Annotated in this window: 64 protein-coding genes, 1 tRNA gene and 1 rRNA gene; 38 read left to right on the top strand and 28 right to left on the bottom strand. The window is 46.3% G+C overall.

What is annotated here, in order from left to right:
• Positions 1 to 254: 254 nt before the first annotated feature.
• On the top strand, positions 255 to 494 hold the full coding sequence (locus LCM00_RS18125; RefSeq protein WP_009791437.1) for a YuzB family protein: 240 nt from the start codon (positions 255 to 257) through the stop codon (positions 492 to 494).
• A gap of 55 nt (positions 495 to 549) precedes the next feature.
• Here the strand turns inward: LCM00_RS18125 and LCM00_RS18120 are convergent, their stop codons facing one another.
• On the bottom strand, positions 550 to 1,251 hold the full coding sequence (locus LCM00_RS18120) for a DUF2225 domain-containing protein (protein ID WP_318247625.1): 702 nt from the start codon (positions 1,249 to 1,251) through the stop codon (positions 550 to 552).
• A 185-nt stretch (positions 1,252 to 1,436) separates the two neighbouring features.
• On the opposite strand from LCM00_RS18120, the gene LCM00_RS18115 reads away from it, so the two are divergent.
• From LCM00_RS18115 to LCM00_RS18105, 3 genes are all read left to right on the top strand, one after another.
• Entirely contained in the window at positions 1,437 to 1,802 is a 366-nt protein-coding gene (locus tag LCM00_RS18115; RefSeq protein ID WP_224904699.1) for a HesB/IscA family protein, read from the top strand.
• 104 nt (positions 1,803 to 1,906) lie between these two features.
• A complete protein-coding gene (locus tag LCM00_RS18110) occupies positions 1,907 to 2,593 on the top strand; it encodes a hypothetical protein (protein WP_224904697.1) in 687 nt (228 codons plus the stop codon).
• A gap of 132 nt (positions 2,594 to 2,725) precedes the next feature.
• Positions 2,726 to 3,022, top strand: coding sequence for a hypothetical protein (locus LCM00_RS18105; protein WP_224904695.1), 297 nt, complete (start codon positions 2,726 to 2,728; stop codon positions 3,020 to 3,022).
• A gap of 59 nt (positions 3,023 to 3,081) precedes the next feature.
• Here the strand turns inward: LCM00_RS18105 and LCM00_RS18100 are convergent, their stop codons facing one another.
• Positions 3,082 to 4,080, bottom strand: coding sequence for an NAD(P)/FAD-dependent oxidoreductase (locus tag LCM00_RS18100; protein ID WP_224904804.1), 999 nt, complete (start codon positions 4,078 to 4,080; stop codon positions 3,082 to 3,084).
• Between the two features lie 357 nt (positions 4,081 to 4,437).
• On the opposite strand from LCM00_RS18100, the gene LCM00_RS18095 reads away from it, so the two are divergent.
• The 5 genes from LCM00_RS18095 (at position 4,438) to LCM00_RS18075 (ending at position 8,005) form a co-directional block, all read left to right on the top strand.
• Complete coding sequence (locus LCM00_RS18095) at positions 4,438 to 5,655, top strand: NAD(P)/FAD-dependent oxidoreductase (RefSeq protein ID WP_224904693.1); 1,218 nt, start codon at positions 4,438 to 4,440, stop codon at positions 5,653 to 5,655.
• A 90-nt stretch (positions 5,656 to 5,745) separates the two neighbouring features.
• Positions 5,746 to 6,249, top strand: a complete 504-nt coding sequence (locus LCM00_RS18090; protein ID WP_404802177.1) for an NUDIX domain-containing protein — start codon at positions 5,746 to 5,748, stop codon at positions 6,247 to 6,249.
• Between the two features lie 153 nt (positions 6,250 to 6,402).
• Positions 6,403 to 6,528, top strand: a complete 126-nt coding sequence (locus LCM00_RS18085) for a YuiA family protein (protein ID WP_224904691.1) — start codon at positions 6,403 to 6,405, stop codon at positions 6,526 to 6,528.
• Positions 6,529 to 6,707: 179 nt separating this feature from the next.
• Positions 6,708 to 7,025, top strand: coding sequence for a YuiB family protein (locus tag LCM00_RS18080; protein WP_263623417.1), 318 nt, complete (start codon positions 6,708 to 6,710; stop codon positions 7,023 to 7,025).
• 269 nt (positions 7,026 to 7,294) lie between these two features.
• On the top strand, positions 7,295 to 8,005 hold the full coding sequence (locus tag LCM00_RS18075) for a 3D domain-containing protein (protein WP_224904687.1): 711 nt from the start codon (positions 7,295 to 7,297) through the stop codon (positions 8,003 to 8,005).
• Positions 8,006 to 8,113: 108 nt separating this feature from the next.
• On the opposite strand, the gene LCM00_RS18070 is transcribed toward LCM00_RS18075, so the two are convergent.
• Both LCM00_RS18070 and LCM00_RS18065 read right to left on the bottom strand, forming a co-directional pair.
• Complete coding sequence (locus LCM00_RS18070) at positions 8,114 to 8,890, bottom strand: cobalamin-binding protein (RefSeq protein WP_224904684.1); 777 nt, start codon at positions 8,888 to 8,890, stop codon at positions 8,114 to 8,116.
• A gap of 10 nt (positions 8,891 to 8,900) precedes the next feature.
• On the bottom strand, positions 8,901 to 9,380 hold the full coding sequence (locus LCM00_RS18065) for a divergent PAP2 family protein (protein WP_224904682.1): 480 nt from the start codon (positions 9,378 to 9,380) through the stop codon (positions 8,901 to 8,903).
• A gap of 215 nt (positions 9,381 to 9,595) precedes the next feature.
• On the opposite strand from LCM00_RS18065, the gene LCM00_RS18060 reads away from it, so the two are divergent.
• From LCM00_RS18060 to LCM00_RS18045, 4 genes are all read left to right on the top strand, one after another.
• Positions 9,596 to 9,973 carry a DUF309 domain-containing protein gene (locus tag LCM00_RS18060; protein WP_224904680.1) on the top strand — a complete coding sequence of 126 codons (378 nt, stop codon included), beginning with the start codon at positions 9,596 to 9,598 and terminating at the stop codon, positions 9,971 to 9,973.
• 61 nt (positions 9,974 to 10,034) lie between these two features.
• Positions 10,035 to 11,537 (top strand): leucyl aminopeptidase, encoded by a 1,503-nt coding sequence (locus LCM00_RS18055; protein WP_224904678.1) that lies wholly within the window; start codon positions 10,035 to 10,037, stop codon positions 11,535 to 11,537.
• A gap of 296 nt (positions 11,538 to 11,833) precedes the next feature.
• On the top strand, positions 11,834 to 13,147 hold the full coding sequence (locus tag LCM00_RS18050; protein WP_224904677.1) for a Na+/H+ antiporter family protein: 1,314 nt from the start codon (positions 11,834 to 11,836) through the stop codon (positions 13,145 to 13,147).
• 112 nt (positions 13,148 to 13,259) lie between these two features.
• Positions 13,260 to 13,853, top strand: a complete 594-nt coding sequence (locus LCM00_RS18045) for a sulfite oxidase-like oxidoreductase (protein ID WP_224904676.1) — start codon at positions 13,260 to 13,262, stop codon at positions 13,851 to 13,853.
• Positions 13,854 to 14,055: 202 nt separating this feature from the next.
• On the opposite strand, the gene LCM00_RS18040 is transcribed toward LCM00_RS18045, so the two are convergent.
• Genes LCM00_RS18040 through LCM00_RS18030 form a run of 3 tightly spaced genes read right to left on the bottom strand, consistent with a single transcriptional unit; the run spans position 14,056 to position 16,511 of the window.
• The gene (locus tag LCM00_RS18040) at positions 14,056 to 15,120 is read right to left on the bottom strand and encodes an alpha/beta fold hydrolase (RefSeq protein ID WP_224904675.1); all 1,065 of its coding nucleotides are present in this window, start codon (positions 15,118 to 15,120) and stop codon (positions 14,056 to 14,058) included.
• Positions 15,110 to 15,712 carry a hypothetical protein gene (locus tag LCM00_RS18035; RefSeq protein WP_224904674.1) on the bottom strand — a complete coding sequence of 201 codons (603 nt, stop codon included), beginning with the start codon at positions 15,710 to 15,712 and terminating at the stop codon, positions 15,110 to 15,112. Before LCM00_RS18035 ends, LCM00_RS18040 begins: the two co-directional genes overlap by 11 nt.
• A gap of 25 nt (positions 15,713 to 15,737) precedes the next feature.
• Positions 15,738 to 16,511, bottom strand: a complete 774-nt coding sequence (locus LCM00_RS18030) for an SDR family oxidoreductase (protein WP_224904673.1) — start codon at positions 16,509 to 16,511, stop codon at positions 15,738 to 15,740.
• 226 nt (positions 16,512 to 16,737) lie between these two features.
• Here LCM00_RS18030 and LCM00_RS18025 point away from each other — a divergent pair, with 226 nt between their 5' ends.
• From LCM00_RS18025 to LCM00_RS18015, 3 genes are all read left to right on the top strand, one after another.
• Complete coding sequence (locus LCM00_RS18025; RefSeq protein WP_224904672.1) at positions 16,738 to 16,992, top strand: hypothetical protein; 255 nt, start codon at positions 16,738 to 16,740, stop codon at positions 16,990 to 16,992.
• Positions 16,993 to 17,017: 25 nt separating this feature from the next.
• Positions 17,018 to 17,209, top strand: a complete 192-nt coding sequence (locus LCM00_RS18020) for a hypothetical protein (RefSeq protein ID WP_224904671.1) — start codon at positions 17,018 to 17,020, stop codon at positions 17,207 to 17,209.
• A 154-nt stretch (positions 17,210 to 17,363) separates the two neighbouring features.
• Positions 17,364 to 17,549 carry a hypothetical protein gene (locus LCM00_RS18015; RefSeq protein WP_224904670.1) on the top strand — a complete coding sequence of 62 codons (186 nt, stop codon included), beginning with the start codon at positions 17,364 to 17,366 and terminating at the stop codon, positions 17,547 to 17,549.
• A gap of 124 nt (positions 17,550 to 17,673) precedes the next feature.
• Here LCM00_RS18015 and LCM00_RS18010 read toward each other — a convergent pair whose 3' ends face one another.
• Positions 17,674 to 18,081 (bottom strand): hypothetical protein, encoded by a 408-nt coding sequence (locus tag LCM00_RS18010; protein WP_224904668.1) that lies wholly within the window; start codon positions 18,079 to 18,081, stop codon positions 17,674 to 17,676.
• 251 nt (positions 18,082 to 18,332) lie between these two features.
• On the opposite strand from LCM00_RS18010, the gene LCM00_RS18005 reads away from it, so the two are divergent.
• Positions 18,333 to 18,938, top strand: a complete 606-nt coding sequence (locus tag LCM00_RS18005) for a DedA family protein (RefSeq protein WP_224904666.1) — start codon at positions 18,333 to 18,335, stop codon at positions 18,936 to 18,938.
• A gap of 46 nt (positions 18,939 to 18,984) precedes the next feature.
• Here LCM00_RS18005 and LCM00_RS18000 read toward each other — a convergent pair whose 3' ends face one another.
• Positions 18,985 to 19,167, bottom strand: a complete 183-nt coding sequence (locus tag LCM00_RS18000) for a hypothetical protein (RefSeq protein WP_009795431.1) — start codon at positions 19,165 to 19,167, stop codon at positions 18,985 to 18,987.
• Between the two features lie 349 nt (positions 19,168 to 19,516).
• On the opposite strand from LCM00_RS18000, the gene LCM00_RS17995 reads away from it, so the two are divergent.
• Complete coding sequence (locus tag LCM00_RS17995; protein ID WP_224904663.1) at positions 19,517 to 19,900, top strand: PaaI family thioesterase; 384 nt, start codon at positions 19,517 to 19,519, stop codon at positions 19,898 to 19,900.
• A gap of 43 nt (positions 19,901 to 19,943) precedes the next feature.
• Here LCM00_RS17995 and mnhG read toward each other — a convergent pair whose 3' ends face one another.
• From mnhG to LCM00_RS17960, 7 genes are read right to left on the bottom strand one after another with little or no spacing between them, the layout of a single operon-like run.
• On the bottom strand, positions 19,944 to 20,315 hold the full coding sequence (gene mnhG / locus LCM00_RS17990) for a monovalent cation/H(+) antiporter subunit G (RefSeq protein WP_224904661.1): 372 nt from the start codon (positions 20,313 to 20,315) through the stop codon (positions 19,944 to 19,946).
• Positions 20,299 to 20,583: a Na(+)/H(+) antiporter subunit F1 gene (locus LCM00_RS17985; RefSeq protein ID WP_224904800.1), complete on the bottom strand. Its 285-nt coding sequence runs from the start codon at positions 20,581 to 20,583 to the stop codon at positions 20,299 to 20,301. Before LCM00_RS17985 ends, mnhG begins: the two co-directional genes overlap by 17 nt.
• Positions 20,583 to 21,059 (bottom strand): Na+/H+ antiporter subunit E, encoded by a 477-nt coding sequence (locus tag LCM00_RS17980; protein WP_224904659.1) that lies wholly within the window; start codon positions 21,057 to 21,059, stop codon positions 20,583 to 20,585. The genes LCM00_RS17985 and LCM00_RS17980 overlap by 1 nt, the downstream gene beginning before the upstream one ends.
• A gap of 4 nt (positions 21,060 to 21,063) precedes the next feature.
• The gene (locus LCM00_RS17975; protein WP_224904658.1) at positions 21,064 to 22,545 is read right to left on the bottom strand and encodes a Na+/H+ antiporter subunit D; all 1,482 of its coding nucleotides are present in this window, start codon (positions 22,543 to 22,545) and stop codon (positions 21,064 to 21,066) included.
• Positions 22,538 to 22,879, bottom strand: coding sequence for a Na(+)/H(+) antiporter subunit C (locus tag LCM00_RS17970; protein ID WP_224904655.1), 342 nt, complete (start codon positions 22,877 to 22,879; stop codon positions 22,538 to 22,540). Before LCM00_RS17970 ends, LCM00_RS17975 begins: the two co-directional genes overlap by 8 nt.
• Positions 22,879 to 23,301 carry a Na(+)/H(+) antiporter subunit B gene (locus LCM00_RS17965; RefSeq protein ID WP_224904654.1) on the bottom strand — a complete coding sequence of 141 codons (423 nt, stop codon included), beginning with the start codon at positions 23,299 to 23,301 and terminating at the stop codon, positions 22,879 to 22,881. Before LCM00_RS17965 ends, LCM00_RS17970 begins: the two co-directional genes overlap by 1 nt.
• Positions 23,298 to 25,688, bottom strand: a complete 2,391-nt coding sequence (locus LCM00_RS17960) for a Na+/H+ antiporter subunit A (RefSeq protein ID WP_224904652.1) — start codon at positions 25,686 to 25,688, stop codon at positions 23,298 to 23,300. The genes LCM00_RS17965 and LCM00_RS17960 overlap by 4 nt, the downstream gene beginning before the upstream one ends.
• Positions 25,689 to 26,111: 423 nt before the next feature.
• Between LCM00_RS17960 and LCM00_RS17955 the strand changes: the two genes are divergently transcribed.
• Positions 26,112 to 26,336 (top strand): hypothetical protein, encoded by a 225-nt coding sequence (locus tag LCM00_RS17955; RefSeq protein WP_224904650.1) that lies wholly within the window; start codon positions 26,112 to 26,114, stop codon positions 26,334 to 26,336.
• A gap of 26 nt (positions 26,337 to 26,362) precedes the next feature.
• Here LCM00_RS17955 and LCM00_RS17950 read toward each other — a convergent pair whose 3' ends face one another.
• On the bottom strand, positions 26,363 to 26,935 hold the full coding sequence (locus LCM00_RS17950) for a hypothetical protein (RefSeq protein ID WP_224904648.1): 573 nt from the start codon (positions 26,933 to 26,935) through the stop codon (positions 26,363 to 26,365).
• 159 nt (positions 26,936 to 27,094) lie between these two features.
• Here LCM00_RS17950 and LCM00_RS17945 point away from each other — a divergent pair, with 159 nt between their 5' ends.
• Positions 27,095 to 27,652, top strand: a complete 558-nt coding sequence (locus LCM00_RS17945; protein WP_224904646.1) for a YufK family protein — start codon at positions 27,095 to 27,097, stop codon at positions 27,650 to 27,652.
• A gap of 48 nt (positions 27,653 to 27,700) precedes the next feature.
• Here LCM00_RS17945 and LCM00_RS17940 read toward each other — a convergent pair whose 3' ends face one another.
• Positions 27,701 to 29,524 (bottom strand): transglycosylase domain-containing protein, encoded by a 1,824-nt coding sequence (locus tag LCM00_RS17940; RefSeq protein ID WP_224904645.1) that lies wholly within the window; start codon positions 29,522 to 29,524, stop codon positions 27,701 to 27,703.
• 202 nt (positions 29,525 to 29,726) lie between these two features.
• Between LCM00_RS17940 and kapD the strand changes: the two genes are divergently transcribed.
• Positions 29,727 to 30,347, top strand: a complete 621-nt coding sequence (kapD, locus tag LCM00_RS17935; RefSeq protein ID WP_224904643.1) for a 3'-5' exonuclease KapD — start codon at positions 29,727 to 29,729, stop codon at positions 30,345 to 30,347.
• Positions 30,348 to 30,384: 37 nt separating this feature from the next.
• Here kapD and LCM00_RS17930 read toward each other — a convergent pair whose 3' ends face one another.
• On the bottom strand, positions 30,385 to 30,765 hold the full coding sequence (locus tag LCM00_RS17930; protein ID WP_224904640.1) for a kinase-associated lipoprotein B: 381 nt from the start codon (positions 30,763 to 30,765) through the stop codon (positions 30,385 to 30,387).
• 143 nt (positions 30,766 to 30,908) lie between these two features.
• Here LCM00_RS17930 and LCM00_RS17925 point away from each other — a divergent pair, with 143 nt between their 5' ends.
• The gene (locus tag LCM00_RS17925) at positions 30,909 to 31,655 is read left to right on the top strand and encodes a peptidylprolyl isomerase (protein ID WP_224904639.1); all 747 of its coding nucleotides are present in this window, start codon (positions 30,909 to 30,911) and stop codon (positions 31,653 to 31,655) included.
• A gap of 72 nt (positions 31,656 to 31,727) precedes the next feature.
• Positions 31,728 to 31,940, top strand: coding sequence for a hypothetical protein (locus tag LCM00_RS17920; protein WP_009795413.1), 213 nt, complete (start codon positions 31,728 to 31,730; stop codon positions 31,938 to 31,940).
• 36 nt (positions 31,941 to 31,976) lie between these two features.
• Here LCM00_RS17920 and LCM00_RS17915 read toward each other — a convergent pair whose 3' ends face one another.
• The gene (locus LCM00_RS17915; protein ID WP_224904636.1) at positions 31,977 to 33,146 is read right to left on the bottom strand and encodes a MalY/PatB family protein; all 1,170 of its coding nucleotides are present in this window, start codon (positions 33,144 to 33,146) and stop codon (positions 31,977 to 31,979) included.
• Between the two features lie 87 nt (positions 33,147 to 33,233).
• Between LCM00_RS17915 and LCM00_RS17910 the strand changes: the two genes are divergently transcribed.
• Positions 33,234 to 33,494, top strand: a complete 261-nt coding sequence (locus tag LCM00_RS17910) for a YugE family protein (RefSeq protein ID WP_224904634.1) — start codon at positions 33,234 to 33,236, stop codon at positions 33,492 to 33,494.
• A 54-nt stretch (positions 33,495 to 33,548) separates the two neighbouring features.
• Here LCM00_RS17910 and LCM00_RS17905 read toward each other — a convergent pair whose 3' ends face one another.
• Positions 33,549 to 34,379, bottom strand: a complete 831-nt coding sequence (locus LCM00_RS17905) for an alpha/beta fold hydrolase (RefSeq protein WP_404802176.1) — start codon at positions 34,377 to 34,379, stop codon at positions 33,549 to 33,551.
• Positions 34,380 to 34,562: 183 nt separating this feature from the next.
• Here LCM00_RS17905 and LCM00_RS17900 point away from each other — a divergent pair, with 183 nt between their 5' ends.
• Together LCM00_RS17900 and LCM00_RS17895 are read left to right on the top strand one after the other, a co-directional pair.
• Entirely contained in the window at positions 34,563 to 35,063 is a 501-nt protein-coding gene (locus LCM00_RS17900; RefSeq protein WP_224904632.1) for an Lrp/AsnC family transcriptional regulator, read from the top strand.
• Positions 35,060 to 36,229 carry an aminotransferase gene (locus LCM00_RS17895; protein ID WP_224904630.1) on the top strand — a complete coding sequence of 390 codons (1,170 nt, stop codon included), beginning with the start codon at positions 35,060 to 35,062 and terminating at the stop codon, positions 36,227 to 36,229. Before LCM00_RS17900 ends, LCM00_RS17895 begins: the two co-directional genes overlap by 4 nt.
• 300 nt (positions 36,230 to 36,529) lie before the next feature.
• Here the strand turns inward: LCM00_RS17895 and LCM00_RS17890 are convergent, their stop codons facing one another.
• Positions 36,530 to 36,880 carry a helix-turn-helix domain-containing protein gene (locus LCM00_RS17890; protein WP_224904628.1) on the bottom strand — a complete coding sequence of 117 codons (351 nt, stop codon included), beginning with the start codon at positions 36,878 to 36,880 and terminating at the stop codon, positions 36,530 to 36,532.
• A gap of 343 nt (positions 36,881 to 37,223) precedes the next feature.
• Here LCM00_RS17890 and yugI point away from each other — a divergent pair, with 343 nt between their 5' ends.
• Positions 37,224 to 37,616: a S1 domain-containing post-transcriptional regulator GSP13 gene (gene yugI, locus LCM00_RS17885; protein WP_224904626.1), complete on the top strand. Its 393-nt coding sequence runs from the start codon at positions 37,224 to 37,226 to the stop codon at positions 37,614 to 37,616.
• Between the two features lie 52 nt (positions 37,617 to 37,668).
• On the opposite strand, the gene LCM00_RS17880 is transcribed toward yugI, so the two are convergent.
• Positions 37,669 to 39,072 (bottom strand): sigma-54 interaction domain-containing protein, encoded by a 1,404-nt coding sequence (locus LCM00_RS17880; RefSeq protein ID WP_224904624.1) that lies wholly within the window; start codon positions 39,070 to 39,072, stop codon positions 37,669 to 37,671.
• Between the two features lie 299 nt (positions 39,073 to 39,371).
• On the opposite strand from LCM00_RS17880, the gene LCM00_RS17875 reads away from it, so the two are divergent.
• Complete coding sequence (locus tag LCM00_RS17875) at positions 39,372 to 40,562, top strand: ornithine--oxo-acid transaminase (protein ID WP_224904622.1); 1,191 nt, start codon at positions 39,372 to 39,374, stop codon at positions 40,560 to 40,562.
• A 70-nt stretch (positions 40,563 to 40,632) separates the two neighbouring features.
• On the opposite strand, the gene LCM00_RS17870 is transcribed toward LCM00_RS17875, so the two are convergent.
• Positions 40,633 to 40,863, bottom strand: coding sequence for a DUF378 domain-containing protein (locus LCM00_RS17870; RefSeq protein WP_009795402.1), 231 nt, complete (start codon positions 40,861 to 40,863; stop codon positions 40,633 to 40,635).
• A gap of 178 nt (positions 40,864 to 41,041) precedes the next feature.
• Between LCM00_RS17870 and LCM00_RS17865 the strand changes: the two genes are divergently transcribed.
• From LCM00_RS17865 to LCM00_RS17855, 3 genes are all read left to right on the top strand, one after another.
• Positions 41,042 to 42,205, top strand: coding sequence for an iron-containing alcohol dehydrogenase (locus LCM00_RS17865; protein ID WP_224904620.1), 1,164 nt, complete (start codon positions 41,042 to 41,044; stop codon positions 42,203 to 42,205).
• A 191-nt stretch (positions 42,206 to 42,396) separates the two neighbouring features.
• On the top strand, positions 42,397 to 43,746 hold the full coding sequence (locus LCM00_RS17860; protein ID WP_224904618.1) for a glucose-6-phosphate isomerase: 1,350 nt from the start codon (positions 42,397 to 42,399) through the stop codon (positions 43,744 to 43,746).
• A 212-nt stretch (positions 43,747 to 43,958) separates the two neighbouring features.
• The gene (locus LCM00_RS17855; RefSeq protein ID WP_224904615.1) at positions 43,959 to 44,366 is read left to right on the top strand and encodes a YugN-like family protein; all 408 of its coding nucleotides are present in this window, start codon (positions 43,959 to 43,961) and stop codon (positions 44,364 to 44,366) included.
• A 7-nt stretch (positions 44,367 to 44,373) separates the two neighbouring features.
• On the opposite strand, the gene LCM00_RS17850 is transcribed toward LCM00_RS17855, so the two are convergent.
• Together LCM00_RS17850 and LCM00_RS17845 are read right to left on the bottom strand one after the other, a co-directional pair.
• Positions 44,374 to 45,360, bottom strand: a complete 987-nt coding sequence (locus LCM00_RS17850; RefSeq protein ID WP_224904613.1) for a potassium channel family protein — start codon at positions 45,358 to 45,360, stop codon at positions 44,374 to 44,376.
• 418 nt (positions 45,361 to 45,778) lie between these two features.
• Positions 45,779 to 46,567 carry an SDR family oxidoreductase gene (locus tag LCM00_RS17845; protein ID WP_224904611.1) on the bottom strand — a complete coding sequence of 263 codons (789 nt, stop codon included), beginning with the start codon at positions 46,565 to 46,567 and terminating at the stop codon, positions 45,779 to 45,781.
• Between the two features lie 138 nt (positions 46,568 to 46,705).
• Here LCM00_RS17845 and LCM00_RS17840 point away from each other — a divergent pair, with 138 nt between their 5' ends.
• From LCM00_RS17840 to LCM00_RS17830, 3 genes are all read left to right on the top strand, one after another.
• The gene (locus tag LCM00_RS17840) at positions 46,706 to 47,695 is read left to right on the top strand and encodes a Gfo/Idh/MocA family protein (RefSeq protein ID WP_224904609.1); all 990 of its coding nucleotides are present in this window, start codon (positions 46,706 to 46,708) and stop codon (positions 47,693 to 47,695) included.
• A 13-nt stretch (positions 47,696 to 47,708) separates the two neighbouring features.
• Positions 47,709 to 48,833, top strand: coding sequence for a nitric oxide synthase oxygenase (locus LCM00_RS17835; protein WP_224904607.1), 1,125 nt, complete (start codon positions 47,709 to 47,711; stop codon positions 48,831 to 48,833).
• A gap of 97 nt (positions 48,834 to 48,930) precedes the next feature.
• Positions 48,931 to 49,740, top strand: coding sequence for a YitT family protein (locus tag LCM00_RS17830; protein ID WP_224904605.1), 810 nt, complete (start codon positions 48,931 to 48,933; stop codon positions 49,738 to 49,740).
• Positions 49,741 to 49,830: 90 nt separating this feature from the next.
• Here LCM00_RS17830 and LCM00_RS17825 read toward each other — a convergent pair whose 3' ends face one another.
• Positions 49,831 to 50,010, bottom strand: coding sequence for a hypothetical protein (locus LCM00_RS17825; RefSeq protein ID WP_224904603.1), 180 nt, complete (start codon positions 50,008 to 50,010; stop codon positions 49,831 to 49,833).
• Positions 50,011 to 50,138: 128 nt separating this feature from the next.
• A tRNA-Ala gene (locus LCM00_RS17820) sits at positions 50,139 to 50,211 on the bottom strand.
• A 254-nt stretch (positions 50,212 to 50,465) separates the two neighbouring features.
• Here LCM00_RS17820 and LCM00_RS17815 point away from each other — a divergent pair.
• From LCM00_RS17815 to LCM00_RS17800, 4 genes are all read left to right on the top strand, one after another.
• Positions 50,466 to 51,167 (top strand): MgtC/SapB family protein, encoded by a 702-nt coding sequence (locus LCM00_RS17815; protein WP_224904601.1) that lies wholly within the window; start codon positions 50,466 to 50,468, stop codon positions 51,165 to 51,167.
• Between the two features lie 169 nt (positions 51,168 to 51,336).
• Positions 51,337 to 52,245, top strand: coding sequence for a DMT family transporter (locus LCM00_RS17810; protein ID WP_224904796.1), 909 nt, complete (start codon positions 51,337 to 51,339; stop codon positions 52,243 to 52,245).
• A 53-nt stretch (positions 52,246 to 52,298) separates the two neighbouring features.
• On the top strand, positions 52,299 to 52,883 hold the full coding sequence (locus LCM00_RS17805; RefSeq protein ID WP_224904599.1) for a GNAT family N-acetyltransferase: 585 nt from the start codon (positions 52,299 to 52,301) through the stop codon (positions 52,881 to 52,883).
• Between the two features lie 718 nt (positions 52,884 to 53,601).
• A 16S ribosomal RNA gene (locus LCM00_RS17800) occupies positions 53,602 to 53,694 on the top strand; the annotation flags it as partial.

The following is a 53,694-nucleotide window of genomic DNA, read 5'->3' as shown; positions in this document are numbered from 1 at the left end:
TACATTATTATATTAGCAAAATAATTAGAATATTAATTCACAAGAAAATTCATGAAACAACATAAAAAGTATAACGAAATTATGGCTAAATCACAACACATATCTGAATAATCAAAGCAAAAGTCGACATTATACGCCCTTTAATCATCCATTAATGATAAGTCAGCGCTTAATGTGTGCAGGACTGTATGCCTTTGCTTGCGTTTTAGCCTGAAACCAAGTACGATTAACAATTAGTAGAGAGGTGAATAGATATGATTCAGCCAATCATAGAATTTTGCATCAGCAACCTGGCAAGCGGTGCACAAAAGGCTCTGGAAATCCTTGAAAAGGATCCGGACCTGGATGTGATTGAGTATGGCTGCCTTGGGTACTGCGGAAAATGTGCAAGCTCTTTATATGCCCTGGTGAACGGCGAGGTTGTGACAGGAGAGACGCCGGAAGAACTGGTGGAAAACATATATCAATTCCTGGATGAAAATCCAATGTTCTAATATAAAAGGCCGCATATCAATGCGGCCTTTTCGCTTTTGTTGCAAGCAAACATCATCAGCAGGTCTGCCTTCTGGTTTCCCTCATTTCATGCCAGCGCTCTCTTGCCATATCAATGATCCCCGGCTCAAGCGAACGGCTCTGCTGTTCTATCACCTTGGAGAAAAACTTGACCGCCTGCTCATCGCTGCCTGTTTTCCTTGAAAGCTCGGCAATGAGGTAAAGAAGCCTGGTTTCAGAGATCTGTGTTCCCTGGTAATCACCGCTTGAATAGGATTCCACATATTCATGGGCAGCCAGTTTCATAAAGCGCTGTTCCTGTGTCTTCTCCCCGGCATTTCTGTACAGCCAGGCAATCCGCATATACAATCCGGCGATTGACACATGCTTTTCCTTTTTCAAAAGTGCTGAGTAGACAGCCAGCTTGTATGTCTGGATTGCTTCGTTCCGGCTCCTTTTCCTGCCGAAGTCCCTGGGCTTCCATTGGCTGGTGATTTTTTCATCAATCTGTTCCTTTGAACCTGGTGGGAAATAAGGGCTGAATTCCTCGGAAAACGAAAAGCCGCATTGAGGACATACTTGTATGTAATAGAATATTGGATTGCTTTCATCTGAGTCATAAAAAGGAAGAAAATCAGTGTCATAGCCTTTGATTTTTACAAAGCGGGAACGGACCTTCTGGCTTGTAAAGTTGTTCCTGCATACAGGGCAGCTGCAGCTTTTTCCATACAATGGCTCTAGTACGGCCAATTTTCTCACCTTCCCTTTTAAAATAGTAGGTTTATTATACCATAAACAACAGGGGATTTTAGGTAAAAAGTTCTACTAATGCAGCGGATTTGATAAAAGGGCTTTAAAAATGGAGCCTGCTCAGTTGAGTCCCGCTTAAAGTCTGTATATACTATATATAAGAGTAAAAACCTCAAGATTAAGGAGGATTTAAAATGGAAAACCAAATTGTTGAAATTACTGAAGCTGCGGCTTTTCAAATTAAAGATATGATGAAGCAAAATGAAGAGGAAAATGCATACTTGCGCGTTGCTGTAAAAGGCGGGGGCTGCAGCGGATTGTCATACGGCATGGGATTCGCACATGAAGTTGAAGAAAATGATGCCCAGTTCGAGCTTCATGGCCTGCAAATTCTTGTAAGCAAGGAAGATGCAGCGATCCTTAATGGCACAAAAATTGACTATAAGCAATCCATGATGGGCGGGGGCTTCACGATCGACAATCCCAATGCCATCGCTTCCTGCGGCTGCGGTTCTTCGTTCAGGACCGCTAAGAATGCAGGTACACCCGAAAATTGCTGATTATTTAATTGTCAGCCCATACACTCTACAGAACGCTTCCTGATCTCAATCGAGCCTATCGGGAAGCGTTTTTTACATGAAAATAGAGAAGCGGGGGAAGGGGAATGGAGCTTTTTCAATACACGAAGGAGTATGAGTGCGAGTTTGGGTGCAGTCCAATCATTCTGACACCGGCAGGGAAGATTTCATTTGACCTCCGAATCAATGGGCATAACTCATTAAGCTGCCAGAGCAAACCTTCCTGCTTTCAGCTGGAGCATGGAGAACTCTTACTGAGATATTCACATAAGGATTACATAGCCGAGCTTCTAATATGCGAGCCTGCCGTCAAGATTCCATCTCATATGAAAATAGAAAAAGCAGCTGCTGCCGTTTGGCGGCTGAGAGCCCTCAATGATTTAAAGGACTGTGTATTTCAAGCTGAGATGGAACCAAAAGGGAGCGACGGGTGGCCAAACAGCGGGGAAAGGCTCGAGGCGATGACTTGGGAGTATGGGAAATGGATTATCACTATGGGCACAGAGGATGGAACCGTCTTAGTCCACAGGGCAAGAATACAGGATATGATGCCGGATCACTTCAATGCTGAGGATGAAATATCACAGCACCAAATAGTACAGTACCTGCCGAATGGAATTGCGGTCCCCATCCCCGAAATAAGAAAGGGTGAACTATGCCAGGTTCATTTTATGGCAGCATGGAACCGCCGGGGGAAAAAAGAGGATGCAGCAGCCTGGTTTGCAGCGGGGACAGATAGCCGGTCAATTCTTTCTTCCTGCGGAATTTATTAAAACAGCATTATTCGCTGCACTGCCCATCATATGGTTAAAAGAACATTTTTTAGCGGGAGGGTATTCGTACCTTACAGCTTGTCTCCCCTTTGCATAAGATGCATTATATCCCACAGCAAAGGGGGTGAAACAATGGGTTATTATGGTGATGATAATGTAGCAGGAGCCAATCGCCGCCGCAGATATGATGATGTAGCAGGAGCAGAAGACCGCCGCAGGAAATATGATGATGATGTAGCAGGAGCCAATCGCCGCCGCAGAAAACGTGATGATGTAGCAGGGGCTTTTGACGAAAACTTTAAAGTAAACGTTAAAGCATTCATTGAAGGTGAAGAATTCTGCCGTGCTGTACGACGCTGCCTGATCAATGATCTTCTCAATGCAGCTGAAGATGATGATAATGGCAAAAAATGCTGCAGACGCCGCTAATCATGAATTTAACAAAGCCCACAGAAGTATACCTTCTGCGGGCTTTGCCATATAAAATTTTATTTGTCGAACATAGATGTACTGTGCAGAGGCTGTACACGTGCCTTAGGATCAATAAGGGCCTTTGCATTGTTTACTGCAGTCGGCGCTTCTCCGAAACCGGAAGCGATCAGCTTCACTTTGCCGTCATATGTGCAGATATCGCCTGCAGCGTAGATGCCCGGGATATTTGTCTCCATTTTGCTGTTGACGACAATATTATTTTTTTCAATTTCAAGGCCCCACTCTTTAATCGGGCCCAGCGATGAGACAAAACCATAGTTGACGATGACGGCATCAACATCAATGGCTTCTTTTTCTTCCCCTTTGGCATCCTGGATGATCACCTGGGAAATGCCCTCCTCATTGCCGATCAGTTCAGCAGGAACAAACGGTGTCTTGATTTCAACCTTTGAATTTTGAAGATTTTCTACACTGTGCTCGTGGGCGCGGAACTTGTCCCGCCGGTGGATAATCTTCACGTTCTCTGCGATAGGCTCAAGCATCAGGGCCCAGTCCACCGCTGAATCGCCTCCTCCGAATACAACCACTTTCTTGCCGGAGAAATGGTTCAGGTCATCAATGAAGTAATGAAGATTCTTGCCTTCGTATTGAGGAGCCGAGTCAAGCTCAAGGCGGCGCGGCTGGAATGCACCATTACCGGCCGTGATGATGACCGTCTTTGTATAGTGGATTTCTTTGTTGGTGGTTAGCTTGAAAATGCCGTCCGGCTGTTTTTCGAGCTTTTCAACCGACTGTTCAAGCGAAACCGTCGGTTCAAATTTCTTCATCTGCTCTTTCAAATTATCCACGAGCTCTTGTGCCCGCACCTTCGGAAAACCGGCTACATCGTATATGTATTTCTCCGGATAAAGAGCTGACAGCTGCCCGCCAAGCTGGGGAAGGCTTTCAATTATTTTAACAGAAGCCTGCCTCATGCCGCCGTAAAAAGCGGTGAACAGCCCGACAGGCCCTCCGCCGATAATCGTTATATCGTAGATTGTCTGATCTTCCTTCACACTAATCACCTCAACATATGTAGTAACATTTCTAGCCTTCATCATACCATAAATAATGAAAAACCTCACATAGCAGAACTGAAAGTTGTTGGAATAATGAGAAAAATTGCGTAAAAATCTTAATTTTCTCAATAGGATATATTCGTACTTTTTACCTTGAAAAACAGTTGGAAAAAGAATATTATGTATTATAGACATATACTTTGTGACAAATTTCGGACATTTTTTTGCTCTGCTTCGTGAAGAACATCACAAACTTTTTCTTGAACTTATAAAATAAAAACTCATAAAGCAGTGGAAGATAAGAAAAAGCAGAAGAGTTTTCGAAAATACTAATAAAGGTGGAAGTGATACGCTTTGAAAAAGCCAAAAATAGTAATTCTAGGTGCCGGATACGGCGGATTGATGGTGGCAACCCGTTTGCAAAAGCAGGTTGGAGTGAATGAAGCAGAAATTGTACTAGTGAATAAGAATGACTATCACTATGAAACGACTTGGCTGCATGAAGCTTCTGCAGGTACCCTTCATCACGATCGTGTTCGCTATGATGTTAAAAATGTCATTGACCGTAACAAAATTGAATTTGTCCAAGGTACTGCTGTTGAAATCAAAACTGAAGAAAAGAAGGTCATCCTGGAGGAAGGCGAAGTAACATATGACTACTTGGTCGTTTCCCTTGGTGCAGAGCCGGAAACATTCGGCATCAAAGGCCTGGATGTACATGCTTTCTCTATTATAAATGTTAATGCGGCAAGACAAATCCGCGAGCATATTGAATATCAATTTGCCACTTATAATACTGAGGTGGAGAAAAAGGATGAAAGGCTGACAATTGTAGTCGGCGGCGCCGGCTTCACAGGCATTGAATTCCTTGGCGAGCTGGCAAACAGAGTGCCTGAGCTGTGCAAGGAATATGATGTGGACTACAGCAAGGTTAAGATCATCTGTGTCGAAGCTGCCCCTACAGTCCTGCCTGGCTTTGACCCTGAGCTTGTTAACTATGCAGTTTCCCATCTGGAGAAAAAGGGTGTTCAATTCCTTATTGGCACTGCCATCAAAGAATGCAATGAAGATGGAATTACGGTCGGAAAAGGTGACGAAGAAGTTGAGCACATCAAAGCAGGCACTGTTGTATGGGCTGCAGGTGTACGCGGCAACTCCATCATCGAAAACTCCGGCATTGAAGCGATGCGCGGACGTGTAAAGGTTCAGCCTGACTTAAGGGTCCCTGGCCATGAAGATCTTTTCATCATCGGCGACTGCTCATTGATCATCAATGAAGAAATCAACCGTCCTTATCCTCCTACTGCTCAAATCGCCATGCAGCAGGGAGAGGTATGCGCGCGCAATATTGTTGCTCTGATCCGCAACAAGGGCGAGCTTGAGACTTTCACTCCTGATATCAAAGGTACAGTATGCTCACTGGGCGAAGACGACGCCATCGGTGTTGCTTTCGGCAAGAAATTGGTAGGATCAAAGGCTTCCTTCATGAAGAAGATGATCGATAACCGTGCCCTCTTCATGATTGGCGGACCTGGGCTTGTCCTGAAAAAAGGCAAATTCAATATCTTTTAATAAAAACAGCCGGGGATGATTCCCCGGTATTTTTGTGCCCGGAAACCAAAGAGAGCAGAGAGCTCTGCTACAATAGAAAGAAAAGTATGCATGGGGGTCATGAAAGTAATGGAGAGTAAACGAGGCAAGGTGTGGCTTGCTGTTTCAGGCCTGGTTGTTTCACCGGAGGGAAAGTGGCTTTTAGTTAAAAAAAAGTACGGCGGACTGAAGGGCAAATGGTCGCTGCCTGCAGGGTTTGTCAACCCCGGGGAGACTGCGGATGAAGCAGCTGTAAGGGAAGTAAAAGAAGAAACGGGCATTGCAAGCAGGCCGGTCGGCATGATAGGGCTGAGGACTGGTGTGATCCGCGGTGAGGTCAGCGATAATATGATACTTTTTCTTATGGAGCCTGAAAAAGGCCAGAGCATCACCGTCCAGGAAAGCGAGCTGATGGATGTGCAGTTTATGGACCCGGGAGAAGCAGCGGTCCATGAAGATGCCTCTGTTCTGCTCAAGTATTTGACAGAAATTAAAGAAGGGATGGCCAAACAGCTGATAGATGGTGTAAATCCTGGTGACCACTTCGGATACTCCGCTTATAAACTATTTTTATAATTTTCAGAAATTATTAGAAATCCTTAGATATTGTAAGATAATCTGACATGTATGCGTTTACAGCAGGGCTTTTCCGGCTAATATGAACCTTTCCATTTTCCTCTATCCTTGATATATTATCAGAAAATTCAGTGTGAAAAGGGGATGAGCAGGATGGCACCAACGACATATGAAACCAAAGAATGCGACTATTGTTCAGGGAAAGGCTATTTCCAGCTTTTATTAGGCGGCTCTGAAACATGCACCTGCTGCAACGGTTCCGGCAAAAAGAAAGGATAACAGAAAACCCTGCTGGCGGCAGGGTTTTTCCATGGTTTGATTAGCCTTCAGCAAGATGAAGGAATATAGGACATGTGCAGTTATAGTTGTTAAAAAGTGTTCACAAAATTAAAATTGACTACCCTTCGGCCATTCAGTACACTTAAAAGTGATGTTTTAAGGGGGTACTGCCTGTGCAGATGACGATTTTTGTGTTGCCAATTTCAATGCTGCTATTCTTTGTTTTATTTTTTGGAATCGGTTTTATATTGAATATGCTGCTTAGAATGTCCTGGATCATGGCCATTATTTATCCAATCATCGCAATCCTGATTGTTGACCAGGTTCGTTTTATAGAATATTTCACCAACAGCAGTGAAGCATTTCCTGAGCTGGGAAGGCTTTTGTCGGGGCTTGCCATGGCTGATGTGCTGATCTTAAGCAGCGGGATGGCCGGTGCGGTCGCAGCCGGCATTACGATTAAAATGCTGAGAAGCAAAGGCTACAGAATGTTTTAATGTAAAAGCATTCCCATATCGGGAGTGTTTTTATTTTGGCTTCTTCATGAATAAAAAGCTGGGAATAGTGCTTAAACCACATCTGAAAAATAAATTTTTATAATTTTTTTTGGGGAAATAGACTTTCTATACTTAAACCTTGATACAGCAGGCTTCCAGAGGATTTTGCATCTTGACAGAAAGCCCCCGCATGACCTTAATTCAATTCCTCCCAGGAATACTTTTTCTAAAGTTGGGAAATGATTAACTTGGGAGGAGTGATTTATTATATGAATAGACTAAAAAAATGGACAAAGCGAATCATTATGTCAGTTTTATTTTTAGGGGCACTGCTTACCACCTTTCAATCCATATCCGGAGTAGGCGCGAAAACCCTTGAGTCCTATCAGTACGAAGGCGGCGGGGCAGCAGCTGAAATGGAAGATTCTGCTTTCTTAGACCATACATATAAAACAATGGGACTTGCCTACAAATATCTTCCGAGGCTGGAAGCGAATGAGCTGATCTCCTCAGCGGAGGCGGTTACTGCCGGGCCGCGGTCATTGGAAGAAGCATTCAATTGGTCAGAATACCCCGCCAAATCTGTAGTGGCGACCGGTTATACGGCCTATTATGAGTCAACAGGAAAGAATCCGGGGCACCCGTCCTTTGGCATTACATATTCTGGCGTCAAGGTAAAACGCGACCTGTATTCCACAGTAGCCGCAGACCTCAATGTTTTCCCGATCGGCACCATCCTGTTCATACCGGGCTATGGATACGGGGTCGTAGCTGATAAAGGCGGCGCAATCAAAGGGAATAAGCTTGACCTTTATTATGAAACCGTCGAAGACGTCTATAGCAGCTGGGGCAAAAAAACGCTTGATGTCTATGTGATTGAAGAAGGAGACGGAAGCCTGACTGAAGATGAACTAAGCGCCCTGAACGAAAACGAATCCATGCAGGTATTCCGCCACCAGTATAGGACTGTTGAGGAATAAGAAAAGCGGCAGCCGCAAATATATCGGGAAAGTTGCAAATAAAATACAATAAGACAATAAAACCAAAAAAAGAGGGAGGCCAATTATTCGGCCTCCCTCTTTTTATCGCTAAAAGCATTCCGGATGCAGCATACGGGCGAGCTTTTCCGCGCCTTCAATCAGGCGCGGGGAAGGGCGGCAATACAGTTCTTCCTCCAGCACAAGGATTCTTCCCTGTTTGACTGCCTCAAGTTCCTTCCATCCTGGCCTTTTCATGACGATTTCCGGCTTTACCTTCTCCCTGCGGACACCAACCCAAGCCAGGCAAATATAATCAGGCTGGCGGCGGAGGACGTCCTCCCAATCTGTCTGGACGCTGGCAAGCTCCACATCCCTGAACAAATTGACGGCGCCGGCAAGCTCGCTGATCTCAGTGAGCCAGTTGATGCTCCCAGGGGTGAAAACAGGCTTTGGCCACCACTCCCAGTAGAGGGAGGGCCTGTGCCTGGTGCCTGCCGCTTTTTCCTGCAGGCTTTTAATTTTCATCCTGAATTCCCCGGCTGCCTTTTCACCCAATTCAGGATGTCCGATAGCTTCAGCTGCTGTCCCCAGATCCCGGGCGATATCCTCGAGACTTTGGGGATTAAGCGTGATGAAAGGCAGGTTTCTTTTCTTTAATTCCTCGATATTTTTCTCCATCCCCGGCACACTCAGGGATGCGAGTACGAGATCAGGCTTCAGCGCCTCGACCTTATCCATATCAATTGATAAATCAGGCCCGAGTCTTGGAAGGTGAAGCACTTCCTCCGGCCAGTCAGAATAGTCATCGATTCCGACCAGAAGATGCGTCAAGCCCAGGTAAGCCATAATTTCAGTGTTGCTGGGGCAAATAGATACTATTCTCATAAAAATCTCCTTATAGATTCACTAGCATATCGAGGACTAGGGTCAAAGCAATCCCTGTCAGGCCGCCGAAAAATACTTCAATCGGCTTGTGGCCCAGGAGCTCCTTCAGTTCTTTCTGCTTTTCTTTTTCAGCCTTCTTCTGCCATACCTTGGCTTCCTCGACGAATTTATTAAAATCGTTTACAAGCTGATTCAGGACAATGGCCTGTTCGCCTGCCTGCCTTCTTACACCGGTGGCATCAAACATCGTGATGATGGCAAACACAGCTGCCACCGCAAATACAGCAGAATCCATCCCGGTTTCCAGGGCCACGCCCGTGGATAAGGCCGTTACAGCGGCCGAGTGGGAGCTGGGCATGCCTCCGGTGCTTGTTAAAAGGGACCAATCCAGCTTTCTTGTGGCAATATACTGAATGGGCACCTTTACAAACTGTGCAAAAAAGATTGCGGCCAGTGCAGACCATAAGGGGAAGTTGAGCAATAAATCCATCGGGAAACCACCTTTTCATTTTTTGGCTGTTTTGACAGCTGCCGCGCTGATAGGAGCAAGTGGAGCTTGAGCCTCCCATAAGCCGCATCTGCAGGGCAGAGAGCCCTTTTGTTTTTTATACCCGCCGGGGCGGAAGTTGAATACTGAAATTTATGTACATCTGATATGATATGGATAACCAGGAGTATGAATACATTCTGTGCAGGGGTGATTGCATGCTTTATCCCAAAGAATACTACGAATTCTTCATCTGTTTTAATGAAGGTGACTATTACACTTGCCATGACCTTTTGGAGGAATTGTGGATGGAAGACAAAACCGATCTGTTTTTTAAAGGGCTGCTGCAAATGAGTGTGGCCATCTACCATTACGAGTATGGCAATGTGAAAGGCGCCAGGCTCATGATGCAGGCTGCCCATTCTTATCTTCAATCCTACAGGCCGAGGCATTGGGGTCTGGACCTGGAAAAGGTGTACGGATTCATCTCTGCATGCCTCTCCATTATACCAGAGACTATAGATACAATTCCTTATGAGGAGGTAAAAACCCTTCCCGTCCTGCCTGATATCTATTTATTTTTGGAAGATGATTAGATTCTCGAAATAAATCCTTTTATCCGATATAATAAAGGTATTAATACTGGAGGTGAGCAGAATGTATACAATCAAACAGGAGTTGGACTTCAATGCCGGCCATGAGGCCCTTGTCATCGGATTATTCGATAAACCTGCCAAGCTTGAAGGCAATCTGGCAAAGGCAGATGACATTTTTGAAGGAAATCTGACAGAACTGATGAAAAGCGGGGACATTTCAGCTAAGAAAAAAGCGGTTTCCAAAATACATACATTTGGCAAAACAGGAGTCAAAAGAATTTACTTTGTAGGGCTTGGAAAAGAAAAGGAACTGGATTTTGAAGTGCTAAGGGAAGCTTTCGGAAAGGCCTTCAAACGCTTAAAAGAAGACAGGCTGCAGGAGGCCGCGCTTTATCTTGACTCATTCACAGCAGAGAATGCAGACGCAAATGATGCGGCGCATGCTGCAGCAGAAGCTTTCGAGCTTTCAGCATATGAGTTCCAGGGCTATAAGCAAAAATCGAACGAGCCTGAAAAGAAAGTTGAAAGCCTCACAGTGTACAGCACTGCTGATGAAGCCGAGGTCAAGGCTTCGCTTGAAGTAGGGACCGCCCACGGGAAAGGGACTAACTCCGCGAGGACGCTCGTAAATCTTCCAGGGAATATGCTGACAGCAACAGATTTGGCGAACTACGCGCTTGAGCTTGCAGGCAAATATAATTTTGAAGCGGAAATTCTTGAAAAAGAAGATATGCTGAAGCTGGGCATGGGTGCCCTTCTTGCCGTCAACCAGGGATCTGCAGAACCGCCAAAAATGATTGTCCTGAAATACCAGGGCAGGGACGAGTGGACGGATGTGGTCGGTCTGGTCGGAAAAGGGATTACTTTTGATACAGGCGGCTATTCACTCAAGCCGAAAGATGGCATTGTCGGCATGAAGACCGATATGGGAGGAGCCGCGGCTGTGCTTGGCGCTATGGAAATCATCGGTGAACTGAAGCCTGCTCAGAATGTTGTGGCCGTCATTCCGTCCACAGACAATATGGTGAGCGGCACAGCATTCAAGCCTGATGACGTCATCACCTCCATGAGCGGAAAAACGATTGAGGTACTGAATACAGATGCAGAAGGGCGCCTTGCTCTTGCAGATGCTGTCACCTATGCGAAGCATCATGGAGCAGGATATCTGGTAGATGTAGCGACTTTGACAGGCGGCGTGATTGTTGCGCTTGGCAATGATACAACCGGAGCATTGGCCAATAATGAAGCCCTCTATGAGCAGGTGCTCGAAGCGTCATTCGAAGCCGGTGAGCCGATCTGGAGGCTTCCATTATTTGAAAAAGATAAGGCGCGCATCAGGAGCAGCAAGATTGCCGATCTGAACAACTCTCCTGGCCGTGCAGGCCATGCCATCATGGGCGGCGGCTTTGTCGGGGAATTTGCCGAGGGGACTCCTTGGGTTCATCTTGATATTGCCGGCACTGCCACTGTTGACAAGGCGCATGATCTCGGACCGTCCGGCGCCACCGGAGTGATGGCCAGAACACTTGCCCTTATGGTAGAACGATTTGAGCCATTTGAATAAAGGCTAATCCGGGCCAGCCCCTTAAGGGGGCTGGCTTTTTTCATTATTTAATATTAGCACTCCCCGCCAGCTGCCTCCAATCACTGGAAGTTCCCCGGGATAATTGACAGGCCAGTCCCAGTATGGTATTTTAGTATTTGTGTTTTAGTTCTTTACCGATTTATCAGAGTAAAGTAATACCGGCCGCAATACCGGCCGCAGTACCTGCTGCTGACAAGCGGCTGGCTGCTGTAGAACACTTGCAGACTATTCATTCTATATACTTACTGTTTTTTCATCAAGAGAGGGGATACAACATGAATGCAGTTATTGCAGCTGTGCTTGTGATGCTGGTGCTGAGCCTTTTGCGTGTGAACGTTGTGTTTGCACTGATTGCAGGGGCTTTGGTTGGCGGTTTGACGGGCGGGCTGTCTGTAGATAAAGTAATTGAAGTATTTACAAACGGGCTTGGAGGCAGTGCCGAGGTGGCCCTCAGCTATGCGCTTCTTGGCGGGTTTGCCGTTGCCATTTCCAAAACCGGGCTTCCTAACTTAATGGTGGACTGGGTGCTGGGGGTTGTCGGCAGAAACGGGGGATCTAAGGGAAAGACTTATTCAAAGGCTTTAATAGTGTTTGCGATCCTTTTAATGGCCTGTTTTTCCCAGAACCTGATTCCGATTCACATTGCCTTTATTCCAATCCTGATTCCGCCGCTTCTTCACGTGATGAATGAACTGAAAATCGACCGGCGCCTGATTGCTTCAGTCCTGACATTCGGGCTGACTGCACCTTATATCCTGCTGCCTGCAGGCTTCGGGAAGATTTTCCATGAAATATTGGCCAGCAATATGGCTGACAGCGGGCTTGTCATTGAAATGGGAGATATCCCAAAAGCGATGCTGATCCCGACTGCCGGTCTTGCAGCAGGCCTTATTATCGCAGTGTTCTTCTCATACCGTAAATCAAGAAGCTATGAGACTATCGAAATCGCTGCTCCGGAAAAAGGAAGCTATTCAAAACTGGCCATCCTGTTTTCCATCCTTGCCATTGTCGCGGCACTTACAGTTCAGATCATCCTGGACTCAATGATATTCGGAGCACTGAGCGGCATCCTGGTCATTTATATCAGCGGGGCAATCCGCTGGAGGGAAGCAGATGCCTTATTGACCGAGGGAATGAAAATGATGGCTTTCATCGGGTTTGTCATGCTGGCGGCCTTTGGGTTTGCTGATGTGCTGAAAGAAACCGGGGATGTTGAAAAGCTTGTTGAACAGGCAGCGGCAATCATCGGCGGCAGCAAGGCTCTTGCAGCTTTCCTTATGCTCCTTGTCGGCCTGCTCGTGACAATGGGCATCGGCTCATCCTTCTCGACCATCCCGATTATTGCGACGATCTTTGTCCCGCTTGCCATGGAGCTTGGCTTCAGTCCAATGGCGACCATCGCTTTGGTCGGAACAGCCGCTGCTCTTGGAGACGCAGGATCGCCGGCTTCAGACAGTACGCTCGGGCCGACGGCCGGGCTTAATGCTGATGGACAGCATAATCACATTTGGGATACATGTGTGCCAACCTTTGTGCACTATAATATTCCGCTGATTGCCTTTGGCTGGATTGCAGCAATGGTCCTATAATCAAGCAGAGGGGTTCCGATAATGGAGCCCCTCTTTTTGCAAATTGCTGTGTATTGACAGAAATATAGGATAATATATCCTTACATACGAGTAGTGAATGGGGTGATTTTGCATGTATTTCGGAAAGGTCAGGAAAGCGGACTCGGGACGAGTTCCGCCGAACCAGAATGTGACCGCATCTTTTCCGGTCCTGCACCATGGCAATGTTCCTTATTATTCAAGTCTGGATCACTGGTCGCTGCGGATCTTCGGGACTGTCGAAAAGGAAAGAGTCTTCAGCTACAGCGATCTTCTGAAGCTGCCGCAGACAGAATCCGGGAATGACATCCACTGTGTCACAGGCTGGTCAAAGCTTGATAATGTGTGGAGGGGTGTCGCTGCAAAAGAGATTGTCAGGCTGGTGAAGCTTAGGGATGAAACATCATTTGTCATTCTGCATGCAGAGGAAGGGTGGACTGCTAATCTGCCGCTTGCAGACTTCCTGAAGGAAACGAGCCTCCTGGCACACTCCCATAATGGCGTGCCTCTTACCGCGGAACATGGCTTTCCGCTCCGTGCCGTCATACCGCATCTTTATTTCTGGAAAAGCGCCAAATGGCTCCGCGGCATCGAGTTCTCTGCTGTAGATAAGCCTGGATTCTGGGAAAGAAACGGGTATCATAATTATGGAGATCCCTTCAAAGAAGAAAGATTCAGCTTTGATTGACCTGTTCAATGAAAAAACCTCAACCCTTTTGGGGATGAGGTTTCTTTTATAAAGAACAAGCCTTACTGTTAGCTGCAGCATTTCTTGAAATAATCTGCAAACACAATTGAGGCAAATCCGTAATAGCTGCAGTGGCCTGTTGGTCTAAGAAGCTTCTCATAGTTCAAGGTATAAAACATCCTAACCCTCCATTGTTCAGATTTTAACTGCCAATAGGCTCTGAGCGTTCATGGAGCCAATCGGTCAGGTAGGGAGGGAGCTGTCCGCCGGATGCAAGATTGGCGTGCCCTCCATGCTGCAAGTGAAAAGTTCTGTCTCTGCTTGAAACGAGGCCGATCACAGGCTCGACCTGTTCTCTGGGAACCAGCCTGTCTCCTGCTGTGGCAACAGCGAGCAGGTTTGCCTGTATATTAGCCAGGTCGGCTTTTTTTCCATCGATGACGAGAGAGCCATCCATCAGGGAGTTCCTTCTCCCGAATTCATGGAAAATCTGTTTTAAGGCAGCTCCGGAAAAAGGAATATGGCCAGTTGTCCATGTGTTGAACCTCAGCCACTTTTCTGTGTATTTTTCATCATATGAGCGGTTTAATAGAGAGAGGTAGTGAGATAAGTAGATAGGTGAAGTAAGCAGCCGCATGCCGGCTTCCATAAAAGGGGCCGGGATGATTCCGAGTGCATCAATGACAGCATCGAAATCGGCCCTGCCTGTTGAAACGGCTTCAATCCACTCGTCATAAGCGGGCAAGATGCTGAAATCGATCGGTGTCACAAATAGAATCAGGTTCTTGATCGGCTGCTCTGAGATGCTTGCATAGATGGCAGCAATGGTCCCGCCCAGGCAAAAGCCCATGACAGTCAGCTCCGATGCCCCTGAGTGGCTGAGCGCCCTTGCGGCGGCTTTTGCTATATAATCCCTGATATAGTCGGTGATCGTCAGGTCTTTATCTTCATATCCCGGAGCGCCGAAATCGATTAGATATACATCATAGCCTTTGTTGACAAGTACCTCGATCATGCTTTCATTTGGTGCAAGGTCCAGAATGTAAGGCTGGTTGATGAGTGAATAAATCAGGAACATGGGAGTGCTGTACTTTCTTTCCGCCGGAGGGTAATGCCATAAGACCGCTTTGTTCTTTTTCCAGACTGCTCTCCTGTATGTGCATCCCTGTTCGGGCTTTGCTGCCGAGAGTGTCCGGAAAAATCCTTTCCATCTATCTTTTTCCTTCTCGGACCAGAATGCATTGGAGCTGCCGATATTATCTTCCATTATTTTTCGATCCTTTCGAAGGCAATCCGGATAGGATTTCAGCATTTTTCTGGAGATTATCCAGAAGGATTCTGAGTGCCATGAACCGTGCTATCCGTCGCTTCCCAGCCAGACTGCCTTCTGTCCTGGAAGCTGCTGCCCCTGAATCAATATCAGATTCCGGTTTGGAGGAAGGAGCTTTCACTTCCGGATTTTGTCCTGATTTAGGATAATCCATAGCCGGGCTGGCCGGCTTTTCTGGAAAGCCTCCTGACCCAAGCATCTCGAGTGAGTTTTTAATGTCGGCAAGTGTACTGGACAGTGTCAGCATTTGTTCGTCAAGCTGATCGACTTTCTCTTCAACCTGAATGGCTAGCTTTGCCACCCGGGCCACATCGTTCTTTGTAGGGAAGTTTAAAGGTATGGAAAGCAATTCAGCCATATTCCGGCATTGGCTGATCATACTCGCAATCACAGCTGAATTTGAGCTGGCTGTAAGCAGAAGTTCTTCTTTATTCAGCTGCTTTTTTATCAGCTCATTCAACTCAAATTCAAGCTTCATTCCCATTTTTTTTAATGAACTGAATAATTCCTGCGCTTGTTCATTTGACATTCGCCTGCTCCTTTCCGCTGTTATTCTAGATGGTTGCCGTCAGGCCGCCATCTACTACAAGCGTATGGCCTGTCACATAATCGGAAGCACTGGAAGCCAGAAACAGGGCTGTTCCCTTTATATCCTCATTCTTGCCAAACCTTCCGGCAGGTATCTTTTTCAGCAATATTTTATTGGTTTTTTCCATGGATGCCGTCATTTTTGTCGGGAACAGGCCCGGGGCAATGCTGTTGACCTGGATGTTATAGGGGGCGAGCTTCACAGCCAGATCCTTTGTCAGCACCATCAGCGCTCCCTTGCTTGTGTTGTACGCCGGTGTATCCAGAAAGCCGGTTGGAGCCCCCCGTAATCCTGTGACAGATGCGATATTGATGATTTTTCCGCTGCCCTGATCCTTCATGGCCCTTGCTGCTGCCTGAGTAAATAAGAATGCACCCTTCACATTAACATCCATCACTTTGTCCCATTTGTCTTCCGGGTAGTCAAGGAGCGGAGCGACCCAGGAAGTTCCGCTGTTATTGATCAGGATGTCAATCCGCCCGAAATGGCTGATCGTTTCGGCGATGACAAAGCTGATATTATTTTCATTGGTTACATCGCATTCCAATGCCAATGACTGGGCTCCCAGGGAAGCCAGCTTCTTGCTGACAGCCTGGCACGCCTCCAGATTCCTGGAACAGACGACTACATTTGCCCCTGCCTCTGCAAGTGCATAGGCCATTTGCTCGCCAAGCCCCCGCCCGCCGCCGGTAACGATGGCCGTTTTGTTGGACAAATCGAAAAGCTCTTTTGTATCCATATGATATCCCTCCTTTTGGAACAGCTGTAAGGCTTCATAAGATGAAAGTTGAAATACCCTGCAGGCTGCCGATTTATGCTTCGCTATATTATAGACGAGCCATCACGCAAAAGTGCAGAAAATGGTTATTTTCCCAGAGCCTTTTCTTGCACGGGGAAAGTATAAAAACAGCCAGTTTGGGAAAAATCAAAAATGGAAGATTTCTGGTATGCAGGGAGGCGGCCGGATGGATGAAAAGCAGATAAGGGAAATATTCGATGAAGCAGGATACAGTGCACTTGGACAGTCATTGAGCTTCAAGCTTTGGCTTTCAGGCGTGATGGAGCATTCCGGTGCTGGAGATAATCCGCTGGAGCTACTTTTCGAATCCTGCTCTTTCGATGATGGGGAGCCGATCCTCTTCGACCAATTTCTGTTCCAGCTCCGGCTGATCAGCTCTGCAGATGAACGGAATTGTCTTCCCATTGGCTATTGGCTGTGAAAAATAAGAGCAAAGAGGTGCTGACATGCAGAAAAATGCAAGAGGATATGTACAGGACTCTTATGGGTCCCTGAATCAGGCAAAAGATTCCCTGCAGCAGGCATTAACAACGGTAGAGCAGGGATCAAACCGTGAACGCATCGAGCAATCCCTCCAGGCGGTCGAACAGGCACTGCAGGCGTGCGGACAAACGGCAGATATATTGGAACAGAAATAGCGCTGAAAAAACACAGGGAAGGTCTCCTGTGTTTTTTTTGCCGAAAGAACGGCACGGCGGGGATTGCCCCGGGGGGCGGACAAATGCCCAGTCCAAAAGGCATTCGCCTGCATATGTAGTAGTGTAGGGAAGAAAATAAGGAGGTAGACCTTTTATGCATCCATATAGAGCGCCATATTATGCTGGAGGCGGTTCAAGATTTTTCTTTGGGGCGCCGTTTGTAGGCGGATTGCTTGGAGGGCTTGTCGGCAGTGCACTGTTTTATCCGCGGCCAAGGCCGTACTTTTACCCGCCGCCATTTTACGGCCCGCCATACGGCGGAGGATATCCGTATTACTGATTGATGAAGGAATGAAGTGTCATTTAACAATACACTCTCTCTTTTAAAGCTCTCTGGTCAGAGAGCTTTTTTTGTCTTGAAATGATTTCCTGCTTCACTGCTGCAGCGGCAGGAGCATCCCGCCTTACATCCATCTGAGCTTTAAGGTCAGGCTGCAGCACTTAGCATGGTCATCCTTTGCTTCAAATACCAAGGTGAGCCCGTCCGGTGTATATGTGACACGGGGCTGGGACTTAATTCCGGTTGCCTTGATCATCTCTTCTGCTTTTTTTGTCTGGGATTGCTGGGCAGCTGACATCAGATCATTAGAAAACTGCTTGGAAGTGGCCATCCTGTCAAGCAGTGAGCCGGCATCACTCATTAGACCCTGCATATGCTTGGCCGAGCTCATAAAGGTGGCAGGATTGACAGAAGGAAACTGCCTCATGCTGGCTGTATAATGGAGCTGGCGGGGAGGCGGAGGAAACTGGCATACAGGCTGCGGATAGCGGCTGATGCTGTTTCTTCTTCCATAATAATGGTGTGGAAACATCTTTTTGGCTCCTTTCATGGACATAATCCAGGTGCACCCATTCATACCATCTATATGCCGGTGCTTCCTATCTTACGATTGAAGTTGAAAAAAAAACCGCCAGCCATTGTAATCGGTTATGTGCTTCCCAGGAAGGAATATACATTTAAGAAGCATGAGAGTATTAGTATGGATTCATAAAGATAAAAGAGGGGTAAATAAGGGTAATGGAGAATTCTTAAATAGATGGAGAGCGGGGGGAGGGACTGAAGATGGAGCTGGACTATATTTTGCTGTTAATCGAAGAAAATGGCTATATCGGCCTATTCTTATGGCTCTGGTTCGGTGTCTTCGGAATCCCCGTCCCGAATGAAGTCATTGCCATGACAGTCGGGATGGTCTCCTCGATGAGTGTGCTTCATCCTCTTGGGGCCTTTCTTGTGACATATGCCGGCATGACTGCCGCGCTGACGACCTGCTATACACTTGGCCGGTTTATCGGCCGGCCGCTGATTAAATATTTCCATAAAAGAAAGCGGTTTGCAAAAATCATTGATGACTCTTTAAGGCTGATGGATAAGCATCATGCCTTTTCCCTTTCGCTCAGCTATTTCATACCGGGGCTTCGCAATTTTGTCCCATTCCTATACGGATTCAGCAGGCTTCCATTCAAAACATTCGCACTGTTTGCCTTCAGCGGAGCGCTGCTCTGGCTCGCGGTTGCTTTCACTTTAGGATATCTGTTCGGCGACCACATCGACGCCATCATCCTTTATGGAAAAGAGGCACTCTTAACCGGAGCCGTCTTTGCGCTTATCATTCTCGTTATCAAGACCCGCAGCAAAAGAAAAAAAGAAAAACAGAGGGAGCTCGCGTGAGGGAGCAAAAAAGAAAAGGCAGCCTGCGAAAGCTGCCTTTTGTGTGCTAATAGTGATGGCGGTGTTCAACAAGATCGATGGCTCCCAGTACGATATGGGCAAGTCCGAAGCCGACGATGGTGTCTGAAAGCGTGCTGTCAACCTTTCTGGATTGCTTTAGCGCGTAGCCTGTAGCCGTTACAGCTGTACCAAGAACTGCCGGAATTAAACCTTCACGGATATGATCCATAAATGAACACCCCTCTTATGGTTTCGTCCATGCCTATTCGAAAACAGGATGGACATCTTTAGTTTGCCGCAGCAGGCTTTTTTTATTTGGCTTTCTTGGCGGCAGGATGAATATACGGCTAAAATGAGCCCAAAATCAACAAGGTACACTAACACAGCCTTTTATTTAAGCAGTTATTTTGTATGAAATTGGCGTTCGCTGACTCCGAAGCAGCACACAGGACCCGGCTTTGGGGCAGGGAATGGAATCAAGCATACTTTGGCAGGTTGTCTGCCGCCAGGATAGAAGTTATAGTAAAAGTACATACATAGTCATGCACCATGGTTAAAAACATGGAGGGGGAAAAATGATGAAATTGGAGAATACACTAATACATGCCTTGGGTATTGAAGTGACAGAGCTTGGGAAAGGGCGTGTGACAGCGACCATGCCGGTGGATGAGAGGACCAGGCAGCCTTTTGGGCTTTTGCATGGGGGCGCTTCGGTTGCTTTGGCCGAAACGGTGGCCAGCATCGGGGCATTTGAATTGGTGGACCAGGAAAAAGAGGCGGTTGTCGGCCTTGAGATCAACGCCAACCATATCAGGGCAAAGAAAGACGGTGTTGTCACTGCAGCTGCCACTGTCCTTCATCAGGGGAAGTCAACGATGGTTTGGGATATCAAAATTACTGATGAAGAAGGGAAGCTTGTGTGTGTTTCACGCTGCACAATGGCGGTCATTCAAAGAAAATGACAGCATCTGGCCATGAGAATAAGAAAAGCCATGAGGGAATCCCTCATGGCTTTTCTTGGTTTACGCTTACCTGTGATCCTTTTTTTATTTTTAAATCATCCTGAACGCTTACATCTGCCAATGGGACACCTGCATTATATGCTGCACGGCTTATCAGGTGGCCGGCAACAGGGGATGTCATAAAGATGAATATGATCCCCAGAATGAGCCGTGAGTTGAAATGCCCCTCTTCTGCATAGAAATAAAGGAAGGTTCCAAGCAGGACGGACATGACACCCAATGTAGCGGCTTTGGAGGCGGCGTGGTTCCGTGTGTAAACGTCAGGCAGCCTGATCACCCCAAATGCTGCTACAAGGCTGAGAAAGGCTCCTATCAGGATCAGGACAATGATGATGATTCTAATGATCTCGATCACGTTCTATAATAACCCCCTTTTCCAGATACTTCGAGAAGGCTACCGTGCCGATGAATGCAAGAATTCCGATCAGCAGGATAATCTCCAGGAAAGCATTGGTTTTCAGCAAGATGGAAACAAGTGCGATGACAGCTACGAGGTTGATTCCGATAGCATCGAGTGCCACGATTCTGTCAGGTATGGTTGGCCCTTTGATTACACGGTAGATGAGGCCGACCATGGCAATGGAAATGCAGAGCAGTGAAATCTGTACGATCACTTCCAGCATCACTTGCTCACCTCCATGATTGCTTTTTCAAATGAATTCTTGATGCTGCTGACCGATTCATCGACATCCCCTATATCCATGGCATGAATATAAAGAATTCTATTATCATCGGAAACATCAATGACCAGCGTCCCCGGCGTCAAAGTGATCAGGCCTGAAAGAACCGTGATTTCCCAATCCTCGGTCAGCTCTGTTTCAAGGGCAAAGATGCCGGGCCTGATATCAAGCTTTGGCTTCAGGATCACCTTCAATATGGCGATATTGGATAAAATCAGCTCTCTCATGAAGATCAGCAGCAGATTGATGACAGCCACAACCCGGAGAAGGTAAAAGCGGGAATCGAAGAACCGCCTGAAAGCAAAAATGATCAGCAGCCCGAAGAAATAGCCGACAAGGAATGTTACCGGATCATAAGAGACCTTCAGGAACATCCACACAAATGCTAGAAAGAAATTCAATAAAATTTGAAATGCCATATCATTACTCCTTTAAGACTGCATTGATATAAAGATTTGGGTCCGAAAGAGTTTCAGCAGCCTGCGAGATATAAGGATAGATCACTTCTGTCCCGACTCCCATAAATACAGACAGAGCAGTGAGCATCACCGGAGCAATGAGCAAAGTCCTTACAGGAGCTTTATCTTCATTTTTGTAGGAGCGGGGATTTCCCCAGAATCCATTGATGAAGATTTTCATGACTGAGAACAGCACCAGGAGGCTTGAAAGCAGGACGACCCCTGCACCCCAATAGCGGCCGGCTTCAAATCCTCCCTGGACAATCAGTAGCTTTCCGATAAAGCCGCTGAGCGGAGGAATCCCGGCAAGGGCAAGTGCCGCAATGAAATATGTCCAGGCAAGCCCGGGATACCTTTTGATCAGCCCGCTGATATGGCGGAGGTTGCTTGTCCCCGTTATGGTGATGATGATTCCGGCAAGCAGGAAGAGCGCTGCTTTGATGATCATATCGTGAATGATATAAAAGAGCGACCCGGCCAGTGAATCAGGAGTCATTGCCGCAATCCCGAAAACGATGACCCCGACGGCGACAACAATATTGTAAATGATGATTTTTTTAACGTCCCAGTATGCAACTGCCCCAATTACCCCAAGGATGATGGTCAGTACAGCGAGTGTGCTGAGAATCTCATGTGTATACCCCTGATCATGATAAAAGAAGAGGGTATAGGTCCGCATGATGGAGTAAACTCCAACCTTGGTCAGCAAGGCGCCAAAGACGGCCATGACCGGGATAGGCGGTGCATAGTAAGAGCCGGGAAGCCAAAAGTAAAGTGGAAATATGGCGCCCTTCAGCCCGAATACGATGAGGAACAGAACAGCGACAACCGTCAAAATGCCAGGCTGTCCGGACGCTGCAATCTTAACGGAAATATCAGCCATATTCAATGATCCTACAATAGAATATAAATATCCCACTGCTATGACGAACAAAGCTGATGATATGACATTCACCAAAATATATTTGATGGATTCCCGGAGCTGTATCTTCGTCCCTCCGAGAACGATCAGGACATATGATGCCATGAGCATAACTTCAAAGAAAACAAACAGGTTGAAAATATCCCCTGTAGTGAATGCCCCGTTAACACCAACGATCAGAAACTGGAATACAGGATAATAATAAAATTTCTCACGGTCAATGCCGATAGATTTGAAAGAATAAATCAGACAGGCCAGGGATATCAGGCTTGTCGTCAAAACAAGCAGGGCAGAAGCCATATCAGACACCAGCGTGATTCCGTACGGCGCCTCCCAGCTGCCCAAATTAATTGTCTGGATCCCATCATTGTGAACCTTTTGCACAAGCAGGAAGGCAGCAGCCGCCGTAATTGCGGCAGATATTCCGGAAACCCAGCGCTGTGCAGGGACATTTTTAGCGAGAAAGATTAAAAGGATCGCTGTTGCCAGCGGAATTAGAATTGGAAGCATTAAAAAGTTAGTCATTTCCTTCTTTTCCTCTCAATCTGTCCATATTATCTGTGCCTAGCTCCTGGTATGCGCGGTAGGCAAGCACCAGGAAGAAGGCTGTAACGCCAAAGCTGATAACAATGGCAGTAAGGATCAAGGCCTGGGGGATTGGATCGACATAATTTTTTGCATGCTCCCCCAATAATGGCGGGTCTCCCCTTTTCAAACCGCCCATGGTGATCAGCAGAAGATGGGCGCCGTGGCTCAAAAGGCCTGTACCAATGATGATCCTCAGCAAGCTTTTCGAGAGCATCAGATAAGTGGCAGTCATAAACAGAATGCCAATGAGAACGGACATTAATATCTCCATTATTCATCCTCCCCTATTGTTTGAATAATGGTCATTGTGACTCCGACAACGACTAGGAATACACCGGTATCGAACAGCACTGCCGTATGCAGGGATGTTTTTCCGAGCAGGGGCAGGTAGACATCCGTGAATTTGTGGGTCAGGAACGGTACATTGAACAGAAGTGCCCCTGCTCCGGTCCCCACAGCAAACAAAAGCCCCGTGGCAATCATATATTTGTAGTCAATCGGCAAAATATTTGCGACTGTCTTCATGTCAAAAGCGAGCAGGAGCAGCACGATGGCACCGGATGTCATCAATCCGCCCACAAATCCGCCGCCTGGATAATAGTGGCCGGCAAAGAACAGATGGATCGAAAACAGGATGATGATGAACAGAGTGACCTTTGTCACTGTCTGCAGTATGATATCGTTTGTTTTCATCCTTCATTCCTCCTTGCCAGGCGGAGCTTGATCATGGCGAAGATGCCGAGGGCAGCGATCCCGAGAACGCATATTTCAAACATGGTATCAAAGCCCCTGAAATCAACCAGGATTACGTTGACCATATTTTTTCCTGCTGCTTCTTTATAAGTATTTTCAATATAGTAACTTGCAATAGAGTCAAACAGCTTATTGCTGTGTGCAGACAGGGCGATAAGCGTGACAATGGCGCCGACCCCGATCGAGACTGCAAGATTGACCGCCTTAAAGCGGATCCTCTCTTCATCACGCTTCAGCTTTGGCAGGTGATAGAAGCAAAGCAGGAAAAGCGAGACAGACACAGTTTCGATGACAAGCTGCGTCAGAGCGAGGTCAGGCGCCCTGAATAAAACAAAGAACAAGGCTACTGTATATCCGACTGCACCGAGCAGGATGATTGAAGTCAGCCTTGACTTGGCAAACAGGATGGAAATTGATGCAGCGGCAATGATCAGCGCCAGCAGCACTTCATAGAAGCCGATTGAAGAAAGATCATTCGTACTGAGCTTAAAGGCATTTTTCCAAACAAGCGTTGTGCCAAGCAGCAGAATAAAGAATGTAAAGATATACACAAGATATGTCCGGATAAACCCGTTCATATAGGTTCTTGTCAGATTTGATGAGAAGGTCTGCATCCCTTCAATCCCGCCATCATAAAAGCGGTTGAGTGCCAGCTTCTCCGGGAACAGATCATAAATCTGGCGCCATTTGTCCAGTGTAGTATAAAGAAGGACTCCAAACGCAATGACTCCAAGCGTCATGAAAAGCTCTGGAGTGAAGCCGTGCCAGAAAGAAATATGCACGTCGAACACAAGGCCTGGCATGATCACTCCAAGGGCTGGAGCGATAATAGTGCTTGACAGGATATTCGGGAAGAATCCGATGATAATGACCAGCGAAGCCAGGATAATCGGCGAAATAAGCATGCCGAAAGGAGCTTCATGCGGCTTTTTATCGAGCTTCTCAGGCTGGAACTTTCCTGTGAATGTCTTAAATACAAGCACCATGCTGTAAATGAACGTAAACACGCTTGCAATCCATGCGAGCACAGGGAATAAAATGCCCCATGTATCAAGATTGAAGATATCCACTTCAAGGATGCGGACCATTCCGGTAAAGAACATTTCCTTGCTTAGGAATCCATTGAATGGGGGCAGGCCAGCCATTGAAAAGGCTCCAATCAGCGCAAGGGTAAAGGTAATCGGCATAAAGCTCATTAGTCCTCCGAGCTTGCGGATATCCCTTGTCCCTGTTTCATGGTCAACGATGCCGACAACCATAAAGAGGCTTCCTTTAAAGGTGGCATGGTTGATCAAATGAAACACTGCCGCAGTTGTAGCAATCGTATAGAAGCTGTCTTCCACGGTATCATAATGCAGAGCTGCTGCACCGAGTCCAAGGAGGGACATGATCAGCCCGAGCTGGCTGATGGTTGAAAAAGCAAGGATTCCTTTGAGGTCTGTCTGCTTGACGGCAGAAAAGGAACCCCAGAACAGCGTAACGATCCCGAAGGATGCAACAAGCCAAAGCCAGATGCCGGATTCTGCAAAAACCGGGCTCATTCTGGCCACTAAATAGATGCCTGCTTTTACCATTGTCGCAGAATGGAGGTATGCACTGACAGGCGTCGGCGCCTCCATCGCGTCAGGAAGCCAGATATGGAACGGGAATTGCGCCGATTTTGTAAATGCGCCCAGAAGGAAGCAAAGCAGGGCAGGGACAAAGTACGGCTTTTCCATGATTTCAGAGGCCATCGGGACGATCTCGGAAATAGAGAAGGTTCCTGTCATCAGATAAAGCAGGATGATCCCGCCCAGCATAGCCAGTCCGCCAAGCACCGTAATCATCATTGATTTCTGGGCGCCATAGCGGGATTTTTCCCTGTGATACCAATAGCCGATCAGCAGGAAGGAAGAAAAGCTGGTCAGCTCCCAGAAAGCATACATCACAATCAGATTATCGGAAAGGACAACCCCGAGCATAGCCCCCATAAACAGGAGCAGATAAACATAAAAGGTGTTGAGCTTTTCTTTTTCCTTAGAAAGATAATAAATGGAATACAGCACCACTAAGGATCCGATGCCTGTGATTAAAAGGGCGAAAAGAAGCCCCAGGCCATCGACCCTGGCTGTAAAATTAATCCCGAAGGATGGAATCCAGGACAGGGTTCTGCTTACTGCCCCATTCGCTTTTGTTTCCGGCAGATAGCTGATGAAATAGCTGAAAAGCAGGATGGGCAGAGGCAATAGAAACCACCCGGTATGTATTTGCCTGAAATATTTATAGAAGAACGGTATAAATATGGCAAACAATAATGGCGAAACAATCGCCAAATGCAGCAAAGACAACAATATGACCTCCTTTATGATTGTAAGCGCACAGAATTAGTGCATGTGAGTCCTTGTCAGGAAGAAATTGATACATATCAAGGGCCTTTTCCCATTTGCGGCTGAAAGTATTCCATGCTAGTGAAGAAAAGCTGTAAATAGAGACGCGTATGTATACAATTATCTCCAATCTTTGTTATAAGATGCTCCACACTTTACCTGCTCTAAGTAATGCCAGGGGAAAAAAATTCCTCCCGGAGACTGCCTCTGAACAAATTATAACCTAAATGGCACGGTCGTGCATTTGAGGAAACCTTATGCGGCAAGGATTCTCCCAACTTTATTAAATAGGTAGAAACAGGTTGGAAACCGGAAAAAATTTCGAAAAAAATTTGTATAAATATATTAAAATGCATCCAAACTACGACTAGGTGGTGGTTTAGCATGCATAAGAAAATACTTGCCTCCATATTTCTCTTCACATTTCTGTTTGCAGGTGCATGGGTGCTGGAAGCAAAGGATAAAAGAGAATTTTTCTACTCTGACGCAGAAGAGGAAATTGTGGAAGTCATGCCGGCTGATGCTGGCCAGGGACCCAATAAAAGAAAGATAAAAGCATTTGAATCAAGGGAATATGTAAGGGTGGAAGCAGGATTGCCCCATAAATAAAGAGAGGATGAATAGCTCATCCTCTCTTAAATCTGGCCGGCTGCCTGGGAGCCTGATCTGCTCTTATTATGAAATATCATGATCAGAACCGGCACAATGATAATGGCGGATAGCAGCAGCAAAAGCAGCGCAAGCGAAGCCGGTGTCAGCACTTTCGTGAACTCATGCATATATTCTTTGAAAAACTGTTCCACCCCGGAATTCCCCATCACATGTACTGAAGACAGGAATTCCTTCTTTTCAAGATCATAATAATACATTTCTCTTTTCTTAAAAAAGAAAATGGAGTCGCGCTTCAATTCGAACTCAGTAAAAGCCACTGCAATCCTTGTGGAATACTCCTCGATCTTCTCCTCATTTTCCGGTGTGGCAGAATCATCTGTCTGGATGATCTTTACCACGTCCCCATCAATTGTGATAAAGTCCTTGATCTCTGCTGAATCTTCATGATAATAATGGACTGTGCTTTTCATGCGATCTTCCAATGCCCCTTTGAATTCCTGCATCTCATTTGGTGTGGACGCTGCCGGCGAATTCCATGCAAACAGGAGACAGGCGGACAGAAAAGCGGCGGGCAGGCAAATTATCATCCTTTTCATATTCAATCCCCCTAATGTTAGCGCTTTCATTTTTATTATCTTATTAAATGATTGCTGCTTTTAGAGCAGATTTTTTGCTGGTTTCATGTGTATTGCCTGTACATATGGCCAGATGCGCCGATAATGTAATTAGGGATTCCGGGACTAAGGGGGCTTCATATGAAAAATAAGTATTTGACCAGCTATTTCCCTTTAATGGCGATTTTGTTATTCAGTTTGTCTTTTTCAATCATAGCGGAGAAGAAGCTGCAAGGATGGCTTTTGGGAATGGGAGTATATGAAGGCATGAAGGAGTTCTTCCCTGAGGCTGGCATTAAGCTGGCAATGATCATCGTCTGTATGGCCTGCTGCTTTATGATTTTTGCTGCCTTGAAGCTGATTGCAGACACCATTAATGGGCTATCCCTTCTTTTCTTTTCGAAAGATGAAAGCGGGGAAGCGATCGCGAAAAGCCGGGGCGGATCAGTCATATATCTGGCTGGCGGGGCACTGTCGCTGTTCAGCTTTTTCAGCTTTTACGCTATGCTGGGGATTTTTCTTGCAGCTACTGTCATTTATTTCATCTACTTTGTCTATATCTCAGGAAGTTCTTTCTCTCCGGCCGGATTGATCGGGATCATCTTCTTCCAGGTCATTTCCTGGGCCTCTTTGCTTTCCATTCTTCTGTTTTTGACATTGAAGCTTTATAACAGTGTGATGGCGAGCCTTCCTGTATAGAGGATACAGCAAAAGCAGCAGAGTGCCTGCAGGCAATCTGCTGCTTTACTATTTCAGGATATCCTTCCAGATCAATAAGTGCGGGGCCATCTTTTCATATGATTCCATGCTTTCCGGCTGATCCTTGCCGACCCATACTGCTGCCGTATATTCATCGGTGAGCCCGGCAAACCAGTAATCTTTATAATCATTGGTTGTTCCGGTCTTGCCCCCTGTATAGCCTCCTGGAAAATAAGCTTTCCTGCCGGTTCCTGCTGCGACGGTTTCCTGCAGCAGCAGTCTCATCTTATCTATGGTTTCATTGCTCCAGACTCTCACTGGCTGGTCTTCCCATGCATACAGCAGGCTGCCGTTTTTGTCTGTGACCTTTTGGATGGCTCTTGCAGGCTGATAAATGCCTCCATTGGCAAAAACGGTGTACGCTCCTGCGAGCTCCAAGGGGGAAACACCCCTGCTGAATCCGCCGATTGCAGCAGCAAGCGACTGGTCTGGCTTTCCTACTTTACTGAATCCGAATTTGTCCAGATCCTTGAAGCCTTCTTTTATTCCTATCATGCTCAGGAGCCTGACCGCAGGTGTATTATAGGAGTGGATAAAGGCTTGTTCCAGGCTCACCTTTCCATAATTTTTACCGCTGTAATTATGGGGGCAATAGCCGCTGATACAAAGGGGGCCGGCATCTACCTTCTGATTGATCAGCGGGCGCGTCCTTTCAATATAAGGGGCATACACAAGCAAAGGCTTGATGGCAGAGCCCGGCTGCCTGAAGGCCTGGTAGCCTCTGTTAAAGTCGTATTTCCTGTAATCCCTCCCGCCTGTGAGGGCAGCCAGTCCGCGGGTGCTGTTCTTGACGACGGCTGCAGCTGCTTCTGCCTTCTGATCAGGCAGATGGGCGGAGGCTGCATGAACAGCTTTTTGCTGAAGAACAGGATCCAGGGAGGTATGGATGACCGCCCCTGCCTGGAGAACCTGCTCCACCCTGCTGTCCAGCTCTTCCTCTGAATCTGGGGGGATGCCTTCCCTGAACCGGATCAATTCTCTCAGCTCAGCCTCGGCATATGTTGTGTAATCTGGATAAAGGTCGATCCGGTCCGCCAGTGTTAAGGCAATTTTTTCGCCTTTCAAAGCCTTCGCATCTTCAGGGGATATTTCCCCCTTTTCAGCAAGCACGTCAATCAGCAGCTCCTGCCTTTTTTTTGTCCTGTCAAAATGTTTGGCAGGATCATACAAGGAGGGGTTGTTCGGGATGGCAGCCAAGAAAGCCAGCTGCGCATACGAAAGATTTGCGGCCTCAGTCTGAAAATAAACCTTTGATGCTGCTTCGATTCCGTATGCCCCATTCTGGAAATAGATACTGTTCAAATAATAAGATAGTATTTCTTCCTTGGAATACATCCTCTCCATTTGATAGGCATACAGCAGCTCAGTCAGCTTGCGGTTATATGTCTGCTCATGGGTCAGGTACAGATTCCTGGCCAGCTGCTGTGTAATCGTGCTGCCGCCTTCCTCAATAGTGCCGTTATCTGCATTTGCAGCCAATGCCCTGCCAATGGCAGTTAAATCGAAACCCTTGTGCTCATAAAACCGCTCATCCTCCGAGGCAACCACCAGCTTTTTCAAGAATTCGGGAATATCTTCAGCTTCAAGCGGAATGCGGTTATAGGGTGTAAAGATTTCAGAAATCACATTTCCATCCTGGTCAGTCATCAGGCTGGTCTGAGGAAATGATGCTGCGTTAGTCACTTCAATCCTGCTGTCCAAAAAGTGGGGAAGGCTTTCCAATCGGCTGGCTTCATCGGCCGTTTTATAGACAAACAGCACAAAGAAAGGCAGGATGAAGGCAATTGTTAAATATCCCGTCAGTGTTTTCATGCCTGTTTCTCCGTTTCTTATATAATAGGGCATTCATGCCGGACTCAAAAGGTGTGCTATACGTATTATCGGCATCATTCATTTTTTTGTGAGATTGTAAAATATAAAGCAAGAAATAATTTACTGAATAGTAAAAATATTATCTTTTGGTGATATAATAAATGGTAAATGGTGTAATCGTGATCAGTAAGGAGGGCTGGTAATGGAAGATGGAAAACTCTGCTTGTTTATCGACTTTGAATTCACCATGCCAGATAAAAACGAAAATTATAAAGGGTTTTCTCCGGAGATCATTGAGGCGGGCGCGGTGTCTGTCCAAAATGGAGCGATACTAGAACAGTTTTCCTCTTTTGTGGCTCCCATCCGTTTTCCGGAACTATCCGAAAGATGCAAGTCTTTTTTACATATCAGCCAGGAGCAGGTGGATAAAGGGATTTCATTGGCCGATCTGATCTGCAGACTTGAGCAGATGGGGGGCAATAAAGCTGATGAAATTGTAACCTGGGGCAATATGGATATGAAGGTGCTCCGCCAAAATTGCAGCCATGCCGGAATCGGCTTTCCATTTAAAGGGAAGGAAGTTGATTTGTCGATGGAATATAAACGTTTTTTTGGTGACCAGAACCAGACCGGCCTATGGAAAGCGGTGAAGGAATATGGAAAGGAAGGAACAGGCAGGCACCATCGTGCTTTGGATGATGCGCTGACAACCTATAAAATCTATCAGCTTGTCGAGAAAGATAAAAGATATCTCCAAAACCACGAGCCCACGACAATTGGAGACAGGATCGACCTTTCCAAGCTTTTAAACCGCTTTGCATAAAAGCCAAACCCGCAGATGGATTTGGCTTTAGCTCGTTTTATTTAAAATAATCGGCTTCCAGCTGCTCCGCATTCTCAAGGGAGCGCCTCGCCCATTCAGAATCATCCTCCAAAAGCCCGCTTTTCATATTATCCAGTGCTTGCTTAAGAGACGTCTTATAGTCCGGGATGCTTCCCTCATATGTCCTGACCATCTGTTTAGGAACATTTGTCTGCTCTCTATAAGCAAGCGCCCTGCGCTCATGGAACATCATGACATCTGCCTGCTTTGGATTATGAAGGTCTCCCTGCATCGGATGCTTTTCAACAGCAAGCACCCTGACAAGATAATGCTGGGGCCGTATATCCGTAATCTCCCCGATATACTTACCTGTTTTGTAAATGGCCGTCACCTGAGCTCCCACCTGGAATTCACTCAAAGCTGTCCCCTCCTTTGAAGCTTTTCTTCCCATTATGCCCGAATTTTTTTGAAAAACAAAGTGCAAAGCAACAGGAAATCCAGTAATCTATAAGAAAAGCGGAGGGTACAAACCTATCAGCAACAATAGAGGGGGACTGAACCATGAAAAAGAATTTCATATACCTTTTCCTTGCAGCAGCGATAATGCTGCTGGCTGCGTGCGGGACAAGCACTGATCAAAACAGCAGTGCCGGCAAGAAAGGCGCAGGAGCATCAGAAGGAAAGCAAGGTGAACAGGCCGCAGAGGAGAAGAGCTCTGAGGGAGGCTATCCGCAGCTCACAGCGGAAGTTGGGGAGAATGAACGACTCGTGGAAATGGAGACATCAATGGGGACTATTAAGATTAAGCTTTTCCCTGACCATGCTCCAAAGGCGGTAGAGAACTTCATCACCCATAGTGAAGAGGGCTATTATGACGGACTTATCTTCCACCGGGTCATCAATGACTTTATGATCCAGGGAGGAGATCCGGACGGGACAGGCATGGGCGGAGAGAGCATTTACGGGCAGCCGTTTGAGGATGAGTTCTCAGATAAACTGTACAACCTCCGCGGTGCTTTATCCATGGCGAACAGCGGCGCCAACACGAACGGAAGCCAGTTCTTCATCGTACAAAAGAGTACAGCAGAAGCGGGCATGAAGGAACAGATGGAAAAAGCAGGGTATCCAGAAGAGATTGTTGCAGCTTACGATAATGGGGGGACTCCTTGGCTGGATTCCCGCCACACTGTCTTTGGGCAGGTGATCGAAGGCATGGAAATCGTCGATGAAATTGCAGCTGCAGAAACAGATGAATCCGACCGGCCGGTTGAAGATGTAAAAATCCAGGAGATAAAAGTAATAAAGTAGCCGCTTGGACAGGACAAGCCCAGCTGATATAATAAGGCTGACCACTGCTTTTGGCAGAAAGGAAGAAAACGAATGATCCAGGCTTATATTTTGTCTCTGTTCCTATATTTCCCGGAAGATAAGTCGGAGTATATTCCGGCATCCATAACGTTTACCATATTTTTAATTGGAGCGATCATCGCCATGCGCCTGATCATCAGAGCATCAAAGCGCGAGGAAAAAAAGGCGAAAGAGCTGGAAAATCAAATCATGAAGCAGGACAGCCTGCAAAAAAAGAACAGCTGACCCGAGCTGTTCTTTTTTGTGCCATTTAAATTGTAATCAGGAAAAAGCGAGTTTCAGCCGCTTCAGTCCTTCCTCCAGAGTTTCACGCGGGCAGGCAATATTCATCCGGACAAATCCTTCGCCGCCTGGGCCGTATTTTGTGCCAGGCTCAAGCGCGAGCCTGCCTTTTTCAATGAGAAGTGAATTAAGGTCTTTATCCGGGAGAGAGAGTTCCCGGCAGTCAAGCCACATCAGGTAGGTCGCTTCAAGATCCATGACCTTGACCGGAGGAAGCTCCCTTTCTATGAAGCTCCGGGCGATTTCGTAATTTGCCTGCAGATAAGTCAAGAGCTGATCCAGCCAGTCACGTCCATGCCGATAGGCTGCCTCCATGGCGGTGATGCCAAAGATGTTCAAAGTGAAAAAGCCCTGCTGTGCCTGGATAGCCTTGAATTTGTCGCGAAGCTGCTCATTGGGGATGATTACTGCTGATGATTGCAGCCCGGCAATATTAAAGGTCTTGCTCGGCGCGATGCATGTAATTGTAATATCCCGGAATTCCTTGGAAAGAGATGCAATCGGAATATGCTTGTGTGGTGAAAATACCAGATCTGAATGGATTTCATCTGAGAGAATCAGGCACCCGTATTTTTTGCATAATTCCCCTATTTTCAAAAGCTCCTCTTTTTTCCAAACCCGGCCGCCCGGGTTATGCGGACTGCAGAGCAAGAAAAGCTTAATGCCCTTTTTCAGCTCTTCCTCGAAACGTTGAAAGTCGATTTCATAGCGCTGCTCCACTAGGGCCAGCGGAGAGTTGACGACCATGCGCCCATTCTTTTCAATCATCTCAAAGAAAGGCGTGTAAACAGGGGACTGAAGCATAATTTTATCTCCGGGACTTGTGAATGCCTGGACGGCAAGGCTGATGGAAGGGACCACCCCCGGGCTGAATAACAACCAGGATCTCCCTATTTCCCAGCCGGATTGATCCTTCTGCCACTGCTGGACGGCTTCAGATGCAGAAGGTGGGACAAATGTGTAGCCGAAGACCTCGTGGCTGGCCCTTTTGCTGATTGCAGTCTGCACCTCTTCAGGAGGTTCGAAGTCCATATCTGCCACCCACATAGGAAGCACATCCGAAGAGCCAAATACATCTTTTGTCAGCTCCCATTTCACAGAAGCTGTTTCATATCTGCTGATTGATTTATGAAAGTCATATATTGTCATGATAACCTCCTGGATTGCAGTTTTCGGTCCTGATATTCTTATGATAAGATATGGGCAGGCAAAATTAAATCAAAAAGGTGGTTTCTAATGGAAGTCCAGGTTATGCACATGATGATGTACCAGGCACTGGATCAATGGGATCCTTTCCGCTGCGGGGAAGGGAATTATGATACTGAAATAGCAGACGCCATCCAGGCCGTTCATGATTTGGACAGCCCCGATAAACTCGCACGGAAAATCCAGGGCATTTATGAATTTTCCTTCGAAAGCATCATCCCTCTGGAGCAGTGCAAAAAGATGGCTGACACGCTCCTTGTTATTAAAAACAGCGGGAGCTGCACGATATAAATCATGTACGTTGAAGAATGGCCGGCACCAAATGGGTGTCCGGCCATTCTTATATCATTTGGCGCAAATAAATGCCTTCATATGGCTGTACACTTCTTCCGGCCGTTCTTCCGGGACAAGATGTCCTGTGTCTTTGAGCACAATGAGCCTGGAGTTTGGCAGGTCGCTGTCCAGCCTTTTTCCGATGGATAGCGGGACAACCCTGTCATGCTCGCCCCATATGAGGAGGCAGGGTGTGTCAATGCCTTTCAGAGCCTTTTCATCCAAGTCGCCTTCCCTGTGCCTGATCATCCTGGTCAAGGCCTTGAAAATGTCATCCTCCAGAAAAGGAGCCAGATATCCGTACATCATTTCATCCGTGATCATGCTGTGGTCATGGACAACATTCCTTAAATTCTGCCGGACGCCCGAGCGCTGCAGATACAGCTTTACATACAAATGGAAATAAGGGAGGTAGCTCGACAGGACCAGCGGCATCTTTAATTTGGGCAAATAGCTTGAGCTGCAAAGAAGGATCGCTTTTTTTATTATGCCAGGATATTGGTGTGCTACATTGAGCGAAATCTGTCCGCCCATGGAATGGCCGGCAATCGTGACTTTGTCGAGACCGAGCTTTTCAAGGAATTGCATGACTGTTTGGGCAGTATTTTTGTAGGAATAGATATAGCGATCCGATTTCCCGCTTTTTCCAAACGGGGGCAGATCGATAGAAATCACATTGAAGTCTTCCTGCAGAAAAGGGATCAGTCTCCTGAAACTGAAGGAGGAGGAAAGAAAGCCGTGCAGGAGGACGATAGTCTCTCTTGAGGAAGCCTGTCCGTACTGTTCATAATAAATTGTATTCCCATTCACTTCGATTTCTTCAGTCTTAAAGGCTTGCATCATTACCCTCACCCCTATGAAAAATGGTAGTGCCTGGCAGGTTTTATCCGTAATATCATTCCCTTTTTGGTAACCTTCACACATAGCGAAAAAATTATTTTAGAAAAATAATAGAAAAGTGAGATATATTCTCTCGCTGATTTTGCTATAATGTAACTATTTTAAACGTGAATGGGAGGAAGGTCCATGAGACTGAGTGATAAAGAACTTGAAATTGTTGAAATTCTGGAAAAAGATGCACGCACCCCGCTTGAAGATGTGGCGAAAATGGCTGCCATCTCTGTTGATGAGGCGGCAGCGCTGCTGGAGAAGCTGGAGCAGTCCCGGGTGATTGTCCGATATACCTCTGCAGTGGACTGGGCCAGAATTGACGGCCACGAGGGCGTAACCGCCATGATCGATGTTAAGGTGACCCCGAAGAGGGGAGTCGGCTTTAACGAGGTCGCACAGAGGATATACCGGTACAAGGAGGTAAGCTCTGTTTATCTTATGTCTGGGGCCTACGACCTGTCTGTCATTGTGGAAGGGCGTTCCATGAATGAAGTTGCCCGGTTTGTATCAGAGAAGCTTTCGACCCTGGATTCAGTGCTGTCGACTACCACTCATTTCATTCTGAAGAAATATAAGCATGATGGGACCATCTTTGACCAGGAAGACGAAGATAAAAGAATAGTGGTATCGCCATGATGAAAACGAAAACTTATATATCCGCTAAGGTCGATCAGCTCAAGCCGTCAGGCATCAGGCGCTTTTTTGATCTGGCGGCAGGAATGGAAGGCGTAATCTCACTTGGTGTCGGCGAGCCGGATTTCGTTACCCCCTGGTCCGTCAGGGAAGCGGCAATCCTGTCGCTGGAGCAGGGATATACCTCGTATACCGCGAATGCCGGCCTGCTTGAACTAAGGCAGGAAATTGCCTCTTACATGGTGAAAAGCTTCGGGGTCCAATATGAACCGGAATCTGAAATCATCGTGACAGTAGGGGCAAGCCAGGCAATCGATATCGCTTTAAGGGCCATCCTAGATCAGGGGGACGAAGTGATCGTGATTGAGCCTTGCTTCGTTTCTTATGCTCCGCTTGTAAGCCTGGCAGGAGGAAATCCTGTTACTGTCCAGACGAGAAAGGAGGATGACTTCAAAATTCTCCCATCCCAGCTGGAACAGGCGATAACCTCGCGGACAAAGGCGATCCTCCTCTGCTCTCCCAATAATCCTACCGGCACGATGCTTTCGGGCAAAGAACTGGAGGGCATTGCGGCTGTTGCAGAAAAGCATGATCTTCTTGTGCTGTCTGATGAAATTTATGCGGAGCTCGTCTATGATGAGGCATATACAAGCTTTGCCAGCATCAGCGGGATGAAGGAGAGAACATTATTGATCTCAGGATTCTCGAAAGGCTTTGCCATGACCGGCTGGAGGCTCGGATTTATTTGTGCGCCGAAGGAGATATCCCAGGCCATGCTGAAGATTCACCAGTATAGTATGATGTGTGCACCGACAATGGCGCAGTTTGCAGCTCTGGAAGCGCTGAGGACGGGAAGGGGCGATGTGGACAGCATGCAAAAAAGCTACCGGCGCCGCCGCAATTATTTCGTGCAGTCCCTGGAGGATATCGGGCTGCCGTGCCATATCCCCGGCGGTGCTTTCTATGCCTTTCCTTCCATTGAAGGAACAGGATTAACCTCCGAACAGTTTGCAGAACAGCTGCTGCTGGAGGAAAAAGTAGCCGTCGTCCCAGGAAATGTCTTTGGAGAAAGCGGGGAAGGGCATATCCGCTGTTCATATGCATCATCCATGGAACAGCTGCAGGAAGCCGTAAAAAGGATCGGCCGCTTTCTTGAAAACAGGAAATAAGAAAAGCGCAAGCGCCTTGCTCACCCCCGACAAGCACAAGCCAATCCTGCCAGAAAGGCGTTTTTTGCCTTTTTGGCAGGATTGGCTTGTGACCTCGAGGGGGTAGGCGCTGGAGCTAGACAGTAATCGAAGTTAACAAATATACTTTCTTATATTACAAAAAAATGGATATCCATCAGGATATCCACTTCAAAAAAGGGGGGGAATACTAGAAAGCTTATGTTTTAAGCTTTTCCGTATTTCCCCTTTTGTATACATAAAAACTCAGAAAATATTTTTATTAAGATATCAGGTGGAAGTTTATCTCGTTTCCTGGATCGTATCCATCATCCTCAAAAGATTTTCTTTTCCCATTTTCTTCGCTTTTTTCAAGATCAATTTCGCATCGCATATGCCTGTATCCAAAAGGAGCTGCTCCAGCTCAGGATCCAGTTCTGTCTGGCAAGCAGCGGAACCATCCTTCAATAACTCGGATGCCGGCACGTCCAGGATTGTTGAAATTTTTAAGATAGTCTGGGTGTCAGGCTGCTGGCAGCCATATTCGTATTTTTCAATAGTGCTTGTGCCTATTCTAAGCTTTACCGCCAATTCCTGCTGAGTCATATTCAATCTTTCTCTATTCTGCTTAATAGCAAGACCGATTGCGGACATTTGCACCCACCCTTTCACAGAATGATCTTACACATATATTTTACTGCTGATTTAGATGTATGAATTTTGACATCCTTGTATTTTTTGTTACAGTTCGATAAATGTTATTAACAGCTTTAATGAGGAAAGAGAACTCAAGAGGGCGTGTGATCCAGCCAGAGTGTTTCAGAACGAAGATGAGGCATTCAAGAAGAAGACTTAAGCTGGATCTCTGAGAGCAGCTGAAGTGCATATACAGAGGTTATTTTCTCAAAAAGGATTGTTTTGATAAAAGGGATGATATATGATATAATTTTTAATTGCGTATAATCGATGAAAATAAATAGGTATTAGGAGTGTTCATATGTCAGAGAAAATCGAAGTAGGCAGCGTATTAACAGGAAAGGTTACTGGAATTCAGCCATACGGCGCATTCGTTGCTCTTGATGAAAATACACAGGGATTGGTACACATTTCTGAAATTACTCACGGGTATGTAAAGGATGTTAACGAGCACCTGAAGGTTGGGGATGAAGTAAACGTAAAGGTTCTTTCTGTAGATGAAGCTGCAGGAAAGATCGGTTTATCTATCCGTGCAACTGAAGATGCACCAGCTGAAGCTGCTGATGCAAAAGCAAGAAAGCCTCGCAAACCACGCCAGGCTGCAGCGATTCAGCATAACGATCCTGATTCTTCCCAGGGCTTCAACACGCTCAAAGATAAGCTTCAAGAGTGGATTGACCAGTCACAGCGCTAATATGTTATATGAAGAAAGGCCGGGCATTTATGCCTGGCCTTTTCTTTATTATCTAAGCATTGCTCCCCGGGTATGTGAGATCATGCTTTTTAATCCGGTATTGGAGGTTTTGCCTGCTCATGCCAAGAATTTTTGCAGTCTGAGTGATATTGCCATTATGTTCACGCCACACCTTGTTTATATACCCTTTTTCAGCAGAAGCTACATAATCGGCCAGGCTGGGCAGTGACCCGGCTGCTTCTTCCGGCATTCTTCCCTGGAAAGAATGGCTGCCGTCAGCTCTATGCCTGAAATGGTGGGGAAGTATCTCCGTTGTTATCCTGGCATCCTCTTCAGCCATGTTCATAGCCCCTTCAATCACATGCTCAAGCTCACGGATATTGCCCGGCCAATCGTACCGGAGAAACTGCTCTTCTGTCTCTTCATCCAGCCCCCGAATTTCCATGCCGAACCAATCGTTATATTTCTGGATGAAAAAGGAGGAAAGCAGCAGAATATCCTCCTTCCGTTCCCTTAATGGAGGTATGAAAAGGGATACCGCGCTAAGCCTGTAATATAAATCCTTCCGCAGCCGTCCTCCTGCAATCGCATCAATGGGGTCTTCATTAATCGTCGCAATTATCCTGACATCTGTCTCCCGGTCTTTCGTATCCCCGATCCGCCTGACTTTTTTCTCCTGCAGTACGCGCAGAAGCCTTGCCTGCAGGGCAGCTGGCATCGAATTGATTTCGTCCAGGAGCAGTGTCCCTCCTTCCGCCTGTTCAAACAGCCCCGGACGATCCACCGCCCCTGTGAAGGCGCCTTTTTTTGTGCCGAAAAGGATGCTTTCAACCAGTGTTTCCGGGAGGGCTGCGCAGTTTTGGGCAACAAACGGACCTGGTGAGCGCAGACTTCCGCTATGCAGGCTCTGGGCGAATAGTTCTTTCCCTGTTCCGGTCTCTCCTGCAATCAGGATGGGGGAAGTTGTCCTGACCGCTCTTTTTGCCGCCTCCACGACTTCAAGGATTGCTTTGCTCCTTCCTATGATGCTCTCAAACGTATAGCGGGCACTATTTTTTCTGGAGATATTCTCTTTTATCAGCCTTTCAATCCGGCTGACATCCTTTGCGATTTCAATTGCCCCTAATGTTTTGCCCTCTGCCAGAATAGGAATGGCATGATTAAGGGCGGTAATCTCTTTTCCTTTGCTGTTAAAATAAGTCTGTTTGGCAGGCTTTGTTCCTTTCCCGCTCTGGAGCGCCAGCAAAAGTGTGCTGTCTTCCCTGCGGCTGAAGGGGAACACCTCGAGGAGGCTGCGCCCAACTACAAATTCAGGGTCCATTCCTTCTATTTCAGCCATCTTGCGGTTATAGATGATAGTCCTGCCTTCGTGATCAATCGCATGGATACCGGCATCCGCATGTTCAAGGATCTGCTCAAGGATGATTGCTGTTAAATGGTGCTGTTCATTCATCATATTGTCTGCGGCTCCTTTGTATTGTCTTTTTTTATTGTAAGGCTTTCCTGCCTTAGAGTGCAAATTTATTTTGCGTTATTTACCCTCGGCTGGATTATAGATGCAAAGATATTTTGCCTTTGAGATATTTAAGACTGGGATATTCCCCTTATTTGAAGCTGGCATAGAACTTGCACAATAAATATGTGAATTCAGATGATATTTTTTTCAGAAGAATCTGGCATCTCCCCTTTAAAGGGCTGTCTATTAACGTTACAATGAAAAAGACAATTTCTAAGTGTGAATGGAGGAATCATTATATGGCAAACAGCAGCCAGTTAATTCAGCAGACAGAAAAGTTTGGGGCAAATAATTATCATCCTCTTCCGATCGTTATCTCAGAAGCTGAGGGGGTCTGGGTGAAGAACCCTGAAGGTGAGCGGTATATGGATATGCTCAGCGCCTACTCGGCAGTCAATCAGGGTCACCGCCATCCGAAGATCATACAAGCCTTGAAGGATCAGGCAGACCGGGTTACCCTGACATCCCGCGCTTTCCATAATGATCAGCTTGGGCCATGGTATGAGAAGGTCAGCGGGCTGACAGGCAAGGAAATGGTCCTGCCGATGAACACCGGCGCCGAAGCAGTCGAAACAGCTGTGAAGGCTGCGCGCCGCTGGGCATATGACCGTAAAGGAGTGGCCGAGGACCAGGCAGAAATCATTGCCTGCATCGGGAACTTCCATGGCAGGACGATGACAGCCGTCTCTCTATCTTCTGAAGAAGAGTACAAGAGGGGCTTTGGGCCGATGCTGCCTGGCATCAAGCTTATCCCGTATGGTGATCTGGAAGCGTTGAAGAATGCGATTACTGATCGTACAGCGGCTTTTCTGATTGAGCCTATCCAAGGGGAAGCCGGGATTGTTATCCCTGAAGAAGGGTTCCTGAAGCAGGCTTCCGACCTGTGCCGAGCAAACAATGTTCTGTTCATTGCCGATGAAATACAGGCTGGCCTGGCCCGTTCAGGTAAAATGTTCGCCTGTGAATGGGAGGGTGTTGAGCCGGATATGTATATTCTCGGAAAGGCGCTTGGAGGCGGTGTATTCCCGATTTCATGTGTGGCTGCCGATGAAGAGGTTCTTGGCGTTTTTAATCCTGGCTCACATGGTTCAACCTTTGGCGGCAATCCGATGGCCTGTGCAGTGTCAGTAGCCGCATTGGATGTTCTTGTAGATGAAAATCTTGCTGAAAGATCGCGGAAGCTCGGGGATTACTTTATGTCCAAGCTCAAGGAGATTGAGAACCCGGTCATTAAAGAAGTGAGGGGCAGGGGGCTGTTTATCGGCGTAGAGCTGACAGAGCCGGCGCGCAAGTATTGTGAAGCCTTAAAAGAAGAGGGGCTGCTCTGCAAAGAGACGCATGATACGGTCATCCGTTTTGCCCCTCCGCTGGTCATCAGTGAAGAAGACCTCGATTGGGCAATTGGAAAAATCAAAAAAGTATTGAGCTGAAACAAAAACTCCCCCGGCAGCCGGGGGAGTTTTTTCATTAGAAGCTTCAGTGCATCCGGCGCGAGCCGAATTATGAACGGTTTGTCTCAGGAGCACGTTCTACTTCTTCGCTTGGCTTGAATAAAAGGCCGAGGTTGATAAGACCTGCGATACCTACTAGTCCATACACAATGCGGGCAAGAGCAGAGTCTTGTCCACCGAAAATTGCTGCAACAAGATCAAATTGGAAGAAGCCGACTAAACCCCAGTTGATAGCACCAATGATCGTTAAAACCAGTGCAATGCGTTGAATGGCACTCATGTTGTTGTTTCCTCCTTTTGTTATTCTTTCTTTACTAATGTGATACAGTCATCCAGTAATTATTCATGCTCGAATGACTTTGTTTTTAGTGTGCCCATGCTCTATATCAAAAAACGTACTTTTTGCATTACAACTGCAAATAACAGATAATAATAACGAAGAAAAGGAGGATGCTTTCATGCAAAACTTTACATTTTCAAATCCGACAAAATTGATCTTCGGCAAAGATACGCTGAAGGAGCTGCGAAATGAGATTCCCCAATATGGAAAGAACGTACTGCTGGTATATGGGGGAGGAAGCATTAAACGAAGCGGCCTTTATGATAAAGTATTGGCCGAGCTGAAGGAAATTGGTGCGGAAGTGTCCGAGCTTTCAGGAGTAGAGCCAAATCCTAGGCTCTCGACTGTCCATAAAGGGGTGGAAATCTGCAAAGATAAAGGCATTGATTTCATCCTTGCTGTTGGCGGCGGAAGTGTAATCGACTGCACAAAGGCCATTGCGGCGGGCGCTAAATATGATGGAGATGCCTGGGATCTGGTCACTAAAAAGGCCTTCGCAAGTGAGGCGCTTCCTTTTGGAACTGTACTGACCCTTGCAGCAACCGGTTCTGAAATGAATGCAGGCTCTGTTATCACAAATTGGGAAACGAATGAAAAATATGGCTGGGGAAGCCCTGTCACTTTCCCTAAGTTCTCTATTCTCGATCCTGTCAACACATTCACGGTCCCGAGAGACCAGACCATCTATGGCATTGTGGACATGATGTCCCATGTTTTTGAACATTATTTCCACCTGGAAGAGAATACACTGCTGCAGGACCGCATGTGTGAAGGCCTGCTGCTTACTGTAATGGAAACTGCGCCTAAGCTGCTCAAGGATCTCGAGAATTATGAGCACAGGGCAACGATCCTCTACAACGGGACAATGGCTCTCAATGGCATGCTGTCAATGGGCTACCGGGGGGATTGGGCAACCCACAATATTGAACATGCTGTCTCAGCAGTCTATGATATTCCGCATGGCGGGGGCCTTGCCATCCTGTTCCCGAACTGGATGAAGCATAACTTGAGCGTGAAGCCTTCACGTTTCAAGCAGCTGGCAGTCCGTGTGTTCGGAGTCGATCCTGAAGGGAAGACAGATGAGGAAGCAGGACTTGAGGGCATTGAAAAGCTGAGGGAGTTCTGGAACAGCATCGGCGCTCCGTCACGTCTGGCTGATTATGACATTAATGAAAGCGGCGTTGAAACAATGGCTGACAAAGCTATGGCCAACGGCGAGTTCGGAAACTTCAAAAAACTGAACCGCGAAGATGTTGTGAGTATTTACAAAGCATCCTTGTAAAACATAAAACCTGGTGCCTGGCACCGGGTTTTATTTCATCTTAATTCGCCATTTTGCATTCCAATTTTTCCATCTGGTTCCTGTTTAGAAAAAAACCTGATTTGGACACGCTTACATTATGGCTAGTTTCTTGATTACTGTTACGCCTTTGGTTAAAGTGAAAGAGAATAAAAATAATTGGAGGATCATTCATGACACATGTTCGTTTTGATTACTCAAAAGCACTGAGCTTCTTTGGTGAACACGAGATTACATATTTAAGGGATGCTGTTAAGGTTGCCCACCATTCCCTGCATGAAAAAACAGGGGCAGGGAGCGACTATCTTGGCTGGATCGATCTGCCTGCTGAATATGATAAAGAAGAATTTGCCCGCATCCAGAAAGCGGCTGAAAAAATCAAGAGCGACTCTGATGTGCTGCTTGTCATTGGCATCGGCGGCTCGTATCTTGGTGCCCGCGCAGCTATAGAAATGCTGCAGCACAGCTTTTACAATGAACTTCCAAAGGAAAAGCGCACGACTCCGCAGGTTCTGTTCGTTGGAAATAATATCAGTTCAACTTATATGAAGGATGTTATGGATCTGCTTGAAGGCAAGGACTTTTCAGTCAATGTCATTTCAAAATCCGGCACGACAACAGAGCCTGCCATCGCATTCCGCATCTTCCGCAGCCTGCTTGAAGAGAAGTATGGCCAGGAAGAAGCGCGCAAACGCATTTATGCTACAACAGATAAAGCAAGAGGCGCATTAAAAACACTGGCTAACGAAGAAGGCTATGAATCATTCATCATCCCTGATGATGTCGGCGGACGCTACTCTGTGCTTACAGCAGTAGGACTCCTTCCAATCGCAGTAAGCGGGGCTGATATCCAGGCCATGATGGAGGGAGCCGCAAAGGCCCGTGAAGAATACAGCAGCTCTGAAGTCGAAGAAAATGCGGCCTACCAATATGCAGCTGTCCGCAATGCCTTGTACAATAAAGGAAAAACAATCGAAATGCTGATCAACTATGAGCCGGGGCTTCAGTATTTTGCGGAATGGTGGAAGCAGCTGTTTGGCGAAAGTGAAGGAAAAGACCAGAAGGGGATCTTCCCGGCATCAGCCAACTTCTCCACAGATCTGCATTCTCTTGGACAGTATGTGCAGGAAGGGCGCAGAGACATCTTTGAAACCATCATCAAAGTGGAAAAGCCGCGGCATGAGCTGACAATTGAAGAAGCTGACAGCGATCTTGACGGCCTGAACTACCTTGCCGGCAAGACTGTAGACTTTGTTAATAACAAAGCCTTTGAAGGAACAATGCTTGCCCACACAGATGGAGGGGTGCCAAATCTGATTGTGACAATCCCTGAAATGGATGCCTATACGTTCGGATACCTCGCATACTTCTTTGAAAAGGCATGCGCCATGAGCGGTTACCTTCTGGGGGTCAATCCTTTTGACCAGCCTGGTGTAGAAGCTTATAAAGTCAATATGTTCGCGCTTCTTGGCAAGCCGGGCTATGAGGAGAAAAAAGCAGAGCTGGAAAAAAGGCTTAAATAGGTATGAAAGAAAGAGTGCTGAAAAATCTTCAGCACTCTTTTTTGTGCAATATCGGGGATCTGTTTGGGAGACTTTCTGAGTTGGACCTTCAGATCTAAAGGCTGTGCAAAAGCCACTGTCATCATCCCTTTAAGGGGCAGCACCCCGGCTAGAAAATATGATAGTAAAACGCAAACCGGGAATACTATAAAAAAAGAAAAGAGGTGCTGGATATGATTGAATTACCATCTCAGGTGGAAGGGATGCATTTTGATCTGTACAAGCTTGAACAGCTGCTCAAGCCGGCTGGCTATACGGTTGGAGGCGGCTGGGAATATGACCATGGCGCCTTTGATTATAAGATAGATGATGAAGTAGGCTATCAATTCCTGCGCGTGCCTTTCAGATCCATTGATGGCCAGCTTGATTCAAGGGGCTGCACTGTTGAGATTGAGCGGCCATTCCTTCTCTCCCATAAGTATCAGCGGGGGCTGGATGATCATGCTTATACGTGGAATCGTACTGCTTCTTTTAACCAATTCTCGGAGCCTGTGGACAAAGACGCCAGCTTCCCGGATAAATATGTTGATATCGGCCGGTCGCTCATCCAGGAGCTGGAGTCACTCCTGCTGGACCGCTGATATTAATTCATGCAATTACAATCAGTTCATCATTTGAATCAATACTGAAAGGGGGGGGAGGGTTCACAAAAGTTTCCTCTCCTCTTTTTATGCCGAAGAGAAGCATGCCATCCTTAAGCAGCAGCGCGCTTAAATCGTTAAAGGTCACTTCGTGTTCAAAGTCTTTAGCGGGCATGAGCCTCAATCTTCTTCCGTTCATATGGCCAAGCAGATCCAGGAAAGAAGTGACCATTTCCTGTGCGGAAATGCTGTGGATCATAACGGAGCTTGTCAGGATATTCGTCTGGATGATTTCATCTGCTCCTGCCCTTCTCGCATTGGCAACTTGTTCAGATGTAAGGATTTCGACAATGCAAGGAACTTCAGGATTCAAACCTTTTACGGCAAGAAGCGATAGAATTGAATTCATATCAGCCTGCAGTTCATCCCTGTTTTGGTCAGCTGTAATGATGACTTTGTTTGCTTTCTGGATATTTGCCTTTAGAAGCACCTGATCCTGATTTGACCGTCCCTGTATGAAGTGTACTTCTCCGGGGGATGGGTTGGATCGGAGCGTCTCATCAATAAGTGCAATGGAAATACCTTTATGCTCCTCGGCCAATGCCGTGATAAGTTCTCTTGAACGTTCATTCCAGCCGATAATGATTAGATGATGTTCTCCTTTAAAATTCACTTTGCCCTCCAAATAATCATTTTGTCTTGTTACGGCAGCAGCTGCCAGAGTTACAAAATAGGTAGACAAAAAGCCAGCTCCGGTAAGAATTAAAATAATGCCTGTTACTTTCCCTGGTACAGTATGCGGCACATAATCACCATAGCCTACTGTGGAAGCTGTGATGACTGCCCACCATACTCCATCAAACACCGTGGGGAAATTATGCGGCTCAAGAATGGAAATGATAAACCCGAATGTCAGAATGACCAATAGCGCAATGAGAAGTATCCTTATAGCGAGCGGGAGCCTTAAAAAACTGGAATAAATGAAATGCGGCATGCTGTTCACTCCTTCTGAATGCAGACACCTACCAGTATGAACCAAGTCCCTTTTTCCGAAACATAGATTAAAGGAATAGAACTTAAGCCTACAATTGTATTTACCAATAATCCTCTCTGCTGTAAACGCACATGCATACAGGAAAAATATTTTTTTGCTGGCAAGGAATTACACAAGGAATGGAGAAATAAATAGGTGGCTGGGATTCTCAGAGAAAGGGGAAATGGAGGATTGTAAATATCAGATATGCGGAGCTTATGCATTATTTTCGCACAAACCTTAAAAGGGAGCTTACTTTAAAAGAAAAAATCTTTTTGCAGGAGATATCCAGGAAAGAGGTTAAGAAAAAAAAGCCATATTACATATAGCTTAAAGAAAGCCCGGCAGCTGCCGGGCTTTTAATTCATTTAGTGCATAATTACAGGAGCGATTCGGCACCGTCAATATATACCTCCGTGCCGGTAATATGGCTGGACAAATCGGATGCAAGGAAATGGACCAGGTCGGCAACCTGTCCGGCGGATCCCGGATGATCCTCGAGAGGCATGCTTCCCTCCGGAAATTCAACGGGTATTTTTACTTTTTTCAGGTTTTTTTCCTCTGGAAAAGTATTTTCTCCGATATTCGTGCTGATGGCTCCAGGGCAAATCATGTTGACGCGTATGCGGTATCCTGCCAATTCAAGGGCAGCCATTTTTCCAAAGCTGACCTGCCCCCCTTTGGAGGTGCTGTATGCTGACATCCCAAAGTTGCGGAAGATTCTGTTGCCGTTGATAGAGCTGGTGATGATGATGCTCCCGCCCTCTTCCTTGAGAAGGGGCACCGCATACTTCACTGTCAGGAAGGTTCCTTTCAGGTTTGTTGAAATGGTCGTATCCCATTCTTCAGGAGTCAGGTCTTCAATAGGGGCAACCACACCATTTATACCGGCATTGGCAAAAACAATATCAAGGCGTCCCCATTTACTGGATACCTTCTGAAAAGCCTCCTCCACCTGTAATGGAACAGAAACATCTGTTTCAATGATCATAGCTTCTCCGCCTGCTGACTCTATTTGATCTTTAACTTCTTTAGCAAACTCTTCCTTAACATCGACAAGAGCAATTTTGGCCCCTTCCTCAGCAAGCCTGATGCTGGCAGCCTTTCCGATGCCAGAGCTTGCTCCGGTGATAAAAGCGACCTTCCCATTCAGCGTTGATCGGCCCATCCATACATAACCTCCTTTTTCCAGTCATTTTCCCCCAGCCTGCTGGATGAGAAACCACAAATTGCAGCTGCTGGCGAAATTAGCAGAAAGAATGTATCCTTGTTGGAGAGAATAATAAGCATTCATGGAGGTGCCGTAATGGTTCGTTTCGGTGTGATCGGAACAAATTGGATAACAGAAAGATTTCTTGATGCAGCAGATAAAGTGCAGGATTTTGCGCTTACGGCTGTTTATTCACGGACAGAGGAAAAAGCAAGGGAATTTGCAGATAAATATGGTGTGAAGCATACATATACGTCCCTAGAGGAAATGGCAGCAAGCAGTGAAATTGACGCTGTCTACATTGCCAGCCCTAATTCACTTCATGCGGAACAATCAATTCTCATGATGGAACATGGGAAGCATGTCCTCTGCGAAAAACCTGCAGCGAGCAATGCGGCTGAATTAAAGCTTATGATTGAAGCGTCACAAAGGAATAAGGTAGTACTGATGGAGGCGCTGAAATCCACTTTGATGCCGAACTTTAAAGCTGTCCAGGAGAACCTTGGTAAAATCGGTCCGGTCAGAAGGTATTTTGCTTCGTATTGCCAATATTCTTCAAGATATGACGCATACAAGGAAGGGACAATCCTGAATGCCTTCAAACCAGAGTTCTCCAATGGTGCATTGATGGATATAGGCATCTACTGCATCTATCCGCTGGTGGTCCTCTTTGGCAAGCCGGATGAAGCCAAGGCACAGGGGGTTATGCTTGATTCAGGAGTTGATGGGGAAGGAAGCATTGTACTGAAGTATAAAGAGATGGATGCAGTCATTATGTATTCAAAAATTACCGACTCCCAGCTTCCTGCTGAAATTCAGGGAGAGAATGGAAATATTGTGATTGATAAAATCCATACGCCGGAAAGTGCTGAAATACGCTATCGCGGCGGCGGCTCAGAATCGATTACAAGAGAGCAGAAGGAAGCATCGATGTATTATGAAGCCGAGGAATTCGTCGGGCTTGTCAAAAGCGGAAAGCTGGAATCAGCAACGAATACATTGTCTAACTCCCTTGCTGTCATGGAAATTCTGGATTCTGTAAGAAGCCAGCTTGGCATTGTCTACCCTGCAGACAAGAAAGCCTGAACGTTAATGGCCAATGCATCAAGATCACTCTACGATACAGGGGGGCAAATTTTTGGTTAAGGCACTGAGGAAGAAAGCAGAGAGTTTTATTGCTATATGCCACAGAGAGCTGAATAAAAGCAGCAGTGAAACAGAGCAGCGGCTCAATGAAATCTTTGAGGAGATAGATCAAACTGGCAGTTACCGCCACAGCTATGAAGAGTTAGAGTATGGCGCAAAAACGGCCTGGAGGAACAGCAACCGCTGCATCGGCAGGCTCTTTTGGGACAGCCTTAAAGTGTTCGATGAAAGGGAGCTTGAGACTGAAGAAGAAATTTGCCAAGCATTGCTGAGACATATCAGCTACGCTGCGAACGGCGGCAAGGTAAGATCTGCCATCACTGTATTCCGTCAGGAGGATAAAAACAAAAGAGTGCGGATCCTTAACCACCAGCTGATCAGGTATGCAGGCTATGATACCGGAGAAAGGATTATAGGCGACCCTGCCTCCGTCAAACTGACGAACCTGTGCCGTGAATTGGGGTGGGCAGGGAAATATGGGCGGTTTGACCCCCTGCCTCTTCTTGTCCAGATAGGTGGGCGGAAGCCTGCGCTTTTTGACATATCTGCTGAAGATATTCTTGAAGTGCCCCTGGAGCACCCTGAATTTGAATGGTTCAGCGATCTTCAATTAAAGTGGTATGCTGTTCCGTTCATTTCGGATATGTGCCTTGAAATCGGGGGGATCCGCTATACAGCCGCACCCTTTAATGGCTGGTACATGGGGACTGAAATTGGCGCCCGGAATCTTGCAGACGATTTCAGGTATAATCTGCTCCCGGAAATAGCGGGCAGGATGGGGCTTGATACAAAGAGGAACGCCTCCTTGTGGAAGGACCGTGCACTGGTTGAGCTGAATGCAGCTGTTCTTCATTCGTATAAAAAGAAAGGGGTCAGCATCGTTGATCACCATACAGCCGCACAGCAGTTCAGGCTGTTTGAAGAAAAAGAGTCAGCATGCGGCAGGCCGGTAACCGGTGAATGGACCTGGCTGATCCCGCCTATATCCCCGGCAGCTACACATATTTTTCACAGCAGCTATAAGAATGAGGTCAAAACGCCAAATTTCTTTTACCAGGAAACTGATTTCCAGTTATAGCTATTTATTCTGAAAACACTATTTTTTAGGGATTCCTTTATTTCTCTACTATAATAAATTAAATTATTATTGTTGTGGAAATAAAGGGGGATGCCATATGAAAAATTTACTGATCATTATTCTGGGTTCTGCGATTGTAGGCTTTGCTTATAATCTATTCCTGATCCCCCATGAAATCCTGAGCAGCGGGCTCAGCGGGGTGGCAATCATGCTCGGCATCATTACACCCTTCAATACAGGTATCCTTAACTTCCTGTTGAATCTGCCTTTATTGATCCTTGGGGTCATTAAGCTTGGGAAACGGTTTATCTTCTATACAATCGTTTCAGTGCTGACTCTTTCCGTCAGCCTTTACTTAATTCCGGTCCACGCAATTTCTTCCGAGCCGATATTGTCTTCCGTTTTCGGCGGAGTCTTGACGGGTGCAGGAATCGGACTGATCTTCAAGGCTTCAGGTTCCTCCGGGGGCTTTGATATCATTGCCATGCTCCTGACAAGGAAAAAGGATTTCCCGCTTGGCGCCATTCTTTCACTGATGAATGCCACTGTTGTTTTAGCTTCAGGCTTCATCTTCAGCTGGGATGCTGCATTGAACACAATGGTCGCCATCTACGCCACAGGTAAAGTGGTCGATACCATCCATACAAAGCATATTAAGCTGACAGTAATGATAGTGACGGCCAAAGGGGAAGAGATGAAGGCAAAGCTCCTCTCAAGCATATACAGGGGGATCACGGTCATCAATGGAGAGGGCGGCTACACTGGGGAAGGCAGGAAGATCCTCATGACAGTCATAACCCGCTATCAGCTGACAGAAGTCAAGGCCATGATAGATGAAGTTGATCCGCAGGCCTTTGTCAATATTACAGAAACGACCGAAGTTCTGGGCTCTTTCCATAGAACCTGAGATTTTATACAAAAATAAAGACCCTTGGCCAACTGATGTAATTGGTTAAGGGTCATTTTTTATCTGCTGTATTCAAATATTCGGCCATCCTCATTTATCCTTTAGTAAATCTTCCTCAGTAAAATCTGCCTCTTTCACTGCAAAATAATTTAAGCCTGCTGCGGCAGTAAAGGCTGCTGCCAAAATAGCGATTGTTGAGATCATGCTAATCTCTCCCATCTTTGTTATTGTGTTATGGGCATTATTCCCGATTTGCAGCACCTTAAACATGTTAATGGCACTGGTACATTTTTCCTGTATAATAAAATAATATGAAAATAAGTATTTCAAAAAGTGTTTTTATTATGCTGATATAACAAAAAAGCCAAAATCCTAATGGATTTTGGCTTTTGGGTGTATGGAGCATAGCGGGCTCGAACCGCTGACCTCTACGCTGCCAGCGTAGCGCTCTCCCAGCTGAGCTAATGCCCCGTGTTCGGTACAAGAAAAATTATATCCGTAATTGATCAAATATGCAAGAGGAAATTCTAATTTTTCTTTATGAAAATAAAATCTTAAGTTTTCTGCCAGTGATCCTGAAAGTACACAATAATATTAGAGAGCAAGGCTGCATAAAGTAGGAAAAGAAAAGTATGCTTACCGCTATTTTTATCCAAAAATTAGTTTATTCAACTATCTATATTGGAATATTTATATAGATATAGATATAGAAGAGGGGATACCTTATGGAAGAAATGTTTTATACAGTGATGAAAAATGATGTGCTTGTAAAGCTGTGCTTCGCAGCTTTGGCAGGGCTTGTCATAGGTTTGGAAAGGGAACTGAAAGGAAAGCCGCTCGGGCTCAAGACCTGCCTGATTGTTTCGGTTATGGCATGCCTCTTGACTATTGTGTCATATGAATCGGCTTTTCTTTACTCAAAAGAATATTCAAGGCCGATGGACCCAGGGAGGATTCCTTCTTATGTAATCAGCGGCATCGGCTTTCTTGGAGCCGGTGTAATCCTTCGCAGGGGCAATGAAGCCATATCCGGGCTGACGACAGCCGCTCTTGTGCTTGCTTCAGCAGGGATTGGGATTACAATCGGTGCAGGCTTTTATATAGAAGCGCTTTTAGGAGTTATTTTTATCATCATTGGAGTTAAAATGATTCCTGCTTTGTTTGAGCGGGTAGGGCCGAAAAAGCTGAAGGAAAAGGAAATCAGGGTAAAGCTGTATATTGAGAAAAGTACGGACCTGACAACCTTGATGAAGGAAATTAAAAGCAAAAAACTGGGAATCAAACGGGTACGTGTCAAAGAAGAAGCAGATGATATACTGATCAATTGTGTGATAACCACAACGCGCAGCATGTATACGACCGATGTATACTATACAATGAAATCGTTGATTGGAGTTATTGCCGCAGAGGTGGAGAGCGGGGAATAGAACAAGAGGACGATTGGCAAGAGGTGCCTGCCCGATTTCGGGCCAGGCACTTTTTCATTTCTATTCAATGCTTGCCGTGCGAAAAAAGATGGCAATGTGAAAACCGGTAAGTGTAATATTATAGCTAAACTGGATTTTTCTTAGAAGGAGATGCAAAGACTTGCCGAAGATAAACCCATATGCAGCATTGGCAATCGGTGTGGTGTCTGTTTCCACGTCTGCCATTCTAGTTAAGTTTTCAGCTGCACCATCAGGAGTGATAGCTTTTTATCGTTTATTCTTTTCTGTTTTGCTGATGCTCCCTTTCGTATTATTTAAATATGGGCCAGAGCTCAAGCGGATTGGCTGGCGGGATTGGCTGTATTCGGCCATTGCCGGGATATTCCTTGCCTTTCATTTTATCCTCTGGTTTGAATCTCTCCGCTTTACTTCGGTGGCAAGCTCAACTGTCCTCGTCACCCTGCAGCCGCTGTTCGCTTTCGCCGGGACCTACTTATTTTTCAAAGAAAGGTTTACAGTGAAAGCAATTTTGAGCGGAGTGATAGCTATCGGAGGAAGTGTGCTTATCAGCTGGGGGGATTTCAGGATCAGTGGGACTGCATTGTTTGGAGATCTTTTGGCGCTTGCTGCCTGTGCGCTGGTTACAGCTTACTTGATGTTTGGGCAGACAGTGCGAAAACGGCTGTCTCTTATTACTTATACATTCACCGTGTACAGTATAAGTGCCATTACCCTATTGGTTTATGTAATTGCCGCTGGTGAGCCTCTTGGACCTTATCCTGCAAGTGACTGGGTCTACTTTATTCTCCTTGCGCTGGTCCCGACCCTGCTCGGACATACACTTTTCAATTGGTCACTGAAATGGCTCAGCACCTCTACGATTTCTATGGCAATCCTGTTTGAGCCGGTGGGTGCTGCTGTCCTGGCTTATTTTTTACTCGGGGAGTTTGTAGCCTGGTATCAGGCTGCTGGAGGGATGATTGTCATCGGGGGTATCATGCTGTTCCTTGCAGATGGCAGAATAATGAAGAGAAAAGCAAAGAAGACAGAAGTAAGCGGAAACCACCCAAGCCGTTAGGTGAGAAGCTTCGATTGCATGAGCTGACCGCAATAAAGAGGAGGCTGATTGGTATGGCAGGGATTGAAGCAGCCTTTTCTGCTGAATTCCCCATTATAGAGACTGAAAGGCTTCTGCTCAGGAAGCCTGAGGAAGGTGATATCCCAAAGCTGTACAGGATATTCTCGGATCCTGAAGCAACCAGGTTTTATGATGTAGAGCCCTTTAGGTCCATCAGTGAAGCGGAAGGTCTCCTCGAAAGTCTTTTGTGGAGATACAGTATGGAAAAGCAGATCAGATGGGCCATCTGCTGGAAAGAAGACAACACTCTCCGGGGAACCTGCGGATTCCATTCTATTGAAAAGCTCCATAAAAAAGCAGAAATCGGATATGAACTCCATCCAGAGGCCTGGGGAAAAGGCGTAATGTCAGAAGCTTTGGATGCTATTATCCGCTATGGATTTATCTGCATGAACCTGAACAGGATAGAGGCGGTCTATCTTCCGGAGAATGCTGCCTCCAAAAAGCTTCTTGAAAAAAAGGGTTTTATAATAGAAGGCCTTCTAAGAAAGCGATTTGTTCACAGGGGAGATTACAGAGATGCTGTTATTTCTGCGCTGCTGGAGGAGGAGTATACTAAACGCATACTTGAGGGATAACCTGGAAAATGATGAGGTTCAGGTCCGCAGGAAATTCACGCTAAGCTGAAAAGTGGCCGTCCTCAGTTGGATGGCCACTTTTAAAATGGTATTAGATAAATGCATAAGTAAGCCCGGAGAAAATAAAACCGGATACCGTTGTGAAAATAAAAGTGCCTCCATAGACCTTTTCTTCCGAGTCTGCAATTTTAATTCCTTCGAAATAGGAAAATGCCAACAAGAATACAGCCATGATAAATGATAAATAGAGTGCGGCGGTTTGAAGCATATATCTCACCTTTCGAATATGTTACTATATTATATGGACTTGCTTCGATTGTATGACCCTTTATATAAGTTTTCTTTGTGGTGTGCTGTTTGCAAAAAGGCTTGGATCAGCTGAGTCATTTTTTAGAGACCCTGCCTGATTGGCATAGATGAATATATCAGAAAGGTTTTTCCTCAAGTCATTCTTTATGTAAAAAACAAAATGCAATTTAATTTAAAAATTATATTGCAATTGTAATTTCCCCATGATATATTATTACTTGTCCTCACGAGGGAGAAACGAAAACATCGGAATTGAAGTTTTGAAAAACCAAAAAAGATGTTGACTTCTTCATCGAGAGATGTTATATTAATAAAGTCGCTTCTGAGCGACGAAGATTGTCCTTTGAAAACTGAACGAACAAAAACGTCAACGTTAATCTTAATTTTTATCAGAGCTAAATCTTACTCTTATATGGAGAGTTTGATCCTGGCTCAGGACGAACGCTGGCGGCGTGCCTAATACATGCAAGTCGAGCGGACGGATGGGAGCTTGCTCCCTGAA

It is taken from the genome of Bacillus infantis (assembly GCF_020171945.1).
Lineage (GTDB): Bacteria > Bacillota > Bacilli > Bacillales > Cytobacillaceae > Bacillus_AB > Bacillus_AB infantis_A.
Note: the sequence above shows the minus strand (reverse complement) of the source record. Positions and strands in the feature narration are given on the sequence as shown.

Excerpts from the sequence above, each read along its gene's own strand:
- LCM00_RS18050 (WP_224904677.1), top strand. The coding sequence starts at position 11,834 with ATGAATGCAGTTATTGCAGCTGTGCTTGTGATGCTGGTGCTGAGCCTT.
- LCM00_RS17925 (WP_224904639.1), top strand. The coding sequence starts at position 30,909 with ATGAAAAAGAATTTCATATACCTTTTCCTTGCAGCAGCGATAATGCTG.
- LCM00_RS17945 (WP_224904646.1), top strand. The coding sequence starts at position 27,095 with ATGAAAAATAAGTATTTGACCAGCTATTTCCCTTTAATGGCGATTTTG.
- LCM00_RS17940 (WP_224904645.1), bottom strand. The coding sequence starts at position 29,524 with ATGAAAACACTGACGGGATATTTAACAATTGCCTTCATCCTGCCTTTC.
- LCM00_RS18075 (WP_224904687.1), top strand. The coding sequence starts at position 7,295 with ATGAATAGACTAAAAAAATGGACAAAGCGAATCATTATGTCAGTTTTA.
- LCM00_RS17915 (WP_224904636.1), bottom strand. The coding sequence starts at position 33,146 with ATGACAATATATGACTTTCATAAATCAATCAGCAGATATGAAACAGCT.
- LCM00_RS17860 (WP_224904618.1), top strand. The coding sequence starts at position 42,397 with ATGACACATGTTCGTTTTGATTACTCAAAAGCACTGAGCTTCTTTGGT.
- LCM00_RS17835 (WP_224904607.1), top strand. The coding sequence starts at position 47,709 with ATGCATCAAGATCACTCTACGATACAGGGGGGCAAATTTTTGGTTAAG.
- LCM00_RS17980 (WP_224904659.1), bottom strand. The coding sequence starts at position 21,059 with ATGGCATTTCAAATTTTATTGAATTTCTTTCTAGCATTTGTGTGGATG.
- LCM00_RS18110 (WP_224904697.1), top strand. The coding sequence starts at position 1,907 with ATGGAGCTTTTTCAATACACGAAGGAGTATGAGTGCGAGTTTGGGTGC.
- LCM00_RS17825 (WP_224904603.1), bottom strand. The coding sequence starts at position 50,010 with ATGTTTAAGGTGCTGCAAATCGGGAATAATGCCCATAACACAATAACA.
- LCM00_RS18055 (WP_224904678.1), top strand. The coding sequence starts at position 10,035 with ATGTATACAATCAAACAGGAGTTGGACTTCAATGCCGGCCATGAGGCC.
- LCM00_RS18040 (WP_224904675.1), bottom strand. The coding sequence starts at position 15,120 with ATGGAAGATAATATCGGCAGCTCCAATGCATTCTGGTCCGAGAAGGAA.
- LCM00_RS17870 (WP_009795402.1), bottom strand. The coding sequence starts at position 40,863 with ATGAGTGCCATTCAACGCATTGCACTGGTTTTAACGATCATTGGTGCT.
- LCM00_RS17855 (WP_224904615.1), top strand. The coding sequence starts at position 43,959 with ATGATTGAATTACCATCTCAGGTGGAAGGGATGCATTTTGATCTGTAC.
- LCM00_RS17865 (WP_224904620.1), top strand. The coding sequence starts at position 41,042 with ATGCAAAACTTTACATTTTCAAATCCGACAAAATTGATCTTCGGCAAA.
- LCM00_RS17985 (WP_224904800.1), bottom strand. The coding sequence starts at position 20,583 with ATGCTGGAAGTGATCGTACAGATTTCACTGCTCTGCATTTCCATTGCC.
- LCM00_RS18070 (WP_224904684.1), bottom strand. The coding sequence starts at position 8,890 with ATGAGAATAGTATCTATTTGCCCCAGCAACACTGAAATTATGGCTTAC.
- LCM00_RS18025 (WP_224904672.1), top strand. The coding sequence starts at position 16,738 with ATGGATGAAAAGCAGATAAGGGAAATATTCGATGAAGCAGGATACAGT.
- LCM00_RS18030 (WP_224904673.1), bottom strand. The coding sequence starts at position 16,511 with ATGGATACAAAAGAGCTTTTCGATTTGTCCAACAAAACGGCCATCGTT.
- LCM00_RS18080 (WP_263623417.1), top strand. The coding sequence starts at position 6,708 with ATGACGATTTTTGTGTTGCCAATTTCAATGCTGCTATTCTTTGTTTTA.
- LCM00_RS18090 (WP_404802177.1), top strand. The coding sequence starts at position 5,746 with ATGGGGGTCATGAAAGTAATGGAGAGTAAACGAGGCAAGGTGTGGCTT.
- LCM00_RS17970 (WP_224904655.1), bottom strand. The coding sequence starts at position 22,879 with ATGGAGATATTAATGTCCGTTCTCATTGGCATTCTGTTTATGACTGCC.
- LCM00_RS17950 (WP_224904648.1), bottom strand. The coding sequence starts at position 26,935 with ATGAAAAGGATGATAATTTGCCTGCCCGCCGCTTTTCTGTCCGCCTGT.
- LCM00_RS18020 (WP_224904671.1), top strand. The coding sequence starts at position 17,018 with ATGCAGAAAAATGCAAGAGGATATGTACAGGACTCTTATGGGTCCCTG.
- LCM00_RS17805 (WP_224904599.1), top strand. The coding sequence starts at position 52,299 with ATGGCAGGGATTGAAGCAGCCTTTTCTGCTGAATTCCCCATTATAGAG.
- LCM00_RS18125 (WP_009791437.1), top strand. The coding sequence starts at position 255 with ATGATTCAGCCAATCATAGAATTTTGCATCAGCAACCTGGCAAGCGGT.
- LCM00_RS17905 (WP_404802176.1), bottom strand. The coding sequence starts at position 34,379 with ATGATGCAAGCCTTTAAGACTGAAGAAATCGAAGTGAATGGGAATACA.
- LCM00_RS17875 (WP_224904622.1), top strand. The coding sequence starts at position 39,372 with ATGGCAAACAGCAGCCAGTTAATTCAGCAGACAGAAAAGTTTGGGGCA.
- LCM00_RS17975 (WP_224904658.1), bottom strand. The coding sequence starts at position 22,545 with ATGACTAACTTTTTAATGCTTCCAATTCTAATTCCGCTGGCAACAGCG.
- LCM00_RS18015 (WP_224904670.1), top strand. The coding sequence starts at position 17,364 with ATGCATCCATATAGAGCGCCATATTATGCTGGAGGCGGTTCAAGATTT.
- LCM00_RS17815 (WP_224904601.1), top strand. The coding sequence starts at position 50,466 with ATGGAAGAAATGTTTTATACAGTGATGAAAAATGATGTGCTTGTAAAG.
- LCM00_RS18065 (WP_224904682.1), bottom strand. The coding sequence starts at position 9,380 with ATGGATTTATTGCTCAACTTCCCCTTATGGTCTGCACTGGCCGCAATC.
- LCM00_RS17880 (WP_224904624.1), bottom strand. The coding sequence starts at position 39,072 with ATGATGAATGAACAGCACCATTTAACAGCAATCATCCTTGAGCAGATC.
- LCM00_RS18035 (WP_224904674.1), bottom strand. The coding sequence starts at position 15,712 with ATGTCAAATGAACAAGCGCAGGAATTATTCAGTTCATTAAAAAAAATG.
- LCM00_RS17830 (WP_224904605.1), top strand. The coding sequence starts at position 48,931 with ATGAAAAATTTACTGATCATTATTCTGGGTTCTGCGATTGTAGGCTTT.
- LCM00_RS17840 (WP_224904609.1), top strand. The coding sequence starts at position 46,706 with ATGGTTCGTTTCGGTGTGATCGGAACAAATTGGATAACAGAAAGATTT.
- LCM00_RS18105 (WP_224904695.1), top strand. The coding sequence starts at position 2,726 with ATGGGTTATTATGGTGATGATAATGTAGCAGGAGCCAATCGCCGCCGC.
- LCM00_RS17910 (WP_224904634.1), top strand. The coding sequence starts at position 33,234 with ATGGAAGTCCAGGTTATGCACATGATGATGTACCAGGCACTGGATCAA.
- LCM00_RS18115 (WP_224904699.1), top strand. The coding sequence starts at position 1,437 with ATGGAAAACCAAATTGTTGAAATTACTGAAGCTGCGGCTTTTCAAATT.
- LCM00_RS18000 (WP_009795431.1), bottom strand. The coding sequence starts at position 19,167 with ATGGATCATATCCGTGAAGGTTTAATTCCGGCAGTTCTTGGTACAGCT.
- yugI (WP_224904626.1), top strand. The coding sequence starts at position 37,224 with ATGTCAGAGAAAATCGAAGTAGGCAGCGTATTAACAGGAAAGGTTACT.
- kapD (WP_224904643.1), top strand. The coding sequence starts at position 29,727 with ATGGAAGATGGAAAACTCTGCTTGTTTATCGACTTTGAATTCACCATG.
- LCM00_RS17850 (WP_224904613.1), bottom strand. The coding sequence starts at position 45,360 with ATGCCGCATTTCATTTATTCCAGTTTTTTAAGGCTCCCGCTCGCTATA.
- LCM00_RS17955 (WP_224904650.1), top strand. The coding sequence starts at position 26,112 with ATGCATAAGAAAATACTTGCCTCCATATTTCTCTTCACATTTCTGTTT.
- LCM00_RS17995 (WP_224904663.1), top strand. The coding sequence starts at position 19,517 with ATGAAATTGGAGAATACACTAATACATGCCTTGGGTATTGAAGTGACA.
- LCM00_RS18045 (WP_224904676.1), top strand. The coding sequence starts at position 13,260 with ATGTATTTCGGAAAGGTCAGGAAAGCGGACTCGGGACGAGTTCCGCCG.
- LCM00_RS18060 (WP_224904680.1), top strand. The coding sequence starts at position 9,596 with ATGCTTTATCCCAAAGAATACTACGAATTCTTCATCTGTTTTAATGAA.
- LCM00_RS18005 (WP_224904666.1), top strand. The coding sequence starts at position 18,333 with ATGGAGCTGGACTATATTTTGCTGTTAATCGAAGAAAATGGCTATATC.
- LCM00_RS18010 (WP_224904668.1), bottom strand. The coding sequence starts at position 18,081 with ATGTTTCCACACCATTATTATGGAAGAAGAAACAGCATCAGCCGCTAT.
- LCM00_RS17965 (WP_224904654.1), bottom strand. The coding sequence starts at position 23,301 with ATGAAAACAAACGATATCATACTGCAGACAGTGACAAAGGTCACTCTG.
- LCM00_RS17900 (WP_224904632.1), top strand. The coding sequence starts at position 34,563 with ATGAGACTGAGTGATAAAGAACTTGAAATTGTTGAAATTCTGGAAAAA.
- LCM00_RS18085 (WP_224904691.1), top strand. The coding sequence starts at position 6,403 with ATGGCACCAACGACATATGAAACCAAAGAATGCGACTATTGTTCAGGG.
- LCM00_RS17920 (WP_009795413.1), top strand. The coding sequence starts at position 31,728 with ATGATCCAGGCTTATATTTTGTCTCTGTTCCTATATTTCCCGGAAGAT.
- LCM00_RS17895 (WP_224904630.1), top strand. The coding sequence starts at position 35,060 with ATGATGAAAACGAAAACTTATATATCCGCTAAGGTCGATCAGCTCAAG.
- LCM00_RS17845 (WP_224904611.1), bottom strand. The coding sequence starts at position 46,567 with ATGGGCCGATCAACGCTGAATGGGAAGGTCGCTTTTATCACCGGAGCA.
- LCM00_RS17890 (WP_224904628.1), bottom strand. The coding sequence starts at position 36,880 with ATGTCCGCAATCGGTCTTGCTATTAAGCAGAATAGAGAAAGATTGAAT.